The following is a 55,570-nucleotide window of genomic DNA, read 5'->3' as shown; positions in this document are numbered from 1 at the left end:
GGCGGCATCGTCGGTGAACCCGATACCGGCGAAGACGTCGGGGATCGCATCAATCGGCATCACGAAATAGGCCAGCGCCCCAAGCATCAGCCCCTTGGCCGCCGCCGGCGTCTCCGGGTCGCGAGCCGCGAACCAGACGCTCAGCGCCTGGCCGGCGAACGGGATGCGGGCGGCGGTGCGCCGGATCTTGGGCCAGAAGCCGCGCGAGACCCGCGTCTCATTGACGCGCTGGACCGAGGGCACGAGCGCCCTCGCCGGGTCGAGCGCGTCCCTGGGATGGGTGGGTTTGGCATTGTCGGTCATGGCGGCTAAAGCCCGGCGATACGAATTCGTTCACTCCAATATAGGGGCTCCGGCCATGAAACTCGACGGTTCGATCGCAGCGGTGGTGACGGGTGGGGCTTCGGGCCTGGGCGAGGGCACGGCCCGGGCCATCGCCGCCACGGGCGCGAAGGTCGCCCTGTTCGACCTCAATGAGGAAAAGGGTGAGGCCATCGCCAGCGAAATCGGCGGTGTCTTCTGCAAGGTGGATGTCACGTCGGATGAGGATGTGGCCGCCGCCTTTGCCAAGGCCCGTGCCGCTCACGGTCAGGAGCGGCTGACCGTCAACTGCGCCGGTATCGCCATCGGCCAGAAGACCGTCTCGCGCAAACGCGACACCGGCGAGATCCGCGCCCATGATATGGCCGCCTTCGAGCGGACCGTGCGCATCAATCTGTTCGGCACATTCCGGGTACTGAGCCAGTCGGCAGCCGGCATGATGACGCTGGAGCCCATGGCCGACGGTGAGCGGGGCCTGGTCGTCAATACGGCCTCGGTCGCGGCACAGGACGGCCAGATCGGCCAGGCGGCCTATGCCGCCTCGAAGGGCGGCGTCTATGCCATGACCTTGCCGGTCGCCCGCGACCTGGCCCAGGAAGGCATCCGGGTGAACACCATCCTGCCCGGCATCATGTGGACGCCGATGATGGCCGGTATGGACCAGAAGGTTCAGGATGCCCTGGCTGCCGCCATTCCCTTCCCCAGCCGTCTCGGCACGCCCGCCGACTATGCGTCGCTGGTGCTGGAGCTGGTGCGCAATGTCTATATCAACGGTGAGTGCATTCGTCTGGACGGGGCGATCCGGCTGGCCCCGCGCTGATCGCCCCGAGGCGATCAGCGCCTCCTTTTGGCGCTACGGTCGCGACGCGGTCGCTCCCAACCTGAGCGCATGCGCGAAGCGCTAGGCCGTGTCGGGTCGAGAAGGCGGAGCCTTCTGACCACGGCGAAACGAATAATGGCCGTGTCGGGTCGAGAAGGCGGAGCCTTCTGATCGCGGCGAAAGGAAAAAGGGACTTGCGAGGGGGCGGGGGTGTCCGCTATACGCCCGCCTCTCGACGAGACGGATTGCCCGTGCAGGGCCCGTCGCGGAGTGCGGGCGTAGCTCAGTGGTAGAGCACAACCTTGCCAAGGTTGGGGTCGAGAGTTCGAATCTCTTCGCCCGCTCCAGTCGAGACCTTACCTGTTTGGGGCGCTGGTGCTCGCGACGCGGTCGCTCGCGGCTTGAGCGCGGCCACCCCATGGGCGGTTTGAGTTTGCCAGGGTTTGGGCCGTTCGGTCGTGTTTTGCGGTCCTCGGACAGAATGTCATGATCGCGCGATAGTCGGGCGGGCGCGTGTCCAATATGGCGACTCGCCCTTCGGGCGCGTAACAACCCCGCGGTTCGTCTTTTGCAGACCATCGACGGCAGGGCGCGCAAGGCGCCAATTTGGGACGGATCGCGCATGTTCATGGAAGGCGAGGTCAACTGGGTACTGGTTCTGGGTGCGGTTTCCGCCCTGATGACCGTGGTCGCCCTGGTTGCGCTGTTTTTCGCCCTGACCCACCGCGTCCGGCACGTCAGCACCAGCGATCAGCTGGATATGGTGCAGAAGGCCGCCGATATTGCCGACCGGCGGCTGCTTGAAACCCTGCACGCCATCCCGGTTGCCCTGGTTGAAACGGACCGGGCGGGGAAGTTCGTCTTCGCCAACCGGGCCGCCCACCAGCTGCTGGGTCGCCGCGACGCCGAATTGATCGGCCTGCGGTTTCATTCCGCGACCTGGGGGATCACCTATCCTGACGGCCGCCCGATTCCGCCCGACCTGCTGCCCAGCGCCCGGGCCCTGCGTGGCCAGACGGTCAAGGGCTTTCAGCACCTGTTGGCCAATCCGGCGACCCGTCGCAAGATGCTGGTGTCGGTTACCGCCATGCCGATCGAGGACGCTCGTGGAAACGTCACCGGCTCGATCGCCGCCCTGGTCGAGACCGAAAGCCTGACCACGCCGGAAACAATCGTACCCGATCCGGTCAACCCCGCTGCTGTCGCCACCACGACGGGGGAGCTGACCCGTCGCGTGTTCGAGGCGGCTGCCAGCGCCCTGGTGGTGGTCGATGCGGATGGCGCGGTCCGGGAAGCCAATCACACAGCCCTGGCTGTGCTGGGTCGGGCCGATGATGTCGCCGGATCCGATTTCGCCAGCCTGTTTCTGACCGAGGACGAGCAGGGGGCCGGGCGACAGGCGCTTCATGCGGCCCTGACGGTACCGGCGGGCGAGGCGGAGCCGTTTGTATCTCGGGCGGGCTCTGACCAGGCGATCCGCTGGGCCTTGCTGCCGCTTGCCGATGACGAGGGGCGCATTGACGCCCTGTTGCTGGCAGGTGAACGGGCCGGTCCGGAAGCGCCGGTGATCGAGGTCGTCACTGACGGACCCGATGTGGTGGCCGAGCGCGAGGCGACGCTGATTGCCGACGTCGAGGCCGCGCGACAGGAGGTCGAACTGGCCCGCGCCGAGGCCGAATCCGCCCGCGCCGCAGCCCTGAAAACCGAGCAGGACGCGCGAACGGAGATGGAGGGTGTCCGCCGGATGGAAAGTGTCGGCCGGCTGACCGGCGGCGTGGCCCATGATTTCAACGCCCTGCTGGGGGTGATGACCGGCGCGCTGGATATGATGCTGCATCAGGCTGACGACCCGTCCCGGGTCCGGCGTCTGGGCGAGGCAGCTTTGGCCGCAGGCCGCAAAGGCGAATTGCTGACCCGCCGGCTGACCGCCTTCTCCCAGGGCGACGATTCCCCGGTGTTGCAGGTCCTTGATGCCGGCGTTTTGCTCAAGGCGATGGAGGGGCGGCTCAGGGATATGGCCGGTCCGGGTATCGACCTGATGATCGAGGGACCGTCAGGTGATGCGCCGGTCCGTCTCGATCCCGTCGCGTTCGACGGAGCCGTCCGGGCCCTGCTGACCAATGCGGTCGAGGCTGTCGAGGGGCAGGGATCTATCGCTGTCAGGCTGGAGGCCATGATGGAGGGAGGCCTGCGGCTCAGCGTGCGCGACTCCGGTCCTGGCATGGATCGCGATCTGGCGGCGCGTGCGCTCGAGCCCTTTTTCACCACCCGCCCCGGCTCGGCCGGTCTGGGTCTGTCCCAGGCCTATGCCTTCGCGCGCCAGTCCAGTGGGGTGCTGTCGATCGACAGCCGTCCCGGTGACGGGGCCGAGGTGGCCATCTCCCTGCCCAGCGCAGCCTGACCGGTTCCGGCCCTTTCCCGGCCTGTAAACAGTGGTTAGGCTTGGTCCCGAAGCGGGAGGTCCGACCATGAAGATGCTGCGTTTCGTTCTCGTTCTGACGGTCATTGCCTATGCCGGATGGTTGGCTTGGCCGTTTATTTCGCCCTTCCTCGATGGCGGGTCTCCGAACATCGCCGTCGTGCGCGCCGGGGCCGACGGCCTCGCGGGCATGCCCGCTGCGGCCCTGTGGGTCGGGGCTGTCGCCCTGTATCTGATTTCGGCCCTGATGCTGGGGGCGGGTAACCCCCGGGCGGCGATAGCCTATTTCCTCGGCTTCATCGCCGATGCGGTCCTGCGTCTGGCCATGGATCACGGGAGCGGTGGTGATATCGCCGCCCGCTCCAGCGAGGTTCTGGCTCCGGCTGTGACCGGCCTGACCCTGGATCCTGTTTGGCCGATCCTGACCGGACTGCTGTTGATCGGCGTCCTGGTCATCGTCACCAGCCGTCGGCGGCGACGCAACCGCATTCCGGGTCAACTGGCGATCTGAACCGTTCAGGCCCGGCAAGGCCCCCTCCCCTGTTCGGGCCCGGGGTGCACACCTATATCGGACGAGGCGGTTGACCCCGGCGGGGTGAACGCTAGTTTCCGCGCGCTCCCCCCGCGCCCGTTCGAGACCCAGAGGATTTTATGGCTGAAGCCGTTCGCTACGACGTTGTCATCATCGGTGGCGGACCGGGTGGCTACAATGCCGCGATCCGGGCGGGGCAGCTGGGCCTGAAGGCGGCCTGCATCGAAATGCGCGACACGCTCGGCGGCACCTGCCTCAATGTCGGCTGTATGCCGTCCAAGGCCCTGCTGCACGCGTCGGAACTGTTCGAGGCCGCGGGTACGGAATTCGCCACCCTGGGCATCGAGGTCAGCCCGAAGCTGAATCTGGCCCAGATGATGAAACAGAAGGCCGAAAGCGTGGAGGCCCTGACCAAGGGCATCGAATTTCTGTTCAAGAAGAACAAGGTCGACTGGGTTCGTGGCCGCGGCCGTATCACCGGTCCGGGTCAGGTCGAGGTCACGGCCGCCGACGGTACGACCTCGATCGTGTCGGCGAAGAACATCGTCATCGCCACCGGGTCAGAGCCGACGCCCCTGCCGGGCGTGGATTTCGAGCCGGGCAAGGTCATCGACTCCACCGGGGGACTGTCCCTGTCGTCCGTGCCCAAACATCTGATCGTGGTCGGGGCCGGGATCATAGGTCTGGAGCTGGGCTCGGTCTGGCGTCGTCTCGGGGCCCAGGTGACGGTGGTCGAATACTTGCCGCGCATCAGCCCCGGCATGGACAGTGATCTGGCCACCGCCTTTCAGCGCGTGCTGACCAAACAGGGCATGACCTTCAAGCTGGGGTCAAAGGTTACGGCGGCGAAATCCGGCAAGGACGGCGTCGAACTGACCGTCGAGCCCGCTGCCGGCGGTCCGGCGGAGACGCTGAAGGGTGACGTGGTTCTGGTCGCCATCGGGCGTCGTCCGTACACGGAGGGCCTCGGCCTCGAGACGGTCGGTGTCGAGCCCGACAAGCGCGGCGTGATCGGCAACGATCATTTCCGCACCGGCAAGGACGGGGTCTGGGTCATCGGCGACGTCACCACCGGTCCGATGCTGGCGCACAAGGCCGAGGAAGACGCGGTCGCGGTCATCGAATTGATCGCCGGCAAGGCCGGGCACGTCGACTACAATCTGGTGCCGAGCGTGGTCTATACCAGCCCCGAAGTGGCCTGGGTCGGTCAGACCGAGGATCAGCTCAAGGCCGCCGGTGTGGCCTACAAGGTCGGAAAATTCCCCTTCGCCGCCAACAGTCGCGCCAAGATCAATCATGAGACCGATGGCTATGCCAAGGTGCTGGCCGACGCGACCACCGACCGGATTCTGGGCGTCCACATTCTCGGCCCCCAGGCCGGTGAGATGATCGGCGAGGCCTGTATCGCCATGGCTTTCGGCGGAGCCTCCGAAGACATCGCCCGGACCTGCCACGCGCACCCGACCCGGTCCGAGGCCGTCAAACAGGCGGCCATGGGTGTCGAGAACTGGACCATGCAGGCCTAAAGCGTCCTGGGAGTTCTGACCGGGTCCGTCACAGGCGACGTTGACCTAGCCGTTCGGCAAATCGAGGGGACGGGTTGATTGGCGACGCAATCCGCGCAGCGAGACCCGGTTGTTCGGGAAGTCCAGCGTCACCAGACGGAAGCGGCTCAGCAGGTCGGCCCCGATCAGCAGCGCCGGCCGGTCCGCCAGCCCGAGCGTCTCGAAAACATGAAGGTCGGCGAACAGCAGGGGCGTCACCCCCAGTCGTGACCCGCCCAGCCGCAGTTCCTGGACCAGCCCCAGTTCGGCCAGCACGCGTTGGCCGGTGACGCTGTAGACCGGTACAGGCCGGGTCTGAAGCCGTCGGTCCGGTCGTCGCGCTCCGATCGCTTGCCGCAGGGCGAGATTGCCGATCGAATACTGTGCGCCGCTGTCGATGAAGGAGTCGACGCGCTGACCGTCGACCTCGGTCTGGGTCAGGATCATCTGGCCATAGCGTCCGCGCACCGAGCGGGTGGTCAGCCGCGTCAGGCGTGAGCCGGTATCGGCATCGCCGCCCATGACCACGCGAACGCCGCGCAAGCTCAGATCTGCGGTTTGCCGGACTACATCGAAGCTCAGGCGGAACCGGTCGAGCACATCGAGCCCCAGCAGGCCGTCAGCGGCCAGGTGGGCGCGCGGCAACACCGGACAGCGCAGGTCATGGAAGCCGAAACCGCCGATCGCCAGCCGTTCCACCTCGACACTCGGCGTCAGGGTGGCTGACGCGATGCCATGCACCAGCAGGGGCGCGCGTGCAGGCAAACCGAGCTGTTCGGCGACTGTATCGGCGACGGCCGTGCTTCCAGCCCCGGTGTCGATGACAAAGGAAAAGGGGCCCTGGTTGTTCAGGGTGACAGCTGCTCCGACCCGGGTGAACAGATTGGACAGCAGCCGGATCTGCGGGGGCCCGGACGGTGCCTCCGGCTCCTGTGCTGCAGTCTGTCCTCCCCAACCGGCCGTAACGGCACAGAGGCCGGCGATAACCGCACGACGATCATGGTCTGGACCCGGGTTCAGCGTGGCCTCCACGATGACTGTGAAGCCACTTTAGGCCGGCTTCGTCCTTGCGGCCAGTTGACGTCTGTCAGCCCTTCGGATGGGCTGCGGAGTAGGCGCTCAACAAATGGGCGGCGTCGACGGCGGTGTATTTCTGGGTCGTCGACAGGCTGGCGTGGCCCAGCAGCTCCTGGATCACGCGCAGATCGGTGCCGGCCCCGAGCAGGTGGGTGGCGAAGCTGTGACGCAGGGCGTGGGGCGTGGCACTGGCGGGCAGGCCCAGTCGCCCCCGCAGGCGCTGCATCGTCGCCTGCAGGTGGCGGGGGCTTAGCGGGCCGCCGCGTCGGGCCCGGAACAGGGCGTCGGCCGGCTGCAGCGGGAAGGGCAGCAGGGCCAGATAGGTGTCCACGGCGATGTGCACGACGGGCAGGACCGGGACCATCCGGGTCTTGCCACCCTTGCCGGTGATGCGCAGGGCTTCGGCCAGCGGGGCATCGGCGCGGGTCAGGGACAGGGCCTCGGAGATGCGTAGCCCGCAGCCGTACAGCAGGGTCAGGACCGCCTGGTCGCGCGCGGCTTCCCACGGGGGCAGATCGGGATCGTCGCCGGGCTCGTTCAGCAGGCTTCTGGCCTGATCCTCATTGACGGGACGGGGCAGCGAGGGGTTGACCCGCGGGCCTCTCACCAGGGCCAGCTGCGGGGCCGGTGTGCCCAGTCGCCGGTCGAGGAAGCCGTGGAAGGTCCGGATCGCTGACAGGGTCTGGCTCAGCGACCGGGCATTCAGTGGCCGGTCCCCCCCGCGCCGCGCCGCCAGATGGGCGCGCACCTCGGCGGCGCTGACCGTGCCCAGGCTGGCAAGGCGGATGGGTTCGCCACGGTGGTGTTCGAGAAAAGTCAGATAGTGCCGGCCGATATGACCGTAGGCCTCCAGTGTCCGGGGCGACAGTCGCCGCTCATGGGCAAGGTGCTCCAGCCAGGCCGAGAGGGCCCCGGCGGCAGTCAGTTGAGGATCGGCCATCGTTCCGCCGTGCGTTCGACGACCCGGGCGATGAAGGCGACCAGCTCGCAGCCCATCTCCGGTGTGAAACCGTCGTCCTCGGCCGAACCGAAGGCGCACAGGGCCGGTCGGGTCGGGGTGCCTGTGCCGGGGAATTGTGGGGACATGCGAATCAGGGCGACCGAACGCACCTCGTTTGCAGCCGAGGCGAACAGGTCCAGGCCGTCGAAATTGGCTCCCAGCCACGCCAGGCCGTGCTCGCCCAGCAACCCGTCGACGCCGCCGCTGTCGAGGCCGCGCCAGCCGAACGGAATCCCGCCGGGCTTTTCCAGGGCGATGACGGCCCCGGCCAGACCGAACCGGCCCTGGGCCACGGCGTCGAGCCGGCGCGCGAGGTCCGACGGGTTGCGGGCCTCCAACAGGTCGAGCGCGGCGACATGGGTCTGGGTCTGGGCGGCGAAATTGGCCCGGGCCACGGCCTCGATACGTTTGCGGGCGTCGGCCTCGCGCTCGGCGGCGGCCTCCAGCCGCGTCAGGGCGGCGCGGCCGAACTCGACCACATTGCGACCGTGCGGCTTCAGGCCGATCTCTTCCAGCAGGGAGCGGTCGTCGAGCAGGATCTGCGGGTTGGCCTGCAGCCATGCCCGGATTTCGGGCCAGTGCGGGCCGTCGGTGCCGGTGGAAAGATCGGGTGAACCGTTCAACAAGATCTCTCCCGGGACCCCCGTCAGGGGCGAGGCTACAGAATCGACTGACCGGTTTTGCCCCAGTCCGCCAGGAAGGCATCAAGACCCTTGTCGGTTAACGGGTGCTTGATCAGGGCCTTGAAGGTGTCGGCGGGCAGGGTGGCGGCGTCGGCCCCGGCCAGGGCAGCGGCCGTGACCTGCTCGGGGTTGCGCAGCGAGGCGGCGAGAATTTCTGTGTCGAAGTCGTGAATGTCGAACACGGCGCGAATTTCGTCCAGCAGACCGATCCCGTCGGCTCCCACATCCTCCATCCGGCCCACGAACGGCGAGACGAAGGTCGCCCCGGCCTTGGCCGCCAGCATGGCCTGGGCGGCCGAGAAACACAGGGTGACGTTGGTTTTTATGCCCTTGTCGGCAAAGACCCGCGTGGCGCGTAGACCGTCCCAGGTCAGGGGCAGCTTCACCACCACGTTTTTGGCGATGGCGGCCAGTTTGTCGCCTTCGCGGACCATGGTCTCGAAATCGGTCGCCACGGCCTCGGCCGAGATCGGCCCCTCGACGAGAGCGCAAATCTCGGCGATGACCTCGGCGATGTTGCGACCGGATTTGGCGATCAGTGACGGATTGGTGGTGACGCCGTCCACCATGCCCGTGGGGACCATGTCCTTGATGACGGTGACGTCGGCTGTATCGAGAAAGAGTTTCATGTCGCTGGTTCTAGCCGAGGAGCGCAGACTGTGAAAGTCGCCTCGGTGCTCATTCCCCTGCCGGTGGCCGAAGCCTTCGATTACGAGGTTCCGGAGGGTCTGACGGTCGAGCGCGGTGATCAGGTCACGGTGCCCCTGGGGCCGCGGTTGCTGCGGGGGGTCGTCGCCGAGGTGCGTGAGACTACCGGCTCGAACCGGCGGCTCAAGGCGGTGCTGGCGGTGCTGGATGATCCGCGCCTGCCGCCCCGGACCGTCGATTTCGTCGAATGGGCTGCGCGCTGGACCCTGAGCCCGCCGGGCGAGATGGCTGCGGCCGCCCTGAAGGGGCTGCGCGCGCCGCGGCCGCGGCCCGAGCGTCGGGTGCGGCGGGTCGAGGGCCGTGTCCCGGCCCGGGTTACGCCGGCGCGGACGGCTGTACTGGAGGCGCTGGGCAGCAAGACACTGTCGGCCGCCGATCTGGCCCGGACCGCCGGTGTCTCGGCCGGTGTGGTCAGAGGGTTGATGGACGAGGGCGTGCTTGAGGGAATCGAGATTTCGGCCGAGGCAACCTTCGCCGCCCCGGACCCCGACCATGCCCCGGCGACCCTGAATCCGGACCAGATCGCCGCGGCCGGGGCCATCGCCGCGGCCACGGCCCGGGGCGGGTTCGAGCCCTTCCTGCTGGACGGGGTCACTGGCTCGGGCAAGACCGAGGCCTATCTGGAGGCGGTCGCCCGAACCCTGGGGCGCGACCCGGCGGCGCAGGTGCTGATCCTGCTGCCCGAGATCGCCCTGACCCAGGATTTGATCGCGCGGATCACCGCTCGCTTCGGCACGGCCCCGGCCGAATGGCATTCGGGCGTGGCCCCGCCGCGTCGGCGACGGGTGTGGGAGGCGGTGGCCGCCGGACGCTGTCATATCGTCGTGGGCGCGCGCTCGGCCCTGTTCCTGCCGTTCCCGAACCTGAAGCTGATCGTCATCGACGAGGAGCACGACGGTTCGTTCAAACAGGAAGACGGTCTGGTCTATCACGGTCGCGACCTGGCCGTGGCCCGGGCCCGGATCGAGGGGGCGACGGTCGTCATGGCTTCGGCCACCCCGTCGCTGGAAACCCTGTGGAACGCGCACGGCGGGCGTTACGGCTGGCTCAGGCTGGCGACCCGGCACGGTGCGGCGGTCTTGCCGGATATCGCCCTGCTGGATCTGCGCCAGACGCCGCCCGATCCCCAGACCTGGCTGTCGCAGCCGCTGCGCGAGGCGATCGGCGAGACCTTCGCCCGGGGCGAACAAACCCTGCTGTTCCTCAATCGTCGCGGCTATGCACCGGTCGTGCTGTGCCGGGCCTGCGGCCACAGGCTGACGGCCCCCGACACGGACAGCTGGCTGGTCGAGCACCGCTATACCGGCCGGCTGGTCTGTCACCTGACCGGTTTCACCATGGCCCGGCCCAAGGCCTGTCCGTCGTGCGGGGCGCTCGACTCCCTGGTCGCGGTCGGCCCCGGGGTCGAACGGGTCGAGGAAGAAGTGCGCGCCCTGTTCCCCGAAGCCCGCACCGCCGTGTTCAGCTCGGACACCGTACCCGATGCGAAATCGGCGCGGGCCCTGATCCAGAGCATGGTCGCCGGCGAGATCGACATCCTGGTGGCCACCCAGGCCGCGGCCAAGGGCCACAACTTCCCCAACCTGACCCTCGTCGGGGTGGTCGATGCCGACCTCGGCCTGCGTGGCGGCGACCTGCGCGCGGCCGAACGCACCTTCCAGCTGCTGACCCAGGCCACGGGCCGGGCCGGCCGGGCCGAACGCCCCGGTCGCGCCCTGTTGCAGACCTGGACGCCCGACCATCCGGTGCTTCAGGCTTTGGCGGTCGGCGACCGGGACGGTTTCGTCGCCGCCGAACTGGCCGAGCGCGAGGCGGCGGCCCTGCCACCCTACGGCCGGCTGGCGGCACTGATCCTGTCGGGTGAGAACGCCGTGGCGGTGGAGGCCACGGCCCAGGCCCTGGCCCAGGCCATTCCCAATGCTGAACGGCTCGAGGTCTATGGTCCCGCCGATGCGCCACTGGGCCTGATCCGCGGGCGGCGACGCAAGCGGCTGCTGGTGCGGGCCGATCGCGATGTCGACCTGCAGGGCTTCCTCCGGGCCTGGCTGGCACGGGTCAAGGTGCCGGGCTCGGTGCGACTGACCGTCGACGTGGACCCCTACAGCTTTCTTTAGGGTGCTATCGCTCCTTCTAGGGCGCTATCGCTCACCGCGCGGCGGCTCGCTGCTTGAGCGCAGGCCGCGTCGGGTCGAGAAGGCGGAGCCTTCTGACCGCGGCCACAAGAGAAAGCGTTAGCGTCGCCTTCCGACGCTAGTGCGGCCCCGTTAGCCGGATCTCGAACAGGGTCGGCCAGTTCTTGCCGGTGACGAACAGGCGGCGTCCCTCCGGGTCCCAGGCGATGCCGTTCAGGACCGCGTCGGTCGGGTCCAGTCCGCTGCGGTCGGGCATCAACCCGGTCAGGTCGACGACGCTGGTGATTACACCGGTCGCCGGGTCAATGCGGGCGATGAAATCGGTCTGCCAAAGATTGGCGAAGACCTCACCGTCGATCCATTCCAGCTCATTGAGACGGGGGACCGGCCGGCCCCGCAGGGTGACGGGAACGCGGCCGGTTTCGGCCAGGGTGTCGGGGTCGAGAAAGCGCAGCGTCGCGGTACCGTCCGACATTATCAGTCGCGTCGCGTCATGGGTCAGGCCCCAGCCTTCGCCTGGATAGGCGTATTCGCCTTCAGGCTCGAGCGTGTCGCCGTTCCAGGCGAAGGCCTTGCCGCTTTTCCAGGTCAGGGTCAGTACGCGGTCGCCGAAGTCGGTCAGGCCTTCGCCGAAATAGGCCTCGTCCAGGGTCCGCTGCTGCAGGACGACGCCGTCCTCGAGCCGGACCCGGCGTACCGTCGACGGGTGTCGGCCGGTGCTTTCAAGCAATTCGCCGTTACGGAACACCAGTCCCTGGGTAAAGGCGGCAGGGTCGTGGGGATAGACGTGCACGATCTCGAAGCCATAGACCGGGATGTCCGCGCCCTGCGTCGTCGGCGGAGCCGGTGTTTGCGCCGCCGCGACCGGGGCCGACAGCAACAGGGCCAGCAGGAGCGCCGCGCGTCGCACGGTCACACGCCCGGCCCGGCAGTCTCGCGCCGGTTCAGGGTCTCCTGATGCGCGTCGTGCGCCGCCTGTTTCTTTGCGGCGGAGTGGCGACCCATCATGTTCAGCCCCTCGACCAGGCCCGAGAAGGCCATGGCGGTGTAGATATAGCCCTTGGGCACATGCACGCCGAAGCCGTCGGCGATCAGCACCATGCCGATCATCAGCAGGAAACCCAGCGCCAGCATCACCACGGTCGGGTTCTTCTCGATGAAATTGGCCAGCGGGTTTGAGGCCAGCAACATCACGGTGACGGCGACGATCACGGCCACCATCATGATCGGCACATGATCGGTCATGCCCACGGCGGTCAGGATGGAATCGACCGAAAAGACCAGGTCCAGCAGGATGATCTGGACGATCGCCGCCCCGGCGTTGGCGATCACGGCGTTCTTGGCGTCCAGAATGTCATGGTTCGGGGTCGGGTCGACCGCGTGGTGGATTTCCTTGGTCGCCTTCCACAGCAGGAACAGGCCGCCGGCGATCAGGATCAGGTCGCGCCAGCTGAAGGCGGTTTCGAACAGGGGGGCACCGTGTTCGATGGGCCCCGTCAGGCCGAGGTCGAAGACCGGCTGGGTCAGGGCGACGATGACGCCGATCACCGACAGCAGGGCCAGGCGCATGATCAGGGCCAGACCGATACCGATGCGCCGCACCCGGGCGCGGTCCTTTTCAGGCAATTTGTTCGACAGGATCGAGATGAAGACCAGATTGTCGATCCCCAGCACCACCTCCATGACGATCAGGGTGGCCAGGGCCAACCAGGCGGTCGGGTCGGTGAACAGGGGCGTGATGCTGTCGAACATGAAGGGGATTCCGGATCAGATGATCTGTGCGTCTGGTAACGGCAGGGCGACCCGCCATCAAGCGACAGGAACGTCGCCCCCCTGACCGTCCGGTACCTCGCTGACCAGAGAGCCCGGCCCCCCGCCGGCGAGGACGGCCGTCCGCACCGCGGCATGGCTGGCCGCGCTCTGGGCCTCGACATAGATGCGACCGGCCTGGGGATAGGCGGCGCGGATGCGGTGCTCCAGCCGGGCGACGGTATTTTCGACCTGCGCCGCAGTCAGGGCATCGTCGAAATCGAGACTGAGCACGACGAGAATTTCATTGGGCCCGAAATGCATGGTCTTGGCGTCGTTGAGGCCGACCACGCCGGGTTCGGCGCGGGCGATGGCGGCGATCCCCTCGCGGGTGTCGGGGTCGGCGGCCTCGCCGGTCAGCAGACTCTGGCTCTCGTAAGCCAGGAAGCCCGCCGTCAGCGCCAGGATGATGCCGATCACTACCGAGGCCACGCCGTCCAGAACCGGCAGCCCGAACCACTGGCTGGCCGCGACCCCGATCAGGGCGACGATCAGACCGGCCAGTGCGGCCGTATCCTCGAACAGGATGGTGAAGACCGTCGGGTCCTTGCTGCTCCGGACGGTTGAGAAGAACGGTCGCCCGGCCCGCTCCCGGTTGAAAGCCCTCAGGGCCACGTACCAGGACGCTCCCTCGAACAGCACCGCCAGGCTCAGCACCAGATAGTTGACCCAGGGGCTTTCGATCGCCTCGGGCGCACGAATCCGCTCGATCCCGTGCACGATCGAAATCACCGCCCCGACCCCGAAAATCAGCACGGCGACCACGAAGGTATAGAAATAGAGCTGCAGGCCATGGCCGAACGGGTGGCTCGGCGTGGAGGGACGGGCGGCGCGCTTCAGCCCGATCAACAGAATAATCTGGTTGCCGGTGTCGACTGCGGAGTGGATCGCCTCGCTCATCATTGCAGCGCTGCCGGTGAACAGGGCGGCCGCCAGCTTGGTGATCGCGATGGCGCTGTTGCCGGCAAGGGCGGCGAAGATGACATTTTTGGACGTGGAGGCCGCCATGGTGAGAATTCGATCCCGTGAAATGAAGCGGTGGTCGTTCGGAGCGCAGGGACGACTGTATCGTTCCGTTCGCGTCGGTTGCGAGCGGGAAAAGCCCATGCTATCAGGCGCCCGGCTTCCAGGGGGCGTTTCTCGCGAAACGTCCCTAGGCGTGCTTTCCTAAGCATTTCAAGCCTTTGGCTGGCGCGGGTTCCGTGGCCGGTCGCGACCCGAACGCTTCGATCTACGCTTTATCCATTGGCGGACCTTATAAGTGGCTGACGAATTCAGGACGACCGAAGTCGGCGAGCGCTATGCACGGGCGCTGTTCGACCTTGCCGGCGAGACCGGGTGTCTGGACGCTGTGCGCAGCGATCTGGCGGCCCTGAAGGCAGCGTGGGGCGAGAGCGCGGACCTGCGCCGTCTCGCCCGGTCCCCCGTGATTTCGGCCGATGATCAGCGCCGTGGCCTGGTCGCCGTCGCCGAAAAGGCGAAATTCAACGCCACCACCGTGAAATTCCTCGGTCTGCTCGGTCAGAACCATCGTGCCGCCGATCTGCCCGGTGTGATCGCCGGCTTTGACGCCCTCTATGCCAAACAGGCCGGAGTCGTCGCCGCCGAGGTCGTATCGGCCGCTGCGCTCGATGCCGGCCAGCTGCGCAGCATCAAGGCCGCCCTGGCCAAGGCGCTGGGCAAGGACCCCGAAATGACCGCCCGCGTCGATTCGTCGCTGCTGGGTGGCCTCAAGGTAAGAGTCGGCTCGCGCCTGTTCGACGCCTCGCTGAAGACCAAACTCGACCAGATGAAATTCGCCCTCAAGCGGGCCTGACCCAACACCATTTGACGACCGGGCCCGAGGGTCCGGACCCAAGAGACGAAAGCCAGAGAGCCCATCATGGACATCCGCGCCGCCGAGATTTCGGCCATCCTCAAGTCGCAGATCGCCAATTTCGGCGTGGAAGCGGACGTGTCAGACGTCGGACAGGTTCTGTCCGTCGGTGACGGCATCGCCCGCATCCATGGACTGGACAATGTCCAGGCCGGCGAGATGATCGAATTCCCCAAGGCCGGGGTTAAGGGCATGGCCCTGAACCTCGAGCGCGACAACGTCGGGGCCGTGATCTTCGGTCAGGACAGCGAAATCGCCGAGGGCGACGAGGTCCGCCGTCTGGGCGAGATCGTCGACGTGCCGGTCGGCAAGGGTTTGCTGGGCCGCGTCGTCAACCCGCTGGGCGAGCCGATCGACGGCAAGGGCCCGATCAAATTCACTGAGCGTCGCCGCGTCGACGTCAAGGCTCCGGGCATCATCCCCCGCAAATCGGTGCACGAGCCGATGCAGACCGGCCTCAAGGCCATCGACACCCTGATCCCGATCGGCCGCGGCCAGCGCGAGCTGATCATCGGTGACCGTCAGGTCGGCAAGACGGCCGTGGCCATCGACACCATCCTGAACCAGAAGACGACCAACGCCGCCGCCAAGAGCGAAGGCGACAAGCTGTACTGCATCTATGTCGCTATCGGGCAGAAGCGCTCGACCGTGGCCCAGATCGTCAAGACGCTCGAGGAGCGCGGCGCACTGGAATACACCATCGTCGTCGCCGCCACGGCCTCGGAGCCGGCTCCGCTGCAGTTTCTGGCCCCGTTCGCCGGGACCGCCATGGGCGAATTCTTCCGCGACAACGGCATGCACGCCCTGATCGTTTATGACGATCTGTCGAAACAGGCTGTGGCCTACCGCCAGATGTCCCTGCTGCTGCGCCGCCCGCCGGGCCGTGAAGCCTATCCGGGCGACGTCTTCTACCTGCACAGCCGCCTGCTGGAGCGTTCGGCCAAGCTGAACGAGGACAACGGTTCGGGGTCGATGACCGCCCTGCCGCTGATCGAGACCCAGGCCAATGACGTGTCGGCCTATATCCCGACCAACGTCATCTCCATCACCGACGGCCAGATCTTCCTGGAATCGGACCTGTTCTACCAGGGCATCCGCCCCGCCGTGAACGTCGGCATCTCGGTGTCGCGCGTGGGTTCTTCGGCCCAGATCAAGGCGATGAAACAGGTCGCCGGTTCGATCAAGGGTGAGCTGGCCCAGTACCGGGAAATGGCCGCCTTCGCCAAATTCGGTTCCGACCTCGACGCCTCGACCCAGCGCCTGCTGGCCCGTGGCGCGCGCCTGACGGAACTGCTGAAGCAGCCGCAGTATTCGCCGCTGACCGTCGAAGAGCAGGTCGTCTCCATCTACGCCGGTACGCGCGGCTTCCTGGATGCGATCGCCGTGGCTGACATCGGTCGTTTCGAGACTGAACTGCTGGCCCGGGTGCATTCCAAGCACGCCGGCCTGCTGGATGGTATCCGCACCAAGAAGGCCCTGACGCCCGAGCTCGAAGCCGAGCTCAAGGCCGCCATCGCCGACTTCGCCAAGACCTTCGCCTAAGCCAGGACGAATGAACGACAGCGCCCATCAGCCCCCGGCCGGATCCGACCCCAAGCCCCTCAAGGCCTGGGCCGGAAGTTTCGGTGACGCCTATACGGTGCGTTGTGCCGTATCGGACGGTGCCGTGGACGGACGCGTGCGCGTGCTGGAAACGGCGCTGGCCGCGCTCGGTGCCGACCGGCCGCGCAGCCTGCTGGAGGTCGGCTCGAACCTGGGGCTCAATCTCCGGGCCCTGCCCAAGGTGCTGGGTGCCGAAGCCGAACTGTGGGCGGTCGAGCCCAATGCCTCGGCCCGGGCCCGGGTCATTGAGGATCATGTCCTGCCGGCGAACCGGATGCTGGAAGGCTTCGGCCATTCGGTACCGCTTGCCGATGGTGCGGTCGAACTGGCGATGACCAGTGGTGTCCTGATCCACGTCGACCCCACCCTGCTCGAGGCGACGATGCGCGAGATTCACCGCGTCGCCTCGAAATACATTCTCTGCATCGAATATTTTTCATCAACGCCGGAAACGATCACCTATCGCGGTGAGGAGGGTCTGCTGTTCAAGCGGGACTTCGGGGGGCTCTACCTCGACACCTTCCCCGACCTCGAGCTGGTGGATTACGGCTTCTTCTGGAAGCGGATGACGGTCATGGACGACAGCACCTGGTGGCTGTTCAGAAAGACGGACGCCTGACATGGCCAGCCTCAAGGAAATGCGGAACCGGATCGGAAGCGTCAAGGCGACGCAGAAGATCACCAAGGCCATGCAGATGGTCGCTGCGGCCAAGCTGAAGCGCGCCCAGGACCAGGCCATCGCGGCCCGGCCCTATGCCCAACGCATGGCCGCCGTCATCGCCAATCTGGCGGCCGGCGTGTCCGGCGACGGCGCGCCGAAACTGCTGGCCGGTACCGGTTCGGACAAGCGCCACCTGATCATTGTGGCCACGGCCGACAAGGGTCTGGCCGGCGGCTTTTCGACCAATGTCGTCCGCGCCGCGCGCGACCGCATCAACGCCCTGGTCAAGGATGGCAAGGACGTGCGCATTATCGCCGTGGGCCGTAAGTCGCGCGACGGCCTGCGCCGTCTGTTCAGTGATCGCATCATTCACACCTTCGAGCTGAGCGACCACAAGGTCATCGGCCTGCCGTCGGCCCAGCCGATCGCCGAGCTGATCGCGGCCGAGTTCGAGGCTGACCGCGCCGACGTGGTCACCCTGTTCTACAGCCAGTTCAAGTCGGTCATCAGCCAGATCCCGACCGCCCGGCAACTGATCCCGGCCGTGGTCGAGGGCGGTGCCGCCCCGATCGATCTGAACGGTGCGGTCTATGACTATGAGCCGTCCGAGGAAGAGATCCTCGAGACGCTGCTGCCGCGCAACATCACCACCCAGATCCTGGCGTCGCTCTATGAGAACCAGGCCGGCTTCTACGGTGCCCAGATGGGCGCGATGGATGCCGCCACCCGCAACGCCGGCGACATGATTTCCGCCCTCACCCTTCAGTACAACCGATCCCGCCAGGCGCAGATCACCAAGGAGCTGATCGAGATCATCTCCGGCGCCGAAGCCCTCTGATCTGATCCCGACACGCACACGACGACAACGGACCCGCACCCGATGACCGACACAACCGCCAAGAAAACCGCCGCCAAAAAGCCCGCCACCAAGGCTGCGCCCAAGGCACCCAAGGCCACCAAGGCCGCCGTCCGCGTTGCCGGCACCGGCAAGATCGCCCAGGTGATCGGCGCCGTCGTCGACGTCGAGTTCGAGGGAGCCCTGCCGGCCATCCTCAACGCGCTGGAAACGACCAACACCGACCAGAAGACCGGCGCGCCGTTCCGCCTGGTTCTGGAAGTCGCCCAGCACCTGGGTCAGAACATGGTCCGCACCATCGCCATGGACACCACCGAGGGTCTGACCCGCGGCCAGGCTGTGACCGACACCGGCACCTCGATCATGGCCCCGGTCGGCCCGGCCACCCTGGGTCGCATCATGAACGTCGTCGGTGACCCGATCGACGAAGGCGGCCCGATCAAGACCACCGAGCGTCGCCCGATCCACCGCGAGGCCCCGAGCTTCGAGGAGCAGTCGACCTCGTCGGAAATCCTCGTCACCGGGATCAAGGTCATCGACCTGCTCTGCCCCTATACCAAGGGCGGCAAGGTCGGCCTGTTCGGCGGTGCCGGCGTGGGCAAGACCGTGACCATGCAGGAGCTGATCAACAACATCGCCAAGGCCTACGGCGGCTATTCGGTGCTGGCCGGCGTGGGTGAGCGCACCCGCGAGGGCAACGACCTGTATCACGAGATGATCGAGTCCAACGTGAACGTCGCCGGCGGCGGCGAAGGCTCGAAATGCGCCCTCGTCTACGGCCAGATGAACGAGCCTCCCGGTGCCCGTGCCCGCGTGGCCCTGACCGGCCTGGCCCAGGCCGAATATTTCCGCGACGAGGAGGGCAAGGACGTCCTGCTGTTCGTCGACAACATCTTCCGCTTCACCCAGGCCGGCTCCGAAGTGTCGGCGCTGCTGGGCCGTATCCCGTCGGCCGTGGGCTATCAGCCCACCCTGGCCACCGAGATGGGCAACCTGCAGGAGCGCATCACCTCGACCAAGAAGGGCTCGATCACCTCGGTCCAGGCCATCTACGTCCCCGCCGACGACCTGACCGACCCGGCCCCGGCCGCCTCGTTCGCCCACCTCGATGCGACGACCGTGCTGAACCGCGACATCGCCGCCCAGGCCATTTTCCCGGCCGTGGATCCGCTGGACTCCACCTCGCGGATCATGGACCCGCTGGTCATCGGCGAGGAACACTACCGCGTCGCCCGTTCGGTCCAGGAAGTGCTGCAGCAGTACAAGGCGCTGAAGGACATCATCGCCATCCTCGGCATGGACGAGCTGTCGGAAGAGGACAAGCTGACCGTGGCCCGCGCCCGCAAGATCAGCCGCTTCCTGTCGCAACCTTTCTTCGTGGCCGAGCAGTTCACCAACTCGCCGGGCAAATTCGTCGAGCTGAAGGACACCATCCGCAGCTTCAAGGGCATCGTCGCCGGTGAATACGACCACCTGCCGGAAGCCGCCTTCTACATGGTCGGCACGGTGGAAGAGGCCGTCGAGAAGGCCCAGAAACTCGCCGCCGAGGCGGCCTGATCCATGGCCGGCAAGCTGCAGTTCTCGCTGGTGTCGCCTGAACGCGAGGTCTTCAACGGCCTCGTGGATCAGGTTGACGCGGCCGGCGTCGAGGGCGATTTCGGCGTCCTGCCGGATCACGCCCCGTTCATGACCGCCCTGCGCGAAGGCGTGGTCACCGTCATCGACGGGGCCTCGCGCCGTGTGTTCGATGTCCACGGCGGCTTTGCCGACGTCAATGCCGACGGCCTGACCATCCTGGCCGAACAGGCCTCGGAAGTCTCCGCCGCTTGACCCCGGTCGACGCCCTCGGCGTCGTCGGCGTTTTGCTGATCCTGATTGCCTATGCCGGGGCCACCAGCGGCAGGCTCGACGCCCGGCACGCGCCCGCCCTGTTGCTCAACCTGGCCGGGGCCCTGCTGATCCTCGTGTCGCTCTATGTCGACTTCAACCTGTCGGCGGTGCTGATGGAGGGAGCCTGGGCCCTGGTGGCCGTGGTGGGTCTGGGGCGTCTGGCCTTCCAAAGGTTGAAACGCTAGCGTCCTTCTTCTGGAAGGAGAGCCTCTCATGACCGGCTTCATGCGATCGACGGCCCTCTTCGCCGTTCTGGCCCTGACGGTTTCGGCCTGCGCCCCGGGGCCGCGGCCTGACCGTGCCCCCGCGCCGTGGGCCGCCCTCACCTCACCGACCGCCGCGCTCAAGGTCGCCTTCGACGAGGTCTGCGTTGCGGCGGTGATGGAGGGCGGGGGGCTCGAACAGCTGGCGCTGCGGCATTATCTGGTTCCGGTCAGCCCTCGCAGCACCCGGTCGCCTACCGCAACGGCCGCATGGCGGCTGGCGTCCTATTCCAATGTGTTCGTGATGGCCCTGCCCGACGGGGCCTGTTCGGTCTCGGTCGAAGGCGGTGACCCGGACGCTCTGAACGTTGTGGCCATCGAGATGCTCAAGGCCCGCGCCGCCTTCGCACCCTCGGTGCCGCAGCCCAGCACTGACGGAAACGCCGAACGCATCGCCTGGTGCACGCCTGAGGCTCAACGGCCCTACGTCGTGACCCTGCTGCGCCGGACGTCAGGCCGCCGCGTGGCCTTTCTGGCCAACGCCTTCCGGGCGCAGGGTGCGCGACCGCCCTTTTGTGCCTAGGGCATCAGCCGGAGAATTTCACGAAGGCCGCCACCACCTGTTCATAGGCCGCGCGTTTGAACGGCACGATCAGGTCGCAGGCCTCGTCCAGCCGACCCCAGCGCCAGGCATTGAACTCGATCTCGCCGTGGGCTTCCAGATCGATCTCGCTCTCGGGACCGGCAAAGCGATAGGCGAACCATTTCTGCTTCTGGCCCAGCCAGCCGCGCGCCCGTTTGGTGCCACTGTAGTCGGCCGGAAATTCATAGGCGATCCAGTCGTCCGTGGTTCCCAGCGGTTCGACGGTGGTGACGCCGGTCTCCTCGTACAGTTCCCGCCGGGCCGCGACCTCGAACGTCTCGCCGTCGTCGACGCCGCCCTGGGGGAACTGCCAGCTGTGTGTGCTCTGGCTGCCGGCGCGCCGCCCGTACCAGACGCGGCCGTCCGGATGGAACAGCACCACCCCGACATTGGGACGATAGCGGGACAGGTCGGGGGCGGGGGCGGTCATACGCCCCCCTTAGACCATTTTTGTTTCAGGTCGAATCGGCCTGAATCCAAAAAATGGTCCAGATTCAAACTGGAGCGAAATCTGAGCCGGGTTGGACTGCGTCCAACTCAACCGATTTCGCTCTAGATCACCCGGCGTCGATCCGGTCGAGCGTGTTAGCGTCCCGGGCGCTGGGCCATGGCCGAGGCCGGAGCCAGTTGCAGGCCGCGGGCGTCCAGACCGGCGGTCCAGCGACCGACGGCCTCGACCGTCACCGGATAGCTGAAGCCGGTGCCCATGGCCTGGCCGCGCGCCTTGGCCAGCGCCTCGATGGCGTTGAGCTGGCCGATGATGGCGGTGGGCGACTGGGTCTCGTCGATGATGCGGTCGGCGCTGGCCCGGGACCAGGCCCCGGGGCGGCGCGAGGCCGAGCCGTCGTCGAGGAAGGCGATGCCGCGCTGGCGCAACACACCCATGAAGGCGGTCATGCCGGTTTCCGAGGTCATGAACCGGTCACCGAGATAGTTGGTCACCCCGAAATAGCCGGTCGCCCGGCCCAGCAGCCAGGCCATGCGGGACTGGACGTCCTCGGCGGTGGATGCGGTCAGCAGGGTGTAGGGACCGGGGTCGTTCTCGGGATAGCCGGTCGGCTCCATCGGAATCTCGATCATCACCTCATGGCCCTGGGCCCGGGCCTGGTCGATCCAGCCCTGCAGGCCCTCGGCATAGGGCACGAAGCTCAGGGTCACCTCGGCCGGCAGGCGTTCGATGGCGGCGCGGGTGGTCACGGCATTCAGCCCCAGCCCGCCGACGATGATCGCCACCCGCGGCTTGCCGTTGGGGCGGAAGGGACGGGCATAGGCCTGGGCCGGAACCCGGCCGTCGGTGGCGATCACCGGCAGGGGGCCGTTGGGGCCCGGCTGGCTGAGGCCGGCGATCGGCGCGTGGGCCAGGGGTTGGGCCTCGTGACGGGGGACCGTGACGGTGGAGCCTCCGGCCACGGTGGCCCCGTCGGGCAGGGTGATCAGGGCTTCGCCGCCGGCCGCGCCGGACGGACCAAACTCGGCCCCGGTTCCGGTCAGGTCCTGATACAGACCCATGGCCCCGGCGGAAAAGGCCTCAAACCCGGTCGGAGCCGGGGGCGGAGCCTCGACCTCGCGAGTCAGACTGACCCTGGCCGAGGGGATCCCGGCGCGTGGATCGCCGAGGACGGTGATGAACAGGGCAGCAGCCCCCAGCACCAGCAGACCGGCTCCGGTCACGGCAGCGGGCGGCTTCTTGAGGGCCGCCAGAAGCGGGGCCATGGTGTCGCGCAGGCTCCGTCGCGCCGGTGGCGTACCGGCGCGTGCGGCGAGGGCAGACTGGCGTTTGGCAAATAGGGACAAGACGGGACGCTCGACTCGGAGATCGCGTGCGCACGGATCTCTTCGGCACCCAGATTGAACGATGTCCGTTAAGAAACCCTAACGCCACGTTCACCATGACGCCCTTTGCTGCGGCCTCAGTCCTTCGGGGGCACAACGGCCGCCAGTTCGGTCGTTGTCTGGCCCGGCAGGGTCACGACAATGCCTTCGGGCGCGGCGGCCAGACGGGTCAGGTCGCCATTGGCCCGAAGCACGTCCAGTGCCCGCGCCAGCTGGTAGTCGGTGTCGGCGTCGAACTCGGCTCCGGGGGCCTCGCGCGGCGTGTGGGCCGCGGCCCGCTCGACCCCGATCGAGGCGTCGAGGGCGGTGGCGTAGGCGGCCTCGGAATAGATAAAGCTGGACCGCGACACGATCCGCGCCTCGGCGGCCGAGCGGGCTACCTCGAGGTCCGGCTCGATGCCGATCTTCTGGATCGAGCGGCCCGACGGCGTGTAGTAGCGCGCCGTGGTGATCGACAGGGCTCCGTCCGCGCCGCCGCGCAGCGGGATCACGGTCTGGACCGACCCCTTGCCGAAACTGGTCAGACCGACCAGCGTCGCCCGTTCCTGGTCCTTCAGCGCCCCGGCGACGATCTCGGAAGCCGAGGCCGAGCCGTAGTTGATCAGCACCACGATCGGCAGGCCGCCGGTCAGGTCGCCCGGCCGGGCCGCGTAGCGCAGGATCTGGTCGGGCTTGCGGCCGCGCTGGCTGACGATTTCGCCGCGCTCCAGGAAGGCGTCCGAAACGTCCGTGGCCGCCGTCAGCAGCCCGCCACCATTGTTGCGCAGGTCCAGGATATAGCCCTTGATGCCAGGCTTTTCACGCTTCAGACGGGCGATGGTTTCGGTCAGCTCGCGACCGGTATTCTCGTTGAAGGTCGAGATCCGCAGATAGCCGAAATCGCCTTCGAGCCGGCCGGTGACCGACTCGACCTTGATCACCTCGCGCGTCAGTACGACCTCGAGCGGATCCTCGCCGTCCCGCAGGAAGGTGACGGAAACCGAGGTACCGATGGCCCCGCGCAGTTTCTCCGACACCTGGGAGACCGTCAGGCCCGAGGCGTTCTGGCCGTTGATCACGGAGATGACGTCGCCGGCCTGCACGCCGGCACGCGCGGCCGGGCCGCCGTCCATCGGCGAAATGATCTTCACCAGCCCACCCTCGGCGGTGATGGTCAGGCCGACACCCGAATACTGACCCTCGGTGCGTTCGCGCAGATCGCCGTAACCGGCCGGCGGCAGATAGTTGGAGTGCGGGTCCAGCGCCGTCATCATCCCGGCCAGGGCGGCCTCGATCAGCTTCTTGTTGTCGACCGGCACGACATAGGCCTGTTCAACCAGGCTCAGCACGTCCCCGAACAGCTCCAGCATCCGGAAGGTCTCATTGCGCGGGGTCTGGCCCGATACGGCCATGACCGAACCGCCCAGGGCGATGGCGGCGCATCCGACGAGAAGCAATTTACGCATTCGGTTTCTTTCAGGCGACGCAGGAAACTCGGGGAGGCGGAGTCGACAGGCGGACAGATGAGGACGGGCTGGCGACCAAATCGTGGCCGCCGATGATTAGTTCGATAAAATCAGCGTCAGACCGGCTTGGAAAGGGCTTTCGCCCGGACCGGTCGTATCGGGTGGCGGCTACCCCAACCATGGAGCCGGGTCGATCGGGCGTTCGTCGCGGCGCAGTCCGAAATAGACCTCTCCGTCAGCGGCACTGCGGCCGAGGGTCTGGCCGTCACTGACCCGGGCCCCGGCCTCGACCGAAATCTCCTCCAGTCCGGCGATGATGGCGCGCCAGCCCGGGCCGAGATCAAGGATGATGACCAGACCCCAGCCCTTGAGCGGCCCGGCATAGGCCACCCGACCCGCGGCGGGAGCCACCACCGAGGCCTGGTCGGCCCGCCAGCGCCAGCCGCCGGTCCTGTCGGCGAAACGCTCGGACGGCGCGCCGGCGATCGGCGACGTCAGCCGACTGCGACCGGCCGGCAGCCGTGCGGTTTCGGTCGTGGCCTCGACGTCTATCGTGGGCACGGTGCCGCCGAGGCTACGGATCCGGGCTTCCAGCACGCCAGCGGCACGTTCGGCCTGCTGGGCCTCGGTGCGCAGCACGGTCTGCAGGGCGGATTTCCGCGCCGACAGGCTCTCGATCTCGGCCCGGCGGTCGCCCTGGGCGCTCTCGACGGTGAACAGCTGTTCGCTGGACAGGGCCGCCAGTCGCCGGACGCGCGCGATCTCGGTCTGCTGATCGGCCAGTTTCCGGGCCCGCGCCTGCAGCTCCGGGGCCATGGCCTGCAGCAGGATGGCGGCGCGCACGGTGTCGGTGGCCCTGTCGGCCGGGATCAGCAGTGGCGGCGGCGGTCGCCGGCTCATCAGCTGCAAGGCGGACAGCAGTCGGGCCTGGCGTCCCCGAACGCGCGACAGGTCGGCGGTCAGGGCCGCTTCGCGCGCGCCCAGCTGGTTCAGCCGGGCTCGCTGGGCCCCAATCTGCAGATCGTCGGCCGCGACGGTCGTGCGCAGGCGACCCAGTTCCCGTTCCAGATCGGCAATCTCGGCGGTGGCCTCGGCGGCCTCGGCCCGCAGTCGCCGGGCGCGGGCCTGTTCGTCACGGAACTCGGCCTGCAGGCGGGGTATGCCGCTCGCCGGCGCGGGTTGTCCCGTCGCCGGGGCGGCGACGAACAGGGCGAGGGCGGTGATGAGGAGGGCGCGACGCATCAGTCGCGATGATAGGGTGATCCGGCGAGAATGGTCACGGCCCGATACAATTGTTCGGCCAGCATCGCCCGCGCCAGGGCGTGGGGCCAGGTCTGGGGACCGAAGGCCAGGGTCGAGGCGGCCGCGTCCAGTACGCTGCGGTCGAGCCCGTCGGCCCCGCCGATGGCGAACATCAGCCGGCGTTCGCCGCGATCCCTCAGTTCGGCGATATGATCAGCGAAGGCGCGCGACCCCCAGGTCCTGCCCCGTTCGTCGCAGGCGATCAGATGGGCTCCCTCGGCGGCCTTGAGGATCAACTCCCCTTCCGGGGCCTTGCCCGGCTTGCGGGGCTCGAGGTCCAGCAGCTCCAGCGGACCCAGGCCGAGGGCGCGCCCGGCCAGGGTTGCACGTCCGGCATAGTCGTCCGCGAGCGCGGCCTCGGGCCCGCGGCCCGGCTTGCCGATCGCGAGGATGGCCAGCTTCATGCGGTCGGGATCAGGTCGAGGAAACGCGGTGGCCGCTGTCGACCGACCAGATCTTCTCGATATTGTAGAAGGTGCGGACCTCGGGGCGGAACAGGTGGACGATGACGTCACCGGCGTCGATCAGCACCCAGTCGCAATGCGGCAGGCCCTCGATCTTGGCCTTGCCCATTCCGAATTCCTTGACCGTGCGCTGCAGATGGTCGGCCAGGGCCCCGACGTGGCGGTGCGAGCGACCCGAGGCGACGATCATCGTATCGGCCATCGGGCTTTTGCCCTTCAGGTCGATCAGTACGATGTCCTGGGCCTTGTCGTCGTCGAGTTTGGCCAGAATCGCCTTTTCCAGCGCGGTTGAGCCGACGGGAAGGGGAGCCTGCGGACCGTCTGCATTAGGGATGGATTCGATCGGGTCCATCTCATGCGCCGTGTTCGGGACGGCGCTGTCTTGCGCATCGTGCGCGGGCGAGGGGGTCAGCGGAGGGCTCCGGGGAGGTTCAATAAAGTGGCCTTCTAGCACGAACCGCGCGTGACGTCACCCGCTGTGCGCGGCAGCCCGCTGGGCCCGAATCGCGGTCGAGGACCGGGGGTTCAGCGGGGCCGGCAGATAGGTCCAGGCCGGAGCCGGGGTGGTCGGCAGCAACCGGGCCTGTTCAGCCGGCAGCCGGAAGGCGGCGAAGCGCCGCGCCGCCGGGGCCGTGCGACTGTTCAGCAAACTGCCGGGCCGGGCGACCACCGCCACCGGCATCAGTCGCATGATGTCGGTCCAGCCGCGCCACAGGTGGAAGCTGGCCAGATTGTCCGACCCCATCAGCCAGACGAAATGGACGCCGGGGTGCCGGGCAGTCAGCGCCCGCAGCGTATCCACGGTCCACCCTGTGCGAATGCGGCTCTCGACGTCCGAGACCACCATGGCCTGGCCCGAGGCTGCCGTGGCCGCCGTCGTTCGGGCCGAGGCCATGCGTTCGGCCAGGGGGGCCGTGTCGGCGGCGTCCTTGAGCGGATTCTGTTTCGAGACCATCCAGATGACCCGGTCCAGATCGAGCCGACGCATCGCTGTTTCGGCGACATGGGCGTGGCCGTCGTGGGCCGGGTTGAACGAGCCACCGAACAGGCCGACGCGCATCCCCGGGGCCAGGTCGAGCCCGTCCCGCAAAGCCCCCGGGCGGGGACCGAAAGCCCTTGCGGCTGGACCGGCGTGGAAGAAGGTCAAGAGGGGCTCGCGCGGACTTATGCTCACATGTGAGCTAACACGCGCCCGGCGACCTGTCGCGTCTCTATCTTCGTCCGGCGATCACGCCGGAAGGCGGGGTCTCAGGGCCGGGTCTGGCCCTTGCCGCGAATGACGTATTTGAAACTGGTCAGCTGCTCGGCTCCAACCGGGCCCCGCGCGTGCAGCCGGTCGGTCGAGATACCGATCTCGCCGCCGAAACCGAACTCGCCGCCGTCGGCGAACTGGGTTGAGGCATTGGCCAGGATGATGCCGGCGTCAGCCTCGGCGAGGAAGCGTTCGATGGCCTTGTCGTCGGTGGCGATGATCGATTCCGTATGGCCCGAGCCGTAACGCGCCACATGGTCGAGGGCGGCGTCGATGTCGTCGACGACCCGCACGGCGATGACCGCCGCCAGAAACTCGGTGCTCCAGTCCGCCTCGGTCGCGGCAACCGCATTCGGCACCAGGGCGCTGGTCGTCGCGTCACCGCGCAGCTCACAGCCGGCGGCGGTCAGGTCGGCGGCGATCAGCGGCAACAGGCTGTCGGCCACGGCCCGGTCGATCAGCAGGGTCTCGGCCGCGCCGCACACCGAGACGCGGCGCATCTTGGCATTGACGGCGATGGCCCGGGCCGTGGCCGGATCGGCGCTTTCGTGGACATAGACGTGGTTGACGCCTTCCAGATGGCCCAGCACCGATACCCGGGCGTCGGCCTTGACCCGTTCGACCAGCGAGCGTCCGCCGCGCGGGATCAGCAGGTCGATCGACCCGTCCAGTCCGGTCAGGATATGGCCGACGGCGGCGCGGTCGCGGGTGGTGACGATCTGAACCGTGTCCGCGGACAGACCGGCGTCCTCGAGGCCCTCGACCAGGGCGGCGTGGATGGCCAGGTTGGACCTCAGACATTCGGAGCCGCCGCGCAGGATCACGGCGTTGCCGGCCCGCACGGCCAGGGCGGCGGCGTCGGCGGTGACGTTGGGGCGGCTCTCATAGATGATGGCCAGCACCCCGATCGGGGTACGGACCCGGGCGATATCCAGCCCGTTCTCGGGCGTCCAGCGCGCGGTTTCGACGCCGACCGGATCGGGGATGGCGGCGATCGATTCCAGCGCGCCGATGACGCCGTCCAGACGCGTCGCGTCCAGCGCCAGCCGATCCATCATGGCCGTGGCCATGCCCTTGGCCCGGGCAGCCTCCAGATCGGCGGTGTTGGCAGCCAGTACCTCGTCGGCCCGCTTGCGCAGCGCCGTTGCCATGCCGGCGATGGCGCGGGTGCGCACCTCGGGGCCGGCCAGGGCCAGGGCCCGGGCGGCCTTGCGGGCCTTGTGGCCCATGGCTCTCATCTCGGCGGCGAGGGCGTCTTCGGGCGGGGTCGGGGCGGTGGTGGCGGCGGCGATCTGTGTCATTGTCATGCCTTCAAGGTTGTCTCTTTTGCCGCAAATTCAAGGGCAGGAGCCTCTAGCGCAGGGCCAGATCAGCCGTATGCACGACCTCCGCTCCGGCCTCATAGCCCAGCGCCGCCTTCAGGCCGGTCGAACGGATGCCGATGATTTTCGACAGGTCGTTAGCGTCAAACCGCACCAGTCCGCGGGCGATCTCGACGCCCTTTTCATTGAATATTTCGACCGGATCGCCCTTGCCGAAATCTCCACTCGCCGAGATGAGTCCAACCGCCAGCAGGGACTTGCCGCGCGCCAGCGCCCGGGCGCAGCCCTTGTCGACGACCAGTTCACCCCGGGTCGCCAGCGAGCCGCCGATCCACTGTTTGTAGGCGGCCTTCACCGTGGTCGAGGCGGCGATCAGGGTGCATTTGCGCCCTTCTTCCAGTGTCAGCGAGCCCTTGGCCTTGGGCCGGCCCGCGGCGATCAGGGTGGCGCAACCGGCCTCGGCGGCGATGCGCGCCGCCATCAGCTTGGTGGCCATGCCGCCGGTACCGACCCCGGCCTCGGCATTGGCCCCGGTGGCCATGGCCTCGATCTCGGGTGTCAGGACATCGATATAGGGGATGTGGGTCGCGTCCGGGTCGACCCGCGGGTCGGCGGTATACAGGCCGTCGACGTCTGACAGCAGGATCAGCAGGTCGGCGCTGATCATCTGGGCCACGCGCGCCGCCAGCCGGTCATTGTCGCCGTATTTGATCTGTTCGGTGACGACGGTGTCGTTCTCGTTGAGGATCGGCACGGCCCCCATGTCGAGCAGGGCCCCGACCGTGGCCCGGGCGTTGAGCCAGCGGCGGCGGGTCTCGGTGTCGTCGCGGGTCAGCAGGATCTGGGCGGTGATGATGTCATGCGGGTCAAACACCGATTCCCAGGCATGCATCAGCATCGACTGGCCGGCGGCGGCCGAGGCCTGTTTCTTCTCGAGGCCGGCCCCGCGTGCTTTCGAACCCAGCCGGCGGCGACCCAGGGCCACGGCCCCGGACGAGACCACCATCACCTGCTTGCCTTCGGCCTTCCAGCCGGCGATGTCGGCGGCCAGCCCCTTCAGTCGCACCAGATCGACGGCATTGGACTTCTTGTCGACCAGAAGGGACGAACCGATCTTGACCACGATGCGGTCGGCGGCGGCGATGGCGGTGGCCGCCAGCGGCGGATCAGACAGGGTCAAGGGGCCCACTCCTCGGCAGTCGTGACCACGAGGTCGCCCTCGGGGGTGATCTCGCCGCGCGTCTTGCGGACCTCGGCCCAGGCGGCGCGCAGCAGTTCGGTGACGCCCTCGCCGGACACGCCCGAGACCAGCATCGGCCGGCGACCGGACACGGCCTCCAGCTCATCGGCCTTCTGTTCGCGCATTTCCGGGGTCAGGGCGTCGATCTTGTTCAGGGCCAGGATCTCGTTCTTCTCGGCCAGGCCCTCGCCATAGGCGTCCAGCTCGGTGCGGATGATGCGCCAGGCGGCGGCGACATCGTCCTGGGTGCCGTCGACCAGATGGATCAGCGAGGCGCTGCGCTCGACGTGGCCGAGGAAGCGGGTGCCCAGACCGGCCCCGTCGCTGGCCCCGGCGATCAGGCCGGGAATGTCGGCGATGACGAACCGCTCGGACGGCGACAGGTCGACCATGCCCAGATTGGGCACCAGGGTGGTGAACGGATAGTCGGCGATCTTGGGCCGGGCCTCCGAGGCGGCGGCGAGGAAGGTCGACTTGCCGGCGTTGGGCAGGCCCGCCAGACCGATGTCGGCGATCAGCTTCAGTCGCAGCCAGATCCAGCGCTCCTGGCCTTCCTGGCCGGGATTGGCGTGGCGCGGAGCCTGGTTGACCGGCCCCTTGAACCGGGTATTGCCCCAGCCGCCGTTGCCGCCGCGCAGCAGGCATTCGCTCTTGCCCACTTCATCCATGTCCAGCAGCACGGTTTCCTTGTCGTCGTCCAGAACCTGGGTGCCGACCGGGACCTTGAGTACCAGGTCCTCGCCCTTGGCCCCGTGCATCTGCCGGCCCTGGCCGTGCGTGCCGGTCGGGGCCTTGAAATGTTGCTGGTAGCGGTAGTCGATCAGGGTGTTCAGCCCGTCGACGGCCTCGATCCAGACACTGCCGCCATTGCCGCCGTCGCCGCCGTCGGGACCACCGTTGGGAATGAATTTCTCGCGCCGGAACGAGACGGAACCCGCGCCGCCGTTGCCGGAACGAATATAGATCTTGGCCTGGTCGAGAAACTTCATGCGCGGCTTATGCCGCAACTGCGAGGCAATTTACAGGCGGACCGCGCGGAAGGTCGCCTCCCCCTCCGGGCGGGAGGGGGAGACGGGAAGTTCTAGCCCTGCGGCCACACCCCGAACGGGTCGGACCAGGACATGCCCAGGGCCTCGGCCACGGCCGGATAGGTGATCTCGCCCTTCAGCACATTGAGGCCGCGCGCCAGATGCGGGTCCTTCCTCAGGGCCTCCAGACCGTGGTTGGCCAGGGCCAGGCCGAACGGCAGGGTGGCGTTGTTCAGGGCCTCGGAGCTGGTGCGCGGGGCCGCGCCGGGCATGTTGGCGACGCAATAGTGGACCACGCCGTCGATGACATAGGTCGGGTCCTCGTGGGTGGTGGCCTTGGAGGTCTCGAAACAGCCGCCCTGGTCGATGGCCACGTCGACCAGCACCGAGCCGTTCTTCATCGCCTTCAGATCTTCGCGCTTGATCAGCTTCGGGGCCGAGGCCCCCGGGACCAGCACGGCCCCGATGATGACGTCGGCCTTGACCATCTCCTCGTCGATCGCATTGATCGAGGAATAGCGGGTGATGACCCGGCCCTGGGTGACCTCGTCGATATAGGCCATGCGCGGGATCGAGCGTTCCAGCACCACGACCTCGGCCCCGAGGCCCATGGCCATGCGCGCCGCGTTCAGGCCGACGACGCCGCCGCCCAGTACCAGCACGCGGGCCGGAGCCACGCCCGGGACGCCGCAGAACAGCAGCCCCATGCCGCCGTTGTGCTTCAGCAGGGTCTCGGCGGCCGAGAACACGGCGATGCGGCCGGCGACTTCCGACATCGGGGCCAGCAGCGGCAGGCCGCCCTTGGCGTCGGTGACGGTCTCATAGGCGATGGCGGCGCATTTCGAGGCCAGCAGACCCTTGGTCTGGGCCGGGTCGGGGGCCAGGTGCAGATAGGTGAACAGGATCTGGTCCTCGCGGAGCATTTCCCACTCGACCTTCTGCGGCTCCTTGACCTTCACGATCATGTCGTTGCCGGCGAAGACTTCGGCGGCGGTGGCGACGATCTTCGCGCCGGCCTTCTTGTAGTCCGCGTCGGTGAAGCCGGCTCCGAGGCCGGCCCCCTGCTGGACCGACACGGCATGGCCGTGGGCCACATATTCACGCACGGCGGTCGGCGTCAGGCCGATCCGGTGCTCGTTGTTCTTGATCTCGGTGGGGACGCCGACGCGCATGACCGTATTTCCTCTGAACCGGGACGGCCGCGCCTAGGCTGGCGGGCCGCGTTGCGACCGGCAATCTAGCGAGCAATCGCGCGCAGGTTCCTGTTCTTTTCACTAACTGAACGGCATACAGTCGCAGAATCTGCGAAGGATCTCCACAATTGAAGACCGTTTCTGCTGTCACCCTCGACGAGACCGACCGTCGCATGATCCGCGCCCTTCAGGGTGACGGCCGCATGACCAACGCCGATCTGGCCCGGACGGTGAACCTGTCCGAGAGCGCCTGCCTGCGTCGGTTGCGGGCCCTCGAGAGCACGGGGGTCATCAGCCGCTATGCCGCCATCATCAATGAACGGGCGGTCGGATTGCCGATCAGCGTGTTCGTCACCGTGACCCTGGCCTCCCAGGCGGAAGCCACGCTCACCGCGTTCGAGACCGCCATCTCGACGGTGCCGGAAGTGGTCGAATGCTATCTGATGACCGGCGGCTCCGACTATCTGCTGCGGCTGGTGGTGCGCGACGTCGACGATCTGGAACGGGTCCATTCCAAGGAGCTGACCCGTATCCCCGGCGTGACCCGCGTCTCCTCCAGCGTGGCCATGCGCACCGTGGTCAAACGCGGGGCCTTGCCGGTGTGAATCTTGTTCCCGACCCCGGGACTGCCCATGTCAATCGGCGGACAACCCGGGGGGACGCGTATGGATTACCGACAAACAATCGTGTGGCTGGGGTTCGGCCTTCTGGCCGGACTGGCCACCGGGCCCGGCCTTGCTACGGGCGGCGCGCCGCTGTTGCCCCTGTTTCTGTGCGGCCTGTGCCTGGCCTGCGCCGCCCACGGACCCAGCCGGGATTGTGTCATGCAAATGATCGGCAAGGTTCTCGCCGGGTCGACCCTTCGCCTTGTTCTGATTGCGGTTGGCGTGGCGTTGATCTGGCAGCTGGTGGGGATTGAGCTGGCCTTCCTGATGGCCGGCGACGTCTTGGCCTATGTCGAGGTCGTGGCGGCCGTCAGCCTGATCGCCGCTAACACCCGGCTGGCCCCGATCCGGGCGGGCATCGTCCGGCGCATTGAGGCCGTACATGCAGAGCTGTCGATCCGGCTGAGCGGGGTCCGGCGCAGCGTGCGCGCCATACGCCGTCCCGCTCGCAAGCCGTCCCGCGCCGACGATGCCGAAGGTGGAGCGGTCTGGGCCTTCGCCTGATCGCCCCGCCCGCCCTCAGTCCCCGATGGTGTGCAGGTTCCGACCTTTGGTCTCGGGTAGCCAGATCAGGGCCACGACCACGGCGATGGCGGTGAAGAATACCGAATACCACAGGCCGAAATAGATATTCCCCGACCAGGCCACCAGGGCGAAGCTGGCCGCCGGCAGCAGGCCGCCGACCCAGCCGGTGCCGATATTGTAGGGCAGGCTCATGGCCGTATAGCGCACCCGGGTTGGGAACAGCTCGACCAGGGCCGCCGCCTGCGGGCCGTACAGGGCGGTCGCGGCGACCATGAAGATCATCAGGATTCCGAACACCAGCGGCAGGTTCATCCGCGCCGGATCGGCGCGATCCGGATAGCCGGCGGCGGCCAGGGCGGTCTTGATGCGTGTGTCGACCTCGAGGCGGGCGGCCTTGAGATCGGCGGGTGCCAGGCCGATGCCCTCGATCGACGCAACCTCGGCCCCGCCGATCCGCACGACGGCGGATGCTCCCGCAGCCGCGGTCTCATTGTCATAGGATATACCGGCATTGGCCAGCGCACCCTTGGCCAGGTCGCAGGCCGAGGCGAAGGCTGTCTTGCCGATCGGATCGAACTGCACCGCGCAGGTGGCGGGGTCGGCGACCACGGTGACCGGGGCGCTGATCTGGGCCTCGGCCAGGGCCGGGTTGGCCGCCTTTGTCAGGGCATGGAAACCGGGGAAGAAGGCGGCCAGCGCCAGGATCATGCCGAACAGCATGACCGGCTTGCGCCCCACCCTGTCGGACAGCCAGCCGAAGAAGACGTACAGGCCGGCCGAGGCCACGGTGATGGCCAGCACCAGCTGGTCGACCAGGGCCACATCGACCCGCAGCACCCGCTCCATGAAGAAGCGGGTGTAGAAATAGCCGCAGTACCAGACGGCCCCCTGGGCGACCATGATGCCGAACAGGGCGATCAGGACGAAGCGGCCGTTCTTCCAGGTCAGGAAGGCTTCACGCCAGGGCGCACGTCGTGCCCCGCCCTCGGCCTCCATCTGCACATAGGCCGGGCTTTCGTTCAGCTTCAACCGGATCCACAACGACACGCCCAGCAGCAGGGACGAAATCACGAACGGGATGCGCCAGCCCCAGGCGTCGAAGGCCTCCGTGCCCAGCAGGGCGCGGGTCACCAGGATCACGGTCAGGGCCCCGATCAGGCCGAAGGCGGCGGTGGTCTGGATCCAGCCGGTCAGGCCGCCGCGCTTTTCGGGCGGCGAATGTTCGGCGACATAGATGGCCGCGCCGCCATATTCCCCGCCCAGGGCGAACCCCTGCAGCACCCGCATGGTCAGCAACAGGATGGGGGCGAGGATGCCGATCTGGCCATAGTCGGGCAGCAGGCCGATCGACACCGTGGCCACGCCCATCAGGGTGATGGTCACGAGGAAGGTGGTCTTGCGTCCCGTCTTGTCACCGAACCAGCCGAACACCAGGGCCCCGAGGGGGCGCACGACGAAGCCGACCCCGAAGGTCAGCAGCGCCAGGATGTAGCCGGTGGCCTCGCCGACATCGGCATAGAAATGCCGGGCGATGATGGTCGTCAGCGATCCGAAGATGAAGAAGTCATACCATTCGAAGGCGGTGCCGGCGGCCGAGGCCACCACCACAGTGCGCAGGTTCGGTCCGGATTTGTCGTCCGTCGTGGTCGCGTCTGTGGTCATCAGTCATCCCCCCGGAGCATTGTTTTGACAGCGTCGTCTGGCGGACACTTGCCCGGCCAATGCTAACGGCCCTGCCGGACCGCGCAAGGGCAAGAACAGGCAGGAGGCCTGACATGGAAAACCCCGCCGGCGTGAGCCGGCGGGGTTTTCCTCCATCGCACCGCCAGGCGGTTGCGCGGGTTCAGTGACGAAAATTCGGACCTAGCAGGCGCGGCCTTCAGCACAGTTCTCGACGGCCTGACCGGCAGCCTGGGCATCCGCGCCGACTCCGGCGATCGTATTACATGCCGCCGTGGTGAGGGCGGCGGCGGCGGCGAACAGAACGAATAATTTGCGCATTAGAAAACTCCTGACGACCGGTTGGTGTCTTGCAGGAGGATCAACGTCGCACAAATCTTGCGGTTCCCAGATCCGTGGGGTCGATCGGTGTCACCGCCTCCGGCGTGGCGAAGGTCATGCGGGCGATGGAGCCGCCTTCCGGTGACGCAACGATCTCGGTCGTGCCGCGCAGCTGTTTGGCAAAGGCGGTCATCAGGGTACGGCCGACACCGGCCTGGCGCGAGTCGTCCACGCCCACGCCGTCATCCTCGACCTCCAGCACGCTGGTTTCGCCCTCGACCCGGAAGCGGACCTTGAGATCGCCGCCGCGATCACCAAAGGCGTGCTTCTGGGCATTGGTCACGGCCTCGACCAACCACAGCGCCAGCGGGGCCAATTTGTCGGGATCGACGACCAGGGAATCCGCCTCGATGGAACTGGTCACCACATGGCCCCGGCCCGCCTCTCCGGAGACCAGCTGGCCGACCAGTTCGGTCAGGAAGATGCGGGCGTCGGCGTAGCGGAGATCGTCGCTCTGGTAGAGGGTTCGGTAGATCAGGGCCAGGGCGGCGATGCGTCTGCGTGTGTCGCCGACCGCCGCCCGGGCCGGGGCATCTGTCAGGGCCCGCTGCTGCATCGACAGCAGCGACGAGATGATCTGCAGATTGTTCTTCACCCGGTGATGGATCTCGCGCATCAGCGCGTCCTTCTCCGTCAGGGAGTCCATCAGGGCCTTGTCCCGGGTGGTGATGGTCTCGGCCAGGGTGTCCAGCGTTGTGGCCAGAATGCGGATTTCGGAGGGGGCGTTCATGGCCTGCAACGGACGCACCGAGAACCGGCCCCGGGCATAGATCGCCGCCACGCGTTCAAGGTAGTCCAGCCAGCGGATGACGATCCGCTCGGATACCAGCATGACGGCGGCGAAGGCCGTCAGCCATGCGGCCAGCGGCAGCAGCAGGATACCGACAGGGTTGAGCCGGGCCCAGGACAACAGGCCCGGCGCGGGGGCTGACAGCAGGACATAGACATCGCGACCGGCCAGGGCGGCCCCGGCATAGGCGCGTGGTTGGCCCAGCCGGTCTTTCGCCTCGAACATGGCCGCATCCCCGTTACGGGTGCGCAGCACCCAGTCCCGCAGGGTCATACCGCCGCCCAGTTTGAAGGCCTCGAGGTCGGTCGCGGTCAGAATCCGGCCCCGGCCGTCGGTCAGGGCCGCTTCCGACCCCTCGGGCAGGGCCGGGTCCGCCGTGTCGGGCCGCAGGCTCGACAGCGGAATCAGGGCCAGCATGGCTCCGTCGAACGTGCCCAACGGCCGCTCCAGGCGGATGGCGACGATCAGGCCCGGTTCGGAGGCGGGTGTTGCCGGGGTCTGCGCCAGGGTCATGGCCTCGCCGGCGCGTAGCCGGCGGTACCAGTCGCTGGCACGGATATCGGTCAGCCAGGGGGGCGGTTCGGCCAGGCTGCTGGACGCGCAGACGGGCTGTCCGGTGGCGCTGATCCGCACCAGGCCGGTCAGGTTGTCGAGGCGTTCTACGACCGAGGTCAGTCGGGGTTCGCAGAAAAATTGCAGCCCTTCGGGTCTCAGGGTCTGGAGCAGCACGGCGGTGCTGTCGAGCAATGACTTGGCCCCGGTAGCGCTGCGCTGGGCTGCCAATTGCAGGTCGGACCGACGGTCCTCGGCCTGGGTACGGAAGTCGGACTGGGTCTGGATCGCGCCGAGGATAACGATCGGCAGCAGAGCCACCGACATCGCCAGACCCAGGCGAAAACGGATCCCTTCAAAGCGCCGGAGACGTCCCCCCCTGCCGAGCGTTCGTCCCAGCCGTACCATCCGCTAGGTCTGCCGGACGCCGCTCAAACGATCGGCATCGGCCAGGATCGAGCGCATGGCGTCTCCGGCGGCTCTGCCGTCACGAGCGTAGCCCCCCCGTTCCAGGGTGGCCAGCAGCGCCTTGCGGGCCCGGCTGACGCGGCTTTTAACGGTTCCGACCGCACACTGGCAGATCGCCGCAGCCTCTTCATAGGCAAAGCCACCGGCCCCGACGAGGACCAGCGCCTCGCGCTGTTCTTCAGGCAGGGTGGCAAGCGCCAGCCGCAATTCGTCCAGCGCCACCGGCGCTTCAGGATCATCGACCGCGACCAGGGTGCGCTCGGCGGCCTCCTGGTCAAGTTGCGACTGTCGCCAGGACCGCCGTTTTTCGGAATAGAACTGGTTGCGCAGGATCATGAAGGTCCAGGCCTTCATATTGGTGCCGAGCTGATAGCTGGCGCGCGCGTCCCAGGCCTTCATCATCGCGTCCTGGGCCAGGTCGTCAGCGGCGGTCGGATCGCCGGCGAGGGTGCGGGCGAAGGCGCGCAGATGCGGAATCAGTGACACCAGCTCTCGCTTGAACGCATTGTCGTCGGCGGAGTCAGGTTTTGGTGGCGCGGACATGGACCCGGACCCGCTCATTCGTCGCCCCCGTCCGGCGCGTCCTGGTCGGCGCGACGGAGGATGGCCAGAAATTCGTCCGGAACAGGCTCGTTCACCACCTCGTCAAACATGTGTCGCAGTTTGACCCCGATCGCTTGCTGCCGGAGGCGTGATTCTTCCAGCCCCGCCTCTCCTGGAGGAAAAGGAGGCTTGCGGCGGGGGGAGTTCGGGGTTTCATTCATAAAAATACGTCACCGCCCAGGCGAGATTGGGTGTCAGGATGCTGATAACGCCATGCGCCCCAGTGAGTTCCTATGTTGTGGGCGATGAATGCTCAAGCTTTGTCGTGGGGTGGGAACCGTCCCGTGCCTGAAGCGTTTTGAACAACTGCCGAGCTTCCGGGATCCGGAATGCCAAACTGTCGGGGATTTTGAATGAGCCTGTTGGCCAGACTGGCACCGCATCTGCCTTATGTGCGTCGTTACGCACGCGCCCTCACCGGGGATCAATCCACCGGCGACAACTATGTGCGCGTCGCCCTGGAGGCCCTGGCCGCCGGCGAACGCCAGTTGCCTGCGGAGATGACTCCCAGGGTCGCCCTGTATCATGTGTTTCACGCCATCTGGTCCTCCACCGGCGCGCAGCTGGAGACCCCTGACAGCGCGGAGCCGGGAGACGAGGCGTCCCGCCGGCTGATGCGTATCGCACCGCGGTCGCGTCAGGCTTTCCTGCTGACCGCGCTCGAGGGCTTTACTCCGTCCGAGGCCGCCCAGGTGCTGGGCACCAATGCCCATGAGGTCGAGAGCCTGATCGGTGACGCCCAGAACGACATCGACGCCGAGCTGGCCACCGATGTCCTCATCATCGAGGACGAGGCCATTATTTCAGCGGACATCGAGAGTCTGGTCACGGAACTCGGTCACCGGGTTACCGGCATCGCCACCACCCATGACGAGGCGGTGGACGCTGTGGCCCGTCAGCGGCCGGGACTGGTGCTGGCCGATATTCAGCTCGCCGACGGCTCGTCGGGCATCGACGCGGTCAAGGACATTCTCAAGCGCATCGACGTGCCTGTGATCTTCATTACGGCCTTCCCGGAACGGCTGCTGACCGGTGAACGGCCCGAGCCCACCTTCCTGATCACCAAGCCGTTCCAGCCGGAGACGGTGAAGGCGGCGATCAGCCAGGCCCTGTTCTTCCATCCGTCACGCGATCGGGTCGCCGCCTGACCGGAGTCCCCGCCCCGGCTCCGGGGCGAATCGTCGCAGGACGATCTCAGGAACCTTCCTCCGGTCGTCCCGTTACGAAAATGCGGAGGCGGCAACGTCCCCCCCGACCTGAGGCTGATGCAAATCCGCCGGTCGCCTCCGCGCCTCCTGTCAGAATGATGACATTGGGCGAATCCGAAAGGGTTCGCCCTTTTTCCTGACCTCAGGCCGGTTCAACCCGACGTGAAAATGGTCTGGCGGCACGGTCCCCCTCGACACAGGCGGTCGCATCGCCACAATACAAGATTCGAGCAAGGGTGCCTCAGGGGCGATCCGGGAGAACTGTTATGACGCCGGTGAACCGTCAATGGGTATTGCGCCAGCGGCCCAGTGGGCTGATCCAGCCGGGTGACCTCGAGCTGGTGGAGGGACCCATTCCCGGACTCAGCGAGAATGAGGTTCTGGTCCGTACCATCTACCTGTCGCTGGACCCGACCAACCGCACCTGGATGAATGACGCCGAGGGCTATCTGCCGCCGGTGGGCCTGGGCGAGGTGATGCGGGGCCTGACCCTCGGTGTTGTCGAACAGAGTCGCTCGAACCGGTTTCGTCTCGGCGATATCGTCACCCCCGTCTCGGGCGGCTGGGCCGACTATGCCGCGGTGCATGAACAGGGTCTGCGTCAGGTGCACCGCGCCGCCGGCCTGCCCCTGACCGCCAATCTGTCGGTCATCGGCATGACCGGCATGACCGCCTATTTCGGTGTGACCGATGTGCTCAAGGTCCAGGCCGGCGAGACCCTCGTCATTTCGGCGGCGGCCGGTGCGGTCGGGTCGATCGCCGGGCAGATCGCCAAACAGCGCGGGGCCCGGGTCATCGGTATCGCCGGCGGCCCGGACAAATGCCGCTGGCTGACCGGGGAGCTCGGTTTCGACGCGGCCATCGACTACAAGAACGAGGATGTGGGCGAGGCGCTGGACCGTCACGCGCCGGACGGCATCGATCTCAATTTCGAGAATGTCGGCGGCGACATCATGGTCGCGGTCTGGAACCGGCTGAAGCCTCATGCCCGGATGGCCGTCTGCGGCCTGATTTCCGCCTATAACGCCACCCGGCCGCCGCCCTCGCCGAATTTCTCGCGCATCATCACCCACCGGCTGAATGTGCAGGGGTTCCTGGTGCTGGACTATGTGCCGCGCGCCCGTGAAATGGTCGAGGAGATGGGCCCCTGGCTGCTCGACGGGACGATCAAGTGGAAGGTCCATGTGGATGACGGTCTGGAAGGGGCGCTCGATTCCCTGAACCGCCTGTTCACCGGCGATCATGACGGCAAGTTGCTGGTGCGGGTCTCCGAAGAGCCGGCCAGCTGACGGGAGGGCGACCGATGAGCGATCCGCTGCACGTCCATTTCGAGGATATCGACGTCGGCGAGGTCGTGTCGCTCGGAGCCTGCGCCGTGGACGAGGCGGCGCTCGATCTCTTTGTCGACCGGTTCGCGCCGGGATGGGACGTCGCCTATGGCGCACCTGACGCCATGATCTATGCGTTGTGGAGTCGACTCGCGGCCGAGAAGTCGGCGGGCTGGGCCCAGAGCAAGGTTCTGGCCGTCGACGGGCTGAGGTTCATGCGCAATCCGCCACCGGGTGAACTGATGCGCGGCCGAATGACGGTGATGGGCAAGGACCCGGTCGGAGACGGCAAGGGCATCGTCATCGCCCAGCACGATCTGCTCGACGAGGCCGGGCGACTGGTCTTCTCCTGCCTGACCCGGGCCCTGTTCGCCCGCCGCTGACGGCCGGAGGGGTCAACGAAAACACCCCGCCCGGCGAACCGGAACGGGGTGTTCTGTCGATCAGGGGCCGACCCGCGCAGACTGCGGCCGGCCCGTTCGTCTTCAGGCGTTGGCGGCAACCGGCGTGGCGGCGGCGCGCTGGAAGGCCATGGCGATCAGTCGGTCCCAGCCCAGCAGCGAGACCAGGTGGGCGTAGATCTGACCCAGTGCGCCATTGTCGCGCAGTTCGGCCAGCTTCTTGGCCGACAGGCCTTTCAGCTTCTCTTCGGACACGGCGAAATACTCGGCCAGCTTCTGCGGTTCGCCGGCCGAGCCGTCCGCATTGCGGGGCGTGAACACGGCGTCGCGCGTTTCCAGCAGATCGAGCTCCTGCAACAGGGCCATGAAGGTCTCGGTGCGCATCCGCTCCTGTTCGAAATTGTTGCAGAATTCCATCGCCTGCTTGGTGTAGGCGCTCGGCTCCTGACCATCGAACAGCGGCACCTCGCCGCCTTCGGCGACAAATGACGCACTGCGGTCGATGCACAGGATCATGCGCTTCTGGGCATCGTCATTGGCGAACACGAACGGATAGCGACGGACATAGGCCGGCACATAGGCTTCGGCGCGGAATTCGCCGTTGGCCTCGATGAACAGGTTTTCCGCAGGGCGCAGGCCCATGACGGCGACCGGCTGGCGCGTTTCGCCGACGAAGATCACCGGATAGGTCAGCGCCGCCGGTGCGAACTCGGTCACGGTCAGCGGAACGACATGGCTCTTGCCCACGAAGGCATAGGGCTGGGAGATGGGATTGACGCCCAGCTTGCCGTGGGCCTCGACCGACAGCGGCTCGGGCTTGTCATAGAACAGTACGTTGCCGGCGAGTCCGCCGGATTCATTTGAGGTGGTGTCAGTCATGGACGCGATGAGGCCCCGGAATGGAAGGAAGGCGGGGTTCTAGCCCAGACCTGTGCGGGCGGCAAACCGCGTCTCCCACACGGTGATCCGTGCACCCGTAAAGGGAGATCGGGGACCGGCCCCCGGCGGCCGGATACGGCTCCCCTTCTGGACCCCGCCTAGAAGCGGTAGGTCATGCCGACCCGGATATTGCGGCCGGGCAGGGGGGCGATGTCTTTCAGGAACGAGGCATGTTCACGGGCCTCGGTGTTGGTGAGATTGTGCACCTCGCCGAAGACGGTGACGTTGCGGTCAGCAAAGGGCCGGATCGCCCCGGTCAGATTGACCAGTGTGTAGCGGTCGGTCGGCAGTTCGAAGTCCGAGACGCGGTCCTGTGCGCCGACATGACGGACCTCCAGTCCCGCATCGAACAGGCGCGAGGCCCATTCCAGTCGGGTTGTGGCCGACCACGGCGGGATGCGGGCGGCGGGGCCGAAATCGGTCTGGGCCCGCACCATGTCCGCCGCGCCGACCAGGGTCAGGGTCCGGTCGCCGTCGGCCCAGAGATCATAGCTGACCTCGCCCTCGAAGCCCCGGAAATCAGCACCGGTCTGGACATAGGCGAATATGGGTAGCCCGGACGTGACATCGTCGGTGCCGGTCGGCTGCAGGTCGATGAAACCATCGTAGCGGGCCCTGTAGACATGCAGGTCGGCGGTGACCGGTCCGGAGGTGAAATGGACCGTGCCCTCGATCGAGGTGGCGAACTCGCTGTCAAAGGTCGGGTCGCCGCGCTCATAGGCTCCGGTGGCGACATGCGCGCCGTCGGCGAACAACTCCACCTCACTGGGCGCGCGGGCGTTACGGGCGATGGTCAGGCCCAGAAACAGGGGTTTCGACGGTCGCAGGAACAGGCCCGCCGACGCCGAGACATTGTCGAAGGCGCGGCTGATCGTGGGGCTGTCCACCGTATGGCGGTCGAGGCGGATGCCGCCCTCGACGCCGAAGGTCTCGCGGTCGAGGCGCTGCACCGTATAGAGGCCGTGCTCGCGCGTGGTCGTGCGGGGCACATAGGCCTCATTGCCGGTGGCGTCGAAATCGCGGTCCAGTAACTGACCCCCGATCACCCCCTGCCAGCCGTTGCGCGGTCGCTGGATCAGCTCCAGCCGGCCTTCGTAGCCGTTGGAATAGAAGATGGTCCCCGCGTCCGGACCTTCGAATTCCGTGTGGGTATAGTCGGCGTAGGCGGCCCCCATCCGGACCTTGTCGAACCAGGGCCCGGCCAGGTTGTGCTCACCGCGCAGGTCGTAACGGGTCTGCGCCAGCTGGATGGTCACATCGGGTTCGGCGACGGTGCCGTAGGTCGAGCTGGTGGTCTTCACCGAGCCGCCGAAATAGCCGGCGTCGCCGACCCAGGACAGACCCGCCCCGGCCTGTTCGATCTCGGAGGCGCTGTTGAAGACGGTCGACGGGCCGGTGCGCGGCACGGCCAGGGTGTCGGCCAGCCGCTGCGACATTGCCGGACCCGGAATCGTATAGTCGTCGCTCTGGTGCCGGTAACCGTCGACGGTGAAAACCAGCGGGCCGATATTGGTTTTCAGGCTGGCCCCGCCACCGCGTCCGTCGTCGACGCTGGAATACTGGGTCGACAGATGGCCGTCGAGGCCGTCCTCGGCCCGGGTCGTGGGCACGCGTTCATCGATGATGTTGACGACCCCGCCGATGGCTGAACCGCCGAATACCAGCGTCGAGGGGCCGCGCACGATCTCGATACGGCTGGCCTCGGCCGGGTCGACCGCGACCTGATGGTCCGGCGACACGGAGCTGGCGTCGATCAGACCGAGACCGTTGGTCAACACCTGCACCCGCGGACCCGCCAGGCCCCGGATCACCGGTCGGCTGGCTCCCGGCGCAAAGCCGGAGCTGCGCACGCCCGGCAGACCGTTGACCAGATCGCCCAGGGTCGCCGCCGGGGCCACGGCCAGCTTCTCCTCGCCCAACACCTCGACCGCCAGCAGGCTGGCGCGGTCGGAGACGCCGAACGGGGTACCGGTGACGATCACGTCCTCAAGGGTGACCGGCGCGGGCTGGGGCGGAGTCCGGGCCGGGGTCTGGGCCATGGCGACCCCGCCCAGTGCGGCCCAGCCGACGGCAGTCAGCAACAGGGTTCGGAAATTCAGGGGTTGGCGCATGGACGGCTCACGATCAACGGGGACCCTTCTGTTATGAGATAACATCACGGCAGGTCAAGCGCCGGCGGTTGCGGGACCGGGCACGACCGACTAGCTGTGGCACATGGGTGACGCCTGCCATCATGACCATGCGACACACGGGCGGAGCGCTGCGGCCGTCCGCACCGCCGTGACCACGGCCGAGGCCCGCTGCCGGACCGACGGTGAGCGGATGACGCCCCCTCGCCGGCGCGTGCTGGAATTGTTGCTGGCCGCCGGGGAGCCGATGAAGGCCTATGACCTGATCGCCGGTTTCGGTGAGGACGGTCAGCCGGCCAAGCCCCCGACCGTCTACCGGGCGCTCGAGTTTCTCGAACGCCGGGGACTGGCCCACCGCATCGCTTCGATCAGCGCCTATGTTGCCTGCAGCGGCGGTGACAAGGCCCATGCCGCGGCCTTTCTGATCTGTGACTGCTGCGGGGCCACCCGGGAGGTCACACCCGGCGCGGCCGACGGTCTGGCGCGGGCCGCCGCGGACGCCGGCTATGCCATCGAGCGCACCACCATCGAGGCACACGGGCTTTGCCCCGCCTGCCGGGACGCCGGTAAGATTGCTCCCGGGTGAGCTGGCGCAAGGCCCGGCGAGACCCTAATTAACGCCCATGGATGCCATCCGGCTCTCCCCGCCCCGTCGTCTGACCGTGCCGATCGCCAATCGCTGGGGCGAGGGGCAGATGGCCGTGCTCGATTTCGGCGATCCCAAGCGGCCGGTGGATATGGTTTTCGTCCATGCCAACGGCTTCAACGCCATGACCTATCGCGCCCTGCTGGCTCCGTTGTCCGGGTCCCTGCGGATCTGGGTGCCGGACCTGCGCGGACATGGCGCGACCACCCTGCCGGCTGATCCCCTGGGGCGCCGGGGCTGGGCCGATCATCGCGATGACCTGATCGCCCTGCTTGATGCCATCGACGGACCGCCGGTGGTGTTGTCCGGCCATTCGATGGGCGCGACCAGCGCCCTGCTCGCCGCCGCGGAACGCCCCGGGCGTGTATCGAAACTCGTCCTGTTCGATCCTGTGATCTGGAGTCGCTGGGCTGTGGCCGCCTTCCACCTGCCCCTGCTGAACCGGCTCGCCGCGCGTATCCCCATGGTCAGGAATGCGCTGAAACGCCGCGCCGTCTTCGACAGTCGCGAACAGGCCATGGCCGCCTACAGTGGTCGCGGAGCTTTCCGGGGCTGGCCCGAAATGATGCTGGCCGACTATCTGGCCGACGGCCTGGTGGAGTCGGACGACGGCTTCACCCTGACCTGCGCACCGGACTGGGAGGCGTCCAACTACGGGGCCCAGGGCCATGACCCGTGGCAGGCGATGAAACGGCTCGATTGCCCGGCCCTGATCCTCAGGGCCGGGAGCGGATCGACCTGCCATCTGACCGAAAAACCACGCGGATTGCCGCAGGTCACGGTCGGAATCGTGGACGGCGGCACCCATTTTTTCCCCATGCTGCGGGCCGACATCGCTCGCGACGCCCTGTTCGAGGCGGCCGTCTAGAGCGAAATTGACCCGGACACGATCGCGTTCGGGTCCGGGTTTCGCTCCGGATTTATGCCGATGCCGATCAGGCTCTAGGCTGGCGTCCGCCGCCGCCGGGCGCTAAACCGCGCCTCAATCGAGCTCGCAACGCCTTCAGGGAAACGCTTCACCATGCGCGACATCAACCATTTCATCGACGGTGCGTCCTTCACGGGGGCCTCGGGTCGCTTCGGCGATGTGTTCAATCCGAACACCGGTGAGGTTCAGGCCCGGGTGCAGCTGGCCACCGTCGCCGAGATGGACAAGGCGGTTCAGGCCGCCCAGACGGCCTTCGAGGGCTGGTCCTCGACCAACCCCCAGCGCCGCGCCCGGGTGATGTTCGAGTTCAAACGTCTGGTCGAGGCCAATATGCAGGAGCTGGCCGAGATGCTCTCGGCCGAGCATGGCAAGGTCGTCGCCGACTCCAAGGGAGACGTGCAGCGCGGTCTCGAGGTTATCGAGTTCGCTTGCGGCATCCCGCATGTGCTGAAGGGCGAATACACCCACGGGGCCGGCCCCGGCATCGACGTCTATTCGATGCGCCAGCCGCTCGGCGTGGTCGCCGGCATCACCCCGTTCAACTTCCCGGCCATGATCCCGATGTGGATGTTCGGCGTGGCCATCGCTGTCGGCAACACCTTCATCCTCAAGCCCAGCGAGCGGGACCCGTCCGTACCGCTGCGTCTGGCCGAACTGATGATGGAGGCCGGCGCTCCCAAGGGTGTGCTGAACGTCGTCCATGGCGACAAGGTCGCGGTCGACGCCATCCTGACCCATCCGCTGGTTCATGCCGTCAGCTTCGTCGGTTCGTCCGACATCGCCCACTATGTCTACCAGACCGGGGCCGCCAACCATAAGCGGGTCCAGGCCATGGGCGGGGCCAAGAACCACGGCATCGTCCTGCCCGACGCCGACATGGATCAGGTCATCAAGGACCTGTCCGGCGCCGCCTTCGGCTCGGCCGGCGAACGCTGCATGGCCCTGCCGGTGGTGGTGCCGGTCGGCAAGAAGACCGCCGACGAACTGCGTGAGCGGATGGTCGCCGAAATCCCGACCATGCGCGTCGGCGTCTCCACCGACGACGGGGCCCACTACGGCCCGGTGGTCTCGGCCCAGCATCGCGACCGCATCGCCAACTGGATCGCCACCGGCGTCAAGGAAGGGGCCGAACTGGTCGTCGACGGTCGTGACTTCAGCCTGCAGGGCCACGAGAAGGGCTTCTTCATCGGCCCGTCGCTATTCGACCACGTCACGCCCGACATGAGCGCCTATCAGGAAGAGATCTTCGGCCCGGTGCTGCAGATCGTCCGCGCTGCCAGCTTCGAGGAGGCGCTGAGCCTGCCGTCGAAGCACCAGTACGGCAATGGCGTCGCCATCTTCACCCAGAACGGCCGCGCCGCCCGCGACTTCGCCAGCCGGGTCAATGTCGGCATGGTCGGTATCAATGTGCCGATCCCGGTGCCGGTCGCCTATCACACCTTCGGTGGCTGGAAGCGCTCGGCCTTCGGCGACACCAACCAGCACGGGGTCGAAGGGGTGAAATTCTGGACCAAGGTCAAGACCATCACCGCCCGCTGGCCCGACAGCGAGCTGGAGCACACCGACTCCAGCTTCGTCATCCCGACCATGGGGTGAGGGTCTGAACCCGGGGGGATCACCCCCCGGGGTTCGGCGGCGGCTCATTCGGTGGTAGAGCTTGGCCGGACTGAACCGTGAAGCTGGAGTGCTCCTCGTATGCGTCGTTTTTTCATCTGGTCGGCCCTGGCGGCCCTGATCGGCCTGATCCTCGCCGGCGGTGGCTATTGGGCCTACTGGAACTACTACGCCCGCTTCCAGCCGGTGGTGATCACCACCCGCCAGGCCGAGATCCAGCGCCTGCTGGATGAGGCCTCATGGGTGTCCGACGGCAGCGGCGGCGAGCCGCTCTACATCATCGGCTATCGCGCCTCGGCGGCGATGCAGCGCTATGAGCACGAAGAAGCGCCCAAGCTGCGCGCCGCGGGTGTCGAGGTTCGTTCCATCGTCTTTGCCCGGCCGGATCTCGAGGGGCTGGCCCAGTCCACCGCCAGCGAACGCGCCACCGTGGCCGAGCTGTGGCTGACCCGGGACTGGACCTTGTACCAGCGCTGGACCGCGACCCCCGCCGATGCCTGGAGCGCGGCCGGTATTCCCGTCGCGGACGGCAACCTGGCCCGCGCGGCCGTGGTCGAGGCCGGACGGGCCTTCGCCACCCATCTGTCGGCAGCCCTCAGATCGTCGGGCCTGAAGACCCGCTATCCGCTGGTCGTCTGGCGTGATCGCGAGGGCTTCATGAAGGCCTGTGCCTGCGATGACGCCCGGTCCTGGGCCTTCATTCGCGACGATCTCGATGCGCCGGACCGGGTGACCCTGGCGGCTCCGACAGCAGACGGCGGGGCGGTGCCCCCCGAAGCAGGTGACGGCGCGGCCCAGAGCCTGCCCTATCCGGCCCTGCCGCCGCTGCCGACCGATACACCCCCCGCTGATGCCGCGAACCCGGCTGGGACGCCGCCCCGGCCGGCGACCCGCACGACGCCGCGTCCTCCGCCCAAGGCGAAGCAGCAGGAAGACGCCACCTTCTTCTGACGGGGGCGGTCGGCCCGAAAAGGGTCGCCAGCGGTTTCAGAGCGCCTGTTTGCAGGCCGCGATCAGCCGGTCGACGTCTTCGGCATCCTGATAGAGGCCGAAGCCGAAGCGGATGGTGTCGTCGCGCACATCGGTGATGACATTGGCCGCCACCAGCCGCGCCCGCCAGGCCTGGGCCTCGGGGTGGCGGAAGGCCAGGAAGCGGGCCCGGCCCGGATCATTGGTCAGCGGATTGATCAGTTCGGCCTGGTCCAGGGGGCCGGCTTCACCGCGCATAACGGCCTGCTGAAACCGCTGCATCAGGTCGCGGGCGTGGTCGGCGATGACGCCGGTGTTCAGTCCGGCTCCGTCCAGCATGCGGCGCACGCCGTTGAACCGGTACAGCGGCGTGGCGTCGAAGGTCGCGCCCCAGAACCGGCCCGCGTCGCTGCGATACTGCACACCTTCGGGCGGTCCCATCAGATTGCCGAACTCGGCGAACCAGCCGGTCGCGACCGGTCGTTCGCAGAAGCCGTCCGGCGCATGCAGGATTCCGACCCCCTCGCCGGACATCGCGTATTTGTAGCCGCCGGTGACGTAGAAGACCCTGTCCGCCACCGCCGACAGATCGGTCGGGGTCGCCATGAAGCCGTGATAGCCGTCGACGACGACCCACGGTCCCGCCGGGTCGGCCAGGGCCGCCAGCCCGGCGATCCCGCCGAACACCTGTCCGGTCTTGAAGAAGATCTGGCTGATCACGATCAGGTCGAACTGCCCGGTCCGCGCCGTCTCGAGGAAGCGCGCGTCGAAGGTGTCGAACGGGGCCAGCGGCACCCGCGTCACGACGGCGTCTCCGGCCTCTTCCCAGCGCTCGGCCTGACGTCGCAATGAATGGAATTCGCCGTCCGTCGACAGGATGCGGGCGGGCTTGCGCGCCAGACCGGAGAAGATGCGCAGCAGGAAGTCGTGGGTATTGGGCGCGAACACCACCGTGTCGGGCGACGGCAGGTTCAGCTCGGCGGCCACATGCCGCTGGGCCTCGGGCACGACCTTTTCGAAGATCGGGTCCCATTTGCGGTCGGCGAACCGGTTCGCCTCGATCCAGGCCTGGACATGGCCGTCGAACGAGGCGTCGGGCCACAGATGGTGGCTGTGGGCGGCGAAATGCAGCCGCTCCGGGTCAAGGGCAAGGGCGCGTGAGAACAGGGGCTTGTGGCTCAAGGTCGTCTCCCGCGACGGCTGGGGTCGTCGGATGCCCTAGATAAGGGCTCCGTGGCAGTGTTTGAATTTGCGACCCGAGCCGCAGGGGCAGTCGGCATTGCGGCTGGTGCGTTCCCATCCGGCGGGCAGCATCTCGACCGGCATCCGCGACCGGTCGTCGCCGTCCAGCCGGCCTTCCGGCAGCTGGGCGTTGGGGTTGCCCATCTCGTTCTCGCCGGTACCGGGGTTCAGGTGGATTTCCTGGAATTCCGGCATTTCCATTTCCGGCGGCCGTTCGAAGCGGAACTCGACCGTCATCAGCCAGCGCGTCACATTGTGGCGCAGGTCGGTCAGCAGGGTCTCGAACAGGTTGAAGGCCTCGGTCTTGTACTCATTCAGCGGATCGCGCTGGCCGTAGCCGCGCAGGCCGATGATGCCGCGCAGATGGTCCAGATGGACCAGGTGCTCGCGCCACGACATGTCGATCATCTGCATCAGGAACTGCTTCTCCAGTCCCCGGGTCTGGTCGGCCCCGATCTGCTCCAGCCGCTCGGCGGCACGGGCTTCGGCGGCGGCCTGCAGGCGCTCCTCGAACTCCTCGTTGGAAACGCCTTCCTCGGCGGCCCAGTCGTGCAGCGGCAGTTCGAGACCGAGGGTCGAGCGGACCTTCTCGTCGAGGCTGTCGATATCCCATTGTTCGGCATAGGCCTTGGGCGGCAGGTAACGGTCGACCAGATCGGTCACCACATCCTGACGGAATTCGCCGACCAGTTCCGACAGGTCGGTGGAGTCCATGAACTCCTGGCGCTGTTCGAACACTGCCTTGCGCTGGTCGTTGACGACGTCATCGTACTTCAGCAGGTTTTTACGGATGTCGTAGTTGCGGGTCTCGACCCGCTTCTGGGCGGTCTCGACGGCGCGGTTCAGCCACGGGTGGCTGATCGCCTCGCCCTCGGCCACGCCGAAGCTGCGCATGATGGAATCCAGCCGGTCACCGGCGAAGATGCGCAGCAGATCGTCCTCGCAGGACAGGTAGAAACGCGAGGTGCCGGGGTCGCCCTGACGGCCGGTCCGGCCACGCAGCTGATTGTCGATACGGCGGCTCTCGTGGCGCTCGGTGCCCAGAACGAACAGGCCGCCGGCGGCCAGCGCCGTCTGTTTGTGCACGGCGATGTCGGCCTTCAGGCGCGTCTCTTCGGCGGCCTCCGCCTCGGGCGTGATCTCGACGGCCATATTGCGCTGGTCCAGACGCCATTTCTCGAGACGCATCTCGAGGTTGCCGCCCAGCTGGATGTCGGTGCCGCGGCCGGCCATGTTGGTGGCGATGGTCACCGCCCCGGGCAGGCCCGCGTCGGCGACGATAAAGGCTTCCTGTTCGTGCTGGCGGGCGTTCAGCACATTGTGCGGAATGCCCTTGCCGGTGGCGTACTGGATGTCGAAGGCCTCGTCGCCGATCTTGGCGGCTTCCTTTTCGCGCCCGGCGTATTCAGCCTTGGGCGTGCGCGAGATCTCGACCTTGTAATCGTAGGTGTTCAGCATTTCCGAGAGCTGCTCGGACTTCTCGATCGACACCGTGCCGACCAGGATCGGCTGACCCTTCACATGGCATTCGGCGATCTGGTGGGCGATCGCCTGGTTCTTCTCGGCATAGGTCCGGTAGACCTCGTCGTCATGGTCGATGCGCAGGACCGGCCGGTTGGTCGGCACCTCGAGCACGTCCATCTTGTAGATGTCGAGGAATTCCTGGGCCTCGGTCGCGGCCGTGCCGGTCATGCCGGACAGCTTGGTGTAGAGGCGGAAATAGTTCTGGATGGTGACCGAGGCCAGGGTCTGGTTCTCGGGCTGGATCTTGACGTCTTCCTTGGCCTCGATGGCCTGGTGCAGGCCTTCCGACAGCCGGCGTCCGGTCATCATCCGGCCGGTGAATTCGTCGATCAGCACGACCTCGCCGGCCTTGACGATATAGTCCTTGTCCTTCTGGTACAGGGTGTTGGCCCGCAGCGCCTGGTTGATGTGGTGCACCAGGGTGACGTTGGGGGCGTCGTACATGCCGGTGGTGCCTTCGGCGAAATGACCGGCGGCCTCCATGATCTCCTCGATCTTCTCCGAGCCCTCCTCGGTCAGCAGCGCCTGGCGCTGCTTCTCGTCGAGATCGAAGGTGGTCTCGTCCTTGATCAGCTCCTTGATGATGGCGTCGACGATTTTGTAGAGGTCGGACCGGTCCTCGGTCGGCCCCGAGATGATCAGCGGTGTGCGCGCCTCATCGATCAGGATCGAGTCGACCTCGTCGACGATGGCGAAATTATGCGGCCGCTGGACCATTTCGCGCCGGTCGTAGACCAGGTTGTCGCGCAGATAGTCGAAACCGAATTCGTTGTTGGTGCCGTAGGTGATGTCAGCATTATAGGACGACTGCCGCTGGCCCTGGCTCAGGCCGTTGACGATGACCCCGACCTCCATGCCCAGGAAGCGATAGACCCGGCCCATCCATTCGGCGTCGCGCCTGGCCAGATAGTCATTGACGGTGATGACGTGGACGCCCTTGCCCGCGAGCGCATTCAGATAGACGGGGGCGACGGCGACCAGGGTCTTGCCCTCGCCGGTGCGCATCTCGGCGATTCCGCCTTCGTGCAGGATCATGCCGCCGGCCAGCTGGACGTCGTACTGACGCTGGCCCAGGACCCGTTTCGACGCCTCGCGAGAGACAGCGAAGGCCTCGTTCATGATCTTGTCCAGGGTCTCGCCCGCGGCGATCCGGTCGCGGAAGGCCTGGGTCATCATCCGCAGTTCGTCATCGCTGAGGGCGGCGAACTTGTCTTCCAGGGTGTTGATGCGCTGAACGCGCGTCATGAAATCCTTGACCTTGCGGTCGTTGGAAGAGCCGAAAATTTTCTTGGCGAAGCCGAGCATGGGCGATCCGAAGGCGGTCGAGCGTCTGAAGGCTCTGAACAGGACCCGAGAAGGGGCGGCGGTAGGCACCGCGAGAGAGGCCCGATCCGACGGCGACCCCGGCACCCCCGGGGGCACGCGTGAAGTCAGCACAACGGTCGAAAACCCCTCGACTTGGGCGCAGGCGGGACTTAAGCACCGACCTTATCCCTGTCAACGCGAGGGGCTTTAGGCCCATACTGGATTCGCCCCGCAACAGCAGGACGGAGCGGCCCAATGCCCCTTTCGCGAATGTTTATGATCTCCGCCCTGATGGTCACCGCCCTGGCCTTTGCCGGCTGTTCCGGCGGCGGCGGCGAGGAACGTCCGCCCCAGCCCGGTGATCGCGTGGTGGCCCGGGTCCAGGACAGCACCATCTGGGCCTCTGACGTCAAACGCGAGGCCGTGGCCCAGGGGCTGGTGGGTGAGGGCGAGCCGCTCGACGTCACCTCCGGCCTGTTCCGCCGGGTGCTGGACGAGGTCATCGACCAGAAACTTCTGGCCCGCGAGGCCCAGCGTCGGGGACTGCACAATTCTACCCTGGCCCAGCGCCGGCTGGAGGCGACCCGCGAACGCATCCTCGGCGACATGCTGGTCGAGAACGTCGTTAACGGCCAGATTTCCGATCAGAAGGTGCAGGCCCTCTATCAGGAGCAGCTGCGTCTCGCCCGCACCTCGGAAGAAATCCGCGTGCGTCTGATCCTGTCGCGAACCCGCGAGGAAGCGGACGCCGTCATCGGCATTCTGGCCCAGGGCTCCTCCTTCGAGGCTGTGGCCATGGAACGCTCGGCCGATGACGCCACCCGGTTCTCCGGCGGTGACCTCGGCTATTCGACCCTGGATGTCATGCCCCAGGCCTATGCCGATGCGCTCAGGGACAAGCCCGCCGGCTCGACCGTCGGTCCGTTCCAGACCGAGGGCGGCTGGGCCGTGCTGCGGGTCGAGGACCGTCGCAAGGAAAGCCCGCCGACGCTCGATCAGGCCCGCCCCCAGATCGTTCGCTACCTGACCTATGAAGGGGTGCGTCAACTGCTGGAACAACTGCGTGGCAAGGCGAAGGTCGAAAACCTGTTGCCGGCCGACTCGGCCCGCCCGGAAGAAGAGCCGGCCGACGCTGTGACGCCGGCCCCCGTCGCCGCCACGGCCCGGGTTGCGACCAAATCATGAGTCGCGCGCCGAAGACCCCGCGTTCGGGTGCGGGCCAGAAGATCGAAACGGCCATCGAAAAGGCGCTGGACCCGTTCTCGTCCGCGCTGAAGCGCGCCTCCCGCGTTCCGGCCGACGCCGCGCCGGTGGCCCCGGGCAAGCCCGGACTGGCGATTTCGCCCCTGGCCGTGCCGTTCCCGGTCATCCCGCCCATCGGCGGAGTCGAGATCGCCACGGCCCGGGCCGGCTTCTACAAGCATGAGCGCGACGATCTGGTGGTGTTCCGGTTCGCCGGGGGCACCACCTGTGCCGGGGTCTTCACCCGCCACAAGATCGGCTCGGCCCCGGTCGACTGGTGCAAGCGCCAGCTCGGGGCCCAGGGCGGCGGCGAGGATGTGCGCGCCCTGGTGATCAATGCCGGCTGCGCCAATGCCTTCACCGGCAAGGCCGGAGCCGACGCCGCCCGTCGCACCGCCTCGGAGGTCGCCAAACGCTTCGCCTGCCGCCAGAGGGACGTGATGCTGGCCTCGACCGGGGTCATCGGGGTGGTGCTGGACGACCGCAAGATCAATGCCCGGCTGCACCAGATCGAGGAGACGCTCGAGCCCGACGCCTGGGAGCGGGCCGCCCGCGGCATCATGACCACCGACACCTTCCCCAAGGGGTCGTTCGCCGAGTGCGAGATTGAGGGCCACAGGGTGCGGATCGCCGGCATCGCCAAGGGCTCGGGCATGATCGCTCCGGACATGGCCACCATGCTGGGCTTCATTGTCACCGACGCGGCCATCGCCCCGCCGGTACTGCGGGCCCTGCTGGGCCTGCATGTGCGCACCACCTTCAACAGCGTCACCGTCGACGGCGATACCTCGACCAATGACACCTGCCTGCTGTTCGCCACCGGCACCTCGTCCGCGCCGCGCATCGGCCGGGTCGGTGACCGTCGCCTGAAGGGCTTCGGCGCGGCCCTGGACCGGGTCATGCTCGATCTGGCCCACCAGCTGGTGCGTGACGGCGAGGGGGCCTCGAAATTCGTCAAGATCACCGTCGAGGGCGCAGCCTCGCCCGCCTCGGCCCGCAAGCTGGCCAAGTCGATCGCCGACAGCCCCCTGGTCAAGACCGCCATCGCCGGCGAGGACGCCAACTGGGGCCGGGTGGTCATGGCCGTCGGCAAGACCGAGGAGCCGGTCGATCGCGACCATCTGGCCATCCGTTTCGGGCCCCATGTCGCCGCCGTCGACGGAGCCCCGTCGCCCAACTACGACGAGGCGGCGATGAGCGCCTATATGAAGAACGCCGAGATCGACATCACCGTCGAGGTCGGATCCGGCCGCGCCTCGGCCACGGTCTGGACCTGCGATCTGACCAAGGGCTACATCGAGATCAACGGCGATTATCGCAGCTGATTGTGGTAGGGTTGAAGATGAGCGCCAAGCCGAAAGCCTTGAATCGGTATGCCAACGAAGTCTCGCCCTTCGTCAGTGCTGAGCTGAACGCTGATCTCGATAGCGAAACCCCGTCGCCGGATGCGCTGGAATGGCTTGAATCGTCGATGGCGCGCGCGGAAGCCGATCCGCGGCCACGCCTCACCTCTGACGAACTGGGGCAGCGACTCCGGGATCACCATGAGGCCCGTATGAGACGCGACGCCCGGTGACTTTGCGGCTGATATTTCTCCCGACTGCGGAAGAAAACCTTCAAGCCATCTATAATCTGATCGCGGAAGACTCGCCGCGGGCGGGGTTCGCCTTCATTGAGGATATCCGTCGGCAGTGCGAGCCCTTGGCGGATTTTCCCGGCATGGGAAGGTCGAACAACGGTCGCATCTTTCGCATCACCTTCGACCGAAAAGTCCGGGTGATCTACCGGGTCTCATCTTCAGCAGTGATTGTGGGCCGTATCCAGTATCTGGGCCAGTTATGACCACCCTTCCCACCGTTCTCGTCGTCGCCGTGGCCCTGATTGATGCCGACGGCCGGGTGCTGATCGCCCAGCGGCCCGAGGGCAAGCAGCTGGCCGGTCTGTGGGAGTTTCCGGGCGGCAAGGTCGAACCGGGCGAGCGGCCCGAGGCGGCCCTGATCCGTGAGCTGGATGAGGAACTGGGCATCGATGTCAACGAAGCCTGTCTGGCCCCGTTCGTCTTCGCCAGTCACGCTTACGAAACCTTTCACCTTCTGATGCCACTGTATCTGTGCCGCCGCTGGTCAGGGGTGGTGCAGAACCGCGAGCATGCGGCGCTGAAATGGGTGCGGCCGAACCAGCTGTCGGACTATCCCATGCCCCCGGCCGACGAACCCCTGGTCGCCTGGTTGCGCGACCTGCTCTGAAACCGCCCGTCGATGGAGGGGCTGATGCGACGTTTCACCTCCCGCTTCCACCACGATGATCGCGGTGCGGCCTCGCTCGAGTACGGCCTGATCATCTCGCTGATGTTTCTGGTCTTTCTCGGTGCCCTGACCGCCTTCGGCAACACCACCAGCGGCCTGTTCAACGGGGCCATGAACGCCGTCCGCGGCGCGATGGGCGGCTAGACCATTTTTGTTTCAGGTCGATTCGACCTGAATCCAGAAAATGGTCCAGATTCAAACTGGAGCGAAATCTAAGCCGAGTTGGACTGCGTCCAACTCAACCGATTTCGCTCTAGTTGTGGAGCCTCA

At 67.1% G+C, this 55,570-nt stretch carries 56 protein-coding genes and 1 tRNA gene (1 of these 57 cut by a window edge); 29 read left to right on the top strand and 28 right to left on the bottom strand.

Annotated features, from left to right (window positions below; genetic code table 11):
* Positions 1-303, bottom strand: partial view of a YkvA family protein gene (locus tag AAC050_RS05370; RefSeq protein WP_339914034.1) — the 5' portion only. It extends 96 nt beyond the left edge of the window; 303 of the gene's 399 nt are visible here — the first part of the coding sequence; the start codon lies at positions 301-303; its stop codon lies off the left edge, out of view.
* A 55-nt stretch (positions 304-358) separates the two neighbouring features.
* Here AAC050_RS05370 and AAC050_RS05365 point away from each other — a divergent pair, with 55 nt between their 5' ends.
* The 5 genes from AAC050_RS05365 to lpdA all read left to right on the top strand — a co-directional run bounded on the left by AAC050_RS05365 (position 359) and on the right by lpdA (position 5,618).
* A complete protein-coding gene (locus AAC050_RS05365) occupies positions 359-1,141 on the top strand; it encodes an SDR family NAD(P)-dependent oxidoreductase (protein WP_339914033.1) in 783 nt (260 codons plus the stop codon).
* Between the two features lie 272 nt (positions 1,142-1,413).
* Positions 1,414-1,488 (top strand) — tRNA-Gly (locus AAC050_RS05360).
* 275 nt (positions 1,489-1,763) lie between these two features.
* The gene (locus tag AAC050_RS05355; RefSeq protein WP_339914032.1) at positions 1,764-3,542 is read left to right on the top strand and encodes an ATP-binding protein; all 1,779 of its coding nucleotides are present in this window, start codon (positions 1,764-1,766) and stop codon (positions 3,540-3,542) included.
* Positions 3,543-3,609: 67 nt separating this feature from the next.
* Entirely contained in the window at positions 3,610-4,071 is a 462-nt protein-coding gene (locus tag AAC050_RS05350; RefSeq protein ID WP_339914031.1) for a hypothetical protein, read from the top strand.
* A gap of 140 nt (positions 4,072-4,211) precedes the next feature.
* On the top strand, positions 4,212-5,618 hold the full coding sequence (lpdA, locus tag AAC050_RS05345; RefSeq protein WP_339914030.1) for a dihydrolipoyl dehydrogenase: 1,407 nt from the start codon (positions 4,212-4,214) through the stop codon (positions 5,616-5,618).
* A 45-nt stretch (positions 5,619-5,663) separates the two neighbouring features.
* Here the strand turns inward: lpdA and AAC050_RS05340 are convergent, their stop codons facing one another.
* From AAC050_RS05340 to fsa, 4 genes are read right to left on the bottom strand one after another with little or no spacing between them, the layout of a single operon-like run.
* Positions 5,664-6,668, bottom strand: a complete 1,005-nt coding sequence (locus AAC050_RS05340; RefSeq protein WP_339914029.1) for an aspartyl protease family protein — start codon at positions 6,666-6,668, stop codon at positions 5,664-5,666.
* A 55-nt stretch (positions 6,669-6,723) separates the two neighbouring features.
* Positions 6,724-7,653 (bottom strand): tyrosine recombinase XerC, encoded by a 930-nt coding sequence (locus tag AAC050_RS05335; protein WP_339914028.1) that lies wholly within the window; start codon positions 7,651-7,653, stop codon positions 6,724-6,726.
* Positions 7,635-8,336, bottom strand: coding sequence for a DUF484 family protein (locus AAC050_RS05330; protein ID WP_339914027.1), 702 nt, complete (start codon positions 8,334-8,336; stop codon positions 7,635-7,637). The genes AAC050_RS05335 and AAC050_RS05330 overlap by 19 nt, the downstream gene beginning before the upstream one ends.
* Positions 8,337-8,371: 35 nt before the next feature.
* Positions 8,372-9,025, bottom strand: a complete 654-nt coding sequence (gene fsa / locus AAC050_RS05325; protein WP_339914026.1) for a fructose-6-phosphate aldolase — start codon at positions 9,023-9,025, stop codon at positions 8,372-8,374.
* 30 nt (positions 9,026-9,055) lie between these two features.
* Here fsa and AAC050_RS05320 point away from each other — a divergent pair, with 30 nt between their 5' ends.
* On the top strand, positions 9,056-11,218 hold the full coding sequence (locus tag AAC050_RS05320) for a primosomal protein N' (protein WP_339914025.1): 2,163 nt from the start codon (positions 9,056-9,058) through the stop codon (positions 11,216-11,218).
* 136 nt (positions 11,219-11,354) lie between these two features.
* Here AAC050_RS05320 and AAC050_RS05315 read toward each other — a convergent pair whose 3' ends face one another.
* From AAC050_RS05315 to AAC050_RS05305, 3 genes are read right to left on the bottom strand one after another with little or no spacing between them, the layout of a single operon-like run.
* The gene (locus AAC050_RS05315) at positions 11,355-12,152 is read right to left on the bottom strand and encodes a glutaminyl-peptide cyclotransferase (protein ID WP_339914024.1); all 798 of its coding nucleotides are present in this window, start codon (positions 12,150-12,152) and stop codon (positions 11,355-11,357) included.
* Positions 12,149-12,988 (bottom strand): TerC family protein, encoded by an 840-nt coding sequence (locus AAC050_RS05310; protein WP_339914023.1) that lies wholly within the window; start codon positions 12,986-12,988, stop codon positions 12,149-12,151. Before AAC050_RS05310 ends, AAC050_RS05315 begins: the two co-directional genes overlap by 4 nt.
* A gap of 57 nt (positions 12,989-13,045) precedes the next feature.
* A complete protein-coding gene (locus AAC050_RS05305) occupies positions 13,046-14,053 on the bottom strand; it encodes a cation diffusion facilitator family transporter (protein WP_339914022.1) in 1,008 nt (335 codons plus the stop codon).
* A gap of 253 nt (positions 14,054-14,306) precedes the next feature.
* On the opposite strand from AAC050_RS05305, the gene AAC050_RS05300 reads away from it, so the two are divergent.
* From AAC050_RS05300 to AAC050_RS05265, 8 genes are all read left to right on the top strand, one after another.
* Positions 14,307-14,861, top strand: coding sequence for a F0F1 ATP synthase subunit delta (locus AAC050_RS05300; RefSeq protein ID WP_339914021.1), 555 nt, complete (start codon positions 14,307-14,309; stop codon positions 14,859-14,861).
* A 66-nt stretch (positions 14,862-14,927) separates the two neighbouring features.
* Positions 14,928-16,463 carry a F0F1 ATP synthase subunit alpha gene (atpA, locus tag AAC050_RS05295; RefSeq protein ID WP_339914020.1) on the top strand — a complete coding sequence of 512 codons (1,536 nt, stop codon included), beginning with the start codon at positions 14,928-14,930 and terminating at the stop codon, positions 16,461-16,463.
* A gap of 10 nt (positions 16,464-16,473) precedes the next feature.
* Positions 16,474-17,142 carry a pseudaminic acid biosynthesis-associated methylase gene (locus AAC050_RS05290; protein WP_339914019.1) on the top strand — a complete coding sequence of 223 codons (669 nt, stop codon included), beginning with the start codon at positions 16,474-16,476 and terminating at the stop codon, positions 17,140-17,142.
* Between the two features lies 1 nt (position 17,143).
* Entirely contained in the window at positions 17,144-18,022 is an 879-nt protein-coding gene (locus AAC050_RS05285) for a F0F1 ATP synthase subunit gamma (protein ID WP_339914018.1), read from the top strand.
* Positions 18,023-18,064: 42 nt separating this feature from the next.
* Entirely contained in the window at positions 18,065-19,597 is a 1,533-nt protein-coding gene (gene atpD, locus AAC050_RS05280) for a F0F1 ATP synthase subunit beta (RefSeq protein WP_339914017.1), read from the top strand.
* A gap of 3 nt (positions 19,598-19,600) precedes the next feature.
* Positions 19,601-19,870 (top strand): ATP synthase F1 subunit epsilon, encoded by a 270-nt coding sequence (locus AAC050_RS05275; protein WP_339914016.1) that lies wholly within the window; start codon positions 19,601-19,603, stop codon positions 19,868-19,870.
* Positions 19,867-20,115: a hypothetical protein gene (locus AAC050_RS05270; RefSeq protein WP_339914015.1), complete on the top strand. Its 249-nt coding sequence runs from the start codon at positions 19,867-19,869 to the stop codon at positions 20,113-20,115. The genes AAC050_RS05275 and AAC050_RS05270 overlap by 4 nt, the downstream gene beginning before the upstream one ends.
* Before the next feature lie 28 nt (positions 20,116-20,143).
* Positions 20,144-20,716 carry a hypothetical protein gene (locus tag AAC050_RS05265; RefSeq protein ID WP_339914014.1) on the top strand — a complete coding sequence of 191 codons (573 nt, stop codon included), beginning with the start codon at positions 20,144-20,146 and terminating at the stop codon, positions 20,714-20,716.
* A gap of 4 nt (positions 20,717-20,720) precedes the next feature.
* On the opposite strand, the gene AAC050_RS05260 is transcribed toward AAC050_RS05265, so the two are convergent.
* The 11 genes from AAC050_RS05260 to ald form a co-directional block, all read right to left on the bottom strand.
* The gene (locus AAC050_RS05260) at positions 20,721-21,206 is read right to left on the bottom strand and encodes an RNA pyrophosphohydrolase (RefSeq protein WP_339914013.1); all 486 of its coding nucleotides are present in this window, start codon (positions 21,204-21,206) and stop codon (positions 20,721-20,723) included.
* Between the two features lie 155 nt (positions 21,207-21,361).
* A complete protein-coding gene (locus tag AAC050_RS05255; RefSeq protein ID WP_339914012.1) occupies positions 21,362-22,489 on the bottom strand; it encodes a divergent polysaccharide deacetylase family protein in 1,128 nt (375 codons plus the stop codon).
* Positions 22,490-22,686: 197 nt separating this feature from the next.
* On the bottom strand, positions 22,687-24,054 hold the full coding sequence (locus AAC050_RS05250; protein WP_339914011.1) for a S41 family peptidase: 1,368 nt from the start codon (positions 24,052-24,054) through the stop codon (positions 22,687-22,689).
* Between the two features lie 168 nt (positions 24,055-24,222).
* Positions 24,223-25,296 carry a peptidoglycan DD-metalloendopeptidase family protein gene (locus AAC050_RS05245; RefSeq protein ID WP_339914010.1) on the bottom strand — a complete coding sequence of 358 codons (1,074 nt, stop codon included), beginning with the start codon at positions 25,294-25,296 and terminating at the stop codon, positions 24,223-24,225.
* Positions 25,296-25,760, bottom strand: a complete 465-nt coding sequence (gene rlmH / locus AAC050_RS05240) for a 23S rRNA (pseudouridine(1915)-N(3))-methyltransferase RlmH (RefSeq protein WP_339914009.1) — start codon at positions 25,758-25,760, stop codon at positions 25,296-25,298. Before rlmH ends, AAC050_RS05245 begins: the two co-directional genes overlap by 1 nt.
* A gap of 10 nt (positions 25,761-25,770) precedes the next feature.
* The gene (gene rsfS / locus AAC050_RS05235; RefSeq protein WP_339914008.1) at positions 25,771-26,172 is read right to left on the bottom strand and encodes a ribosome silencing factor; all 402 of its coding nucleotides are present in this window, start codon (positions 26,170-26,172) and stop codon (positions 25,771-25,773) included.
* Between the two features lie 117 nt (positions 26,173-26,289).
* On the bottom strand, positions 26,290-26,967 hold the full coding sequence (locus tag AAC050_RS05230) for a nicotinate-nucleotide adenylyltransferase (RefSeq protein ID WP_339914007.1): 678 nt from the start codon (positions 26,965-26,967) through the stop codon (positions 26,290-26,292).
* A gap of 101 nt (positions 26,968-27,068) precedes the next feature.
* Positions 27,069-28,373 (bottom strand): glutamate-5-semialdehyde dehydrogenase, encoded by a 1,305-nt coding sequence (locus tag AAC050_RS05225; RefSeq protein ID WP_339914006.1) that lies wholly within the window; start codon positions 28,371-28,373, stop codon positions 27,069-27,071.
* Positions 28,374-28,425: 52 nt separating this feature from the next.
* A complete protein-coding gene (proB, locus tag AAC050_RS05220; RefSeq protein WP_339914139.1) occupies positions 28,426-29,553 on the bottom strand; it encodes a glutamate 5-kinase in 1,128 nt (375 codons plus the stop codon).
* A gap of 17 nt (positions 29,554-29,570) precedes the next feature.
* Positions 29,571-30,623, bottom strand: coding sequence for a GTPase ObgE (gene obgE, locus AAC050_RS05215; RefSeq protein WP_339914005.1), 1,053 nt, complete (start codon positions 30,621-30,623; stop codon positions 29,571-29,573).
* Positions 30,624-30,715: 92 nt separating this feature from the next.
* Positions 30,716-31,834: an alanine dehydrogenase gene (ald, locus tag AAC050_RS05210; RefSeq protein ID WP_339914004.1), complete on the bottom strand. Its 1,119-nt coding sequence runs from the start codon at positions 31,832-31,834 to the stop codon at positions 30,716-30,718.
* Between the two features lie 149 nt (positions 31,835-31,983).
* Between ald and AAC050_RS05205 the strand changes: the two genes are divergently transcribed.
* Entirely contained in the window at positions 31,984-32,460 is a 477-nt protein-coding gene (locus AAC050_RS05205) for an Lrp/AsnC family transcriptional regulator (RefSeq protein WP_339914003.1), read from the top strand.
* A 60-nt stretch (positions 32,461-32,520) separates the two neighbouring features.
* Positions 32,521-33,024, top strand: a complete 504-nt coding sequence (locus AAC050_RS05200) for a hypothetical protein (protein ID WP_339914002.1) — start codon at positions 32,521-32,523, stop codon at positions 33,022-33,024.
* Between the two features lie 15 nt (positions 33,025-33,039).
* Here the strand turns inward: AAC050_RS05200 and AAC050_RS05195 are convergent, their stop codons facing one another.
* The 5 genes from AAC050_RS05195 to AAC050_RS05175 form a co-directional block, all read right to left on the bottom strand.
* On the bottom strand, positions 33,040-34,707 hold the full coding sequence (locus AAC050_RS05195; RefSeq protein ID WP_339914001.1) for an MFS transporter: 1,668 nt from the start codon (positions 34,705-34,707) through the stop codon (positions 33,040-33,042).
* 201 nt (positions 34,708-34,908) lie between these two features.
* Positions 34,909-35,046, bottom strand: a complete 138-nt coding sequence (locus AAC050_RS05190; RefSeq protein WP_339914000.1) for an entericidin EcnA/B family protein — start codon at positions 35,044-35,046, stop codon at positions 34,909-34,911.
* A gap of 40 nt (positions 35,047-35,086) precedes the next feature.
* Positions 35,087-36,775 carry a sensor histidine kinase gene (locus tag AAC050_RS05185; RefSeq protein WP_339913999.1) on the bottom strand — a complete coding sequence of 563 codons (1,689 nt, stop codon included), beginning with the start codon at positions 36,773-36,775 and terminating at the stop codon, positions 35,087-35,089.
* A gap of 84 nt (positions 36,776-36,859) precedes the next feature.
* Positions 36,860-37,459 (bottom strand): sigma-70 family RNA polymerase sigma factor, encoded by a 600-nt coding sequence (locus AAC050_RS05180; RefSeq protein WP_339913998.1) that lies wholly within the window; start codon positions 37,457-37,459, stop codon positions 36,860-36,862.
* A 14-nt stretch (positions 37,460-37,473) separates the two neighbouring features.
* Positions 37,474-37,680, bottom strand: coding sequence for a NepR family anti-sigma factor (locus AAC050_RS05175; RefSeq protein WP_339913997.1), 207 nt, complete (start codon positions 37,678-37,680; stop codon positions 37,474-37,476).
* A gap of 192 nt (positions 37,681-37,872) precedes the next feature.
* Here AAC050_RS05175 and AAC050_RS05170 point away from each other — a divergent pair, with 192 nt between their 5' ends.
* The 3 genes from AAC050_RS05170 (at position 37,873) to AAC050_RS05160 (ending at position 40,438) form a co-directional block, all read left to right on the top strand.
* Positions 37,873-38,667: a response regulator gene (locus AAC050_RS05170; protein WP_339913996.1), complete on the top strand. Its 795-nt coding sequence runs from the start codon at positions 37,873-37,875 to the stop codon at positions 38,665-38,667.
* 326 nt (positions 38,668-38,993) lie between these two features.
* The gene (locus tag AAC050_RS05165) at positions 38,994-40,016 is read left to right on the top strand and encodes an NADP-dependent oxidoreductase (protein WP_339913995.1); all 1,023 of its coding nucleotides are present in this window, start codon (positions 38,994-38,996) and stop codon (positions 40,014-40,016) included.
* 14 nt (positions 40,017-40,030) lie between these two features.
* A complete protein-coding gene (locus AAC050_RS05160) occupies positions 40,031-40,438 on the top strand; it encodes an acyl dehydratase (protein WP_339913994.1) in 408 nt (135 codons plus the stop codon).
* A gap of 102 nt (positions 40,439-40,540) precedes the next feature.
* Here the strand turns inward: AAC050_RS05160 and AAC050_RS05155 are convergent, their stop codons facing one another.
* Together AAC050_RS05155 and AAC050_RS05150 are read right to left on the bottom strand one after the other, a co-directional pair.
* Complete coding sequence (locus tag AAC050_RS05155; RefSeq protein ID WP_339913993.1) at positions 40,541-41,335, bottom strand: SapC family protein; 795 nt, start codon at positions 41,333-41,335, stop codon at positions 40,541-40,543.
* 158 nt (positions 41,336-41,493) lie between these two features.
* Positions 41,494-43,506: a TonB-dependent receptor gene (locus AAC050_RS05150; protein WP_339913992.1), complete on the bottom strand. Its 2,013-nt coding sequence runs from the start codon at positions 43,504-43,506 to the stop codon at positions 41,494-41,496.
* 103 nt (positions 43,507-43,609) lie between these two features.
* On the opposite strand from AAC050_RS05150, the gene AAC050_RS05145 reads away from it, so the two are divergent.
* The 4 genes from AAC050_RS05145 to AAC050_RS05130 all read left to right on the top strand — a co-directional run bounded on the left by AAC050_RS05145 (position 43,610) and on the right by AAC050_RS05130 (position 47,663).
* Entirely contained in the window at positions 43,610-44,110 is a 501-nt protein-coding gene (locus AAC050_RS05145) for a Fur family transcriptional regulator (protein WP_339913991.1), read from the top strand.
* Positions 44,111-44,147: 37 nt separating this feature from the next.
* Positions 44,148-45,038 carry an alpha/beta hydrolase gene (locus AAC050_RS05140; protein WP_339913990.1) on the top strand — a complete coding sequence of 297 codons (891 nt, stop codon included), beginning with the start codon at positions 44,148-44,150 and terminating at the stop codon, positions 45,036-45,038.
* A gap of 153 nt (positions 45,039-45,191) precedes the next feature.
* Entirely contained in the window at positions 45,192-46,694 is a 1,503-nt protein-coding gene (locus tag AAC050_RS05135) for a CoA-acylating methylmalonate-semialdehyde dehydrogenase (protein ID WP_339913989.1), read from the top strand.
* 99 nt (positions 46,695-46,793) lie between these two features.
* Positions 46,794-47,663 carry a hypothetical protein gene (locus AAC050_RS05130; protein WP_339913988.1) on the top strand — a complete coding sequence of 290 codons (870 nt, stop codon included), beginning with the start codon at positions 46,794-46,796 and terminating at the stop codon, positions 47,661-47,663.
* Positions 47,664-47,699: 36 nt separating this feature from the next.
* Here the strand turns inward: AAC050_RS05130 and AAC050_RS05125 are convergent, their stop codons facing one another.
* Together AAC050_RS05125 and secA are read right to left on the bottom strand one after the other, a co-directional pair.
* Positions 47,700-48,863 (bottom strand): aminotransferase class V-fold PLP-dependent enzyme, encoded by a 1,164-nt coding sequence (locus AAC050_RS05125; RefSeq protein WP_339913987.1) that lies wholly within the window; start codon positions 48,861-48,863, stop codon positions 47,700-47,702.
* Between the two features lie 36 nt (positions 48,864-48,899).
* On the bottom strand, positions 48,900-51,752 hold the full coding sequence (gene secA / locus AAC050_RS05120) for a preprotein translocase subunit SecA (RefSeq protein WP_339913986.1): 2,853 nt from the start codon (positions 51,750-51,752) through the stop codon (positions 48,900-48,902).
* 291 nt (positions 51,753-52,043) lie between these two features.
* Between secA and AAC050_RS05115 the strand changes: the two genes are divergently transcribed.
* Genes AAC050_RS05115 through AAC050_RS05090 form a run of 6 tightly spaced genes read left to right on the top strand, consistent with a single transcriptional unit; the run spans position 52,044 to position 55,444 of the window.
* Positions 52,044-52,937, top strand: coding sequence for a peptidylprolyl isomerase (locus AAC050_RS05115; RefSeq protein ID WP_339914138.1), 894 nt, complete (start codon positions 52,044-52,046; stop codon positions 52,935-52,937).
* Positions 52,934-54,319, top strand: coding sequence for a bifunctional glutamate N-acetyltransferase/amino-acid acetyltransferase ArgJ (gene argJ / locus AAC050_RS05110; protein WP_339913985.1), 1,386 nt, complete (start codon positions 52,934-52,936; stop codon positions 54,317-54,319). Before AAC050_RS05115 ends, argJ begins: the two co-directional genes overlap by 4 nt.
* Positions 54,320-54,336: 17 nt before the next feature.
* Positions 54,337-54,570, top strand: a complete 234-nt coding sequence (locus AAC050_RS05105) for a hypothetical protein (protein WP_339913984.1) — start codon at positions 54,337-54,339, stop codon at positions 54,568-54,570.
* Entirely contained in the window at positions 54,567-54,836 is a 270-nt protein-coding gene (locus AAC050_RS05100) for a type II toxin-antitoxin system RelE/ParE family toxin (RefSeq protein WP_339913983.1), read from the top strand. Before AAC050_RS05105 ends, AAC050_RS05100 begins: the two co-directional genes overlap by 4 nt.
* Positions 54,833-55,240, top strand: coding sequence for a (deoxy)nucleoside triphosphate pyrophosphohydrolase (locus tag AAC050_RS05095; protein WP_339913982.1), 408 nt, complete (start codon positions 54,833-54,835; stop codon positions 55,238-55,240). Before AAC050_RS05100 ends, AAC050_RS05095 begins: the two co-directional genes overlap by 4 nt.
* Before the next feature lie 24 nt (positions 55,241-55,264).
* Complete coding sequence (locus AAC050_RS05090) at positions 55,265-55,444, top strand: Flp family type IVb pilin (protein ID WP_339913981.1); 180 nt, start codon at positions 55,265-55,267, stop codon at positions 55,442-55,444.
* Positions 55,445-55,570 lie beyond the last annotated feature (126 nt).

The organism is uncultured Brevundimonas sp. (assembly GCF_963974615.1).
GTDB lineage: Bacteria > Pseudomonadota > Alphaproteobacteria > Caulobacterales > Caulobacteraceae > Brevundimonas.
The sequence above is the reverse complement of the archived record's forward strand: the minus strand, read 5'-3'. Positions and strand labels throughout refer to the sequence as shown.

What these genes read in the sequence shown, in the direction of transcription:
- AAC050_RS05185 (WP_339913999.1), bottom strand. Translation starts at nt 36,775, where the DNA reads ATGTCGGTGGCTCTGCTGCCGATCGTTATCCTCGGCGCGATCCAGACC.
- AAC050_RS05165 (WP_339913995.1), top strand. Translation starts at nt 38,994, where the DNA reads ATGACGCCGGTGAACCGTCAATGGGTATTGCGCCAGCGGCCCAGTGGG.
- AAC050_RS05335 (WP_339914028.1), bottom strand. Translation starts at nt 7,653, where the DNA reads ATGGCCGATCCTCAACTGACTGCCGCCGGGGCCCTCTCGGCCTGGCTG.
- AAC050_RS05350 (WP_339914031.1), top strand. Translation starts at nt 3,610, where the DNA reads ATGAAGATGCTGCGTTTCGTTCTCGTTCTGACGGTCATTGCCTATGCC.
- AAC050_RS05245 (WP_339914010.1), bottom strand. Translation starts at nt 25,296, where the DNA reads ATGCGTCGCGCCCTCCTCATCACCGCCCTCGCCCTGTTCGTCGCCGCC.
- AAC050_RS05090 (WP_339913981.1), top strand. Translation starts at nt 55,265, where the DNA reads ATGCGACGTTTCACCTCCCGCTTCCACCACGATGATCGCGGTGCGGCC.
- AAC050_RS05365 (WP_339914033.1), top strand. Translation starts at nt 359, where the DNA reads ATGAAACTCGACGGTTCGATCGCAGCGGTGGTGACGGGTGGGGCTTCG.
- AAC050_RS05115 (WP_339914138.1), top strand. Translation starts at nt 52,044, where the DNA reads ATGGTCACCGCCCTGGCCTTTGCCGGCTGTTCCGGCGGCGGCGGCGAG.
- AAC050_RS05265 (WP_339914014.1), top strand. Translation starts at nt 20,144, where the DNA reads ATGACCGGCTTCATGCGATCGACGGCCCTCTTCGCCGTTCTGGCCCTG.
- atpA (WP_339914020.1), top strand. Translation starts at nt 14,928, where the DNA reads ATGGACATCCGCGCCGCCGAGATTTCGGCCATCCTCAAGTCGCAGATC.
- AAC050_RS05275 (WP_339914016.1), top strand. Translation starts at nt 19,601, where the DNA reads ATGGCCGGCAAGCTGCAGTTCTCGCTGGTGTCGCCTGAACGCGAGGTC.
- AAC050_RS05170 (WP_339913996.1), top strand. Translation starts at nt 37,873, where the DNA reads ATGAGCCTGTTGGCCAGACTGGCACCGCATCTGCCTTATGTGCGTCGT.
- AAC050_RS05155 (WP_339913993.1), bottom strand. Translation starts at nt 41,335, where the DNA reads ATGACTGACACCACCTCAAATGAATCCGGCGGACTCGCCGGCAACGTA.
- AAC050_RS05200 (WP_339914002.1), top strand. Translation starts at nt 32,521, where the DNA reads ATGGATTACCGACAAACAATCGTGTGGCTGGGGTTCGGCCTTCTGGCC.
- AAC050_RS05250 (WP_339914011.1), bottom strand. Translation starts at nt 24,054, where the DNA reads ATGCGTAAATTGCTTCTCGTCGGATGCGCCGCCATCGCCCTGGGCGGT.
- AAC050_RS05290 (WP_339914019.1), top strand. Translation starts at nt 16,474, where the DNA reads ATGAACGACAGCGCCCATCAGCCCCCGGCCGGATCCGACCCCAAGCCC.
- lpdA (WP_339914030.1), top strand. Translation starts at nt 4,212, where the DNA reads ATGGCTGAAGCCGTTCGCTACGACGTTGTCATCATCGGTGGCGGACCG.
- AAC050_RS05105 (WP_339913984.1), top strand. Translation starts at nt 54,337, where the DNA reads ATGAGCGCCAAGCCGAAAGCCTTGAATCGGTATGCCAACGAAGTCTCG.
- AAC050_RS05160 (WP_339913994.1), top strand. Translation starts at nt 40,031, where the DNA reads ATGAGCGATCCGCTGCACGTCCATTTCGAGGATATCGACGTCGGCGAG.
- AAC050_RS05180 (WP_339913998.1), bottom strand. Translation starts at nt 37,459, where the DNA reads ATGTCCGCGCCACCAAAACCTGACTCCGCCGACGACAATGCGTTCAAG.
- atpD (WP_339914017.1), top strand. Translation starts at nt 18,065, where the DNA reads ATGACCGACACAACCGCCAAGAAAACCGCCGCCAAAAAGCCCGCCACC.
- AAC050_RS05310 (WP_339914023.1), bottom strand. Translation starts at nt 12,988, where the DNA reads ATGTTCGACAGCATCACGCCCCTGTTCACCGACCCGACCGCCTGGTTG.
- ald (WP_339914004.1), bottom strand. Translation starts at nt 31,834, where the DNA reads ATGCGCGTCGGCGTCCCCACCGAGATCAAGAACAACGAGCACCGGATC.
- AAC050_RS05095 (WP_339913982.1), top strand. Translation starts at nt 54,833, where the DNA reads ATGACCACCCTTCCCACCGTTCTCGTCGTCGCCGTGGCCCTGATTGAT.
- obgE (WP_339914005.1), bottom strand. Translation starts at nt 30,623, where the DNA reads ATGAAGTTTCTCGACCAGGCCAAGATCTATATTCGTTCCGGCAACGGC.
- AAC050_RS05190 (WP_339914000.1), bottom strand. Translation starts at nt 35,046, where the DNA reads ATGCGCAAATTATTCGTTCTGTTCGCCGCCGCCGCCGCCCTCACCACG.
- AAC050_RS05140 (WP_339913990.1), top strand. Translation starts at nt 44,148, where the DNA reads ATGGATGCCATCCGGCTCTCCCCGCCCCGTCGTCTGACCGTGCCGATC.
- AAC050_RS05135 (WP_339913989.1), top strand. Translation starts at nt 45,192, where the DNA reads ATGCGCGACATCAACCATTTCATCGACGGTGCGTCCTTCACGGGGGCC.
- AAC050_RS05255 (WP_339914012.1), bottom strand. Translation starts at nt 22,489, where the DNA reads ATGGCCCCGCTTCTGGCGGCCCTCAAGAAGCCGCCCGCTGCCGTGACC.
- AAC050_RS05355 (WP_339914032.1), top strand. Translation starts at nt 1,764, where the DNA reads ATGTTCATGGAAGGCGAGGTCAACTGGGTACTGGTTCTGGGTGCGGTT.
- AAC050_RS05305 (WP_339914022.1), bottom strand. Translation starts at nt 14,053, where the DNA reads ATGGCGGCCTCCACGTCCAAAAATGTCATCTTCGCCGCCCTTGCCGGC.
- rsfS (WP_339914008.1), bottom strand. Translation starts at nt 26,172, where the DNA reads ATGGACCCGATCGAATCCATCCCTAATGCAGACGGTCCGCAGGCTCCC.
- argJ (WP_339913985.1), top strand. Translation starts at nt 52,934, where the DNA reads ATGAGTCGCGCGCCGAAGACCCCGCGTTCGGGTGCGGGCCAGAAGATC.
- AAC050_RS05145 (WP_339913991.1), top strand. Translation starts at nt 43,610, where the DNA reads ATGGGTGACGCCTGCCATCATGACCATGCGACACACGGGCGGAGCGCT.
- AAC050_RS05150 (WP_339913992.1), bottom strand. Translation starts at nt 43,506, where the DNA reads ATGCGCCAACCCCTGAATTTCCGAACCCTGTTGCTGACTGCCGTCGGC.
- AAC050_RS05285 (WP_339914018.1), top strand. Translation starts at nt 17,144, where the DNA reads ATGGCCAGCCTCAAGGAAATGCGGAACCGGATCGGAAGCGTCAAGGCG.
- AAC050_RS05260 (WP_339914013.1), bottom strand. Translation starts at nt 21,206, where the DNA reads ATGACCGCCCCCGCCCCCGACCTGTCCCGCTATCGTCCCAATGTCGGG.
- fsa (WP_339914026.1), bottom strand. Translation starts at nt 9,025, where the DNA reads ATGAAACTCTTTCTCGATACAGCCGACGTCACCGTCATCAAGGACATG.
- AAC050_RS05225 (WP_339914006.1), bottom strand. Translation starts at nt 28,373, where the DNA reads ATGACACAGATCGCCGCCGCCACCACCGCCCCGACCCCGCCCGAAGAC.
- rlmH (WP_339914009.1), bottom strand. Translation starts at nt 25,760, where the DNA reads ATGAAGCTGGCCATCCTCGCGATCGGCAAGCCGGGCCGCGGGCCCGAG.
- AAC050_RS05130 (WP_339913988.1), top strand. Translation starts at nt 46,794, where the DNA reads ATGCGTCGTTTTTTCATCTGGTCGGCCCTGGCGGCCCTGATCGGCCTG.
- AAC050_RS05175 (WP_339913997.1), bottom strand. Translation starts at nt 37,680, where the DNA reads ATGAATGAAACCCCGAACTCCCCCCGCCGCAAGCCTCCTTTTCCTCCA.
- secA (WP_339913986.1), bottom strand. Translation starts at nt 51,752, where the DNA reads ATGCTCGGCTTCGCCAAGAAAATTTTCGGCTCTTCCAACGACCGCAAG.
- AAC050_RS05195 (WP_339914001.1), bottom strand. Translation starts at nt 34,707, where the DNA reads ATGACCACAGACGCGACCACGACGGACGACAAATCCGGACCGAACCTG.